This is a genomic window from Rhodococcus sp. NPDC077669, assembly GCF_040686915.1.
Taxonomy (GTDB): Bacteria; Actinomycetota; Actinomycetes; order Mycobacteriales; family Mycobacteriaceae; genus Rhodococcoides; species Rhodococcoides fascians.
Window position 1 is genome coordinate 1 of sequence record NZ_JBFBMD010000014.1, and the last position, 57,078, is coordinate 57,078.

A 57,078-nucleotide genomic window follows, 5' to 3' on the forward strand; every position below is an offset into this window, starting at 1 on the left:
CCACCCGAAACCAACAAATCCCAAAAACTCTCCACCCCGACCACACCACCAGGAAAACGACACCCCACACCCACCACCGCCACAGGCTCAGAGCTCGCCACCTGACTCATAGGCTCTGCGACTGAAGTACAGTTCGCCAACGCGTCGGCCGCTTCGACCGGATTCGGATGCTCCCACAGCAACGTTGGGGCCACATCCAGTCCGGTCGAAGCAGCGATGTGCTTAGCTATCACAACACTTTTCAGCGAATCGACACCGAACGAGGCGAAGGATGCAGCGGGATCGACAGCATCGAGTGGTATGCCGACATGCTCGGAAATCGACTGCAGAATTGTAGACAGAATTTCGCTGCGAGTGCTGGAACGTTGCTTGCCCTGAGCGACAGTCTGGTTCGCCGCGCGAGCGGGGTCGGTGCTCGGCGTCTTCGACGTCGTAATCGCGTCTCGATGGAAACTCGCGAGAGGGTCGGGTAGGTCGCCTAACTCGTACATCGACCGGCAGGACTTTCGTCGCACCTTACCGCTCGATGTAAGCGGCATCCGTCGGGGCGCGAGCAGAACGACATCCGAGACCGCGATACTGAGCTGCTCGGTGATGTGCTCCTTTATTGCAGAGGCGATCTCGCCGAACAACGACGGTGCCACTTCCTTGTTCGCGACTTCCTGCACTACGACGATATCGACCGAGTCCCCGACCGCGAACGCCGCGCTCCGGCCTCCATTGACGGCCGGATGTGCTGCGGCGCTGATCTCTTCGATATCCTGGGGGTAGATGTTGCGGCCCCGAACGATGATCAAATCGCCGGCTCTACCCGTGATGAACACGTTGCCGTCGAGGATCACTCCGAGGTCACCGGTGGAGAAGTATGGCCCTCGATCGTCAGAAAGAATACGAGCGAACGCCTTCTCGGTTGCCTCGGGCAAATCGAAATATCCGGCGGCGACGTTCGGTCCCGCAATCCACACTTCACCGATCGCTCCGGGTACTGCCTCCAAGCCCGTCACAGGATCAACGATGGCTACGGAACTGAGTCTAGGCAAGAACCCCGAGCTCACAAGAGACCGAGCGTCCCGTGAATCGCGGGGTTCCGTGATCCGTCCCTCGGCAAGAGCAGTCTTGGAAACGATCCTGCAGAACGGCGCACCCCGCTCACGTCCGCCGGAGACAACCAGAGTTGCTTCTGCCAGCCCGTAGCAAGGGTAAAAGGATTCTCCGTCGAAACCGCTCGAAGCAAACCGGTCTGCAAAGTCGTTCAATACGTGCGCGTTCACAGGCTCCGCACCGCACAGAGCATGCGTCCAGGACTTGAGGTCGAACCGCTGGTCGACATCTGCCGAAATCCTTTTCGTGCACATCTCGAATGCGAAATTGGGGCCCGGACTGTGGGTACCCCGGTAGTTCGAGATTGCTTGCAGCCACACTTCAGGAGCGCTTACGAAAGAAAGCGGCGAAAGCAAATTCGACGTGAACCCTGCGTAAAGGGGGAAGATTATCCCGCCAATCAGTCCCATGTCGTGGTAGGGCGGCAGCCAACATACTCCCACGCTCGCCCTGGACAGGTCGAAACTCTCGACTGCCATCTCGGAGTTCGCCATGATATTTCCATGGGAAACGATCACCCCCTTGGGATCAGACGTAGAGCCAGACGTGTACTGGAGAAATGCCACAGAATTCTCGTCGATCGTCGACTGCGGCAGGAACTGGTCTTTGTTTGCGGACTCGAAAGATGCCGCCGATATCAGCTTGGCGTTGGAAAGTGAAGTATTCGCAAACAACGCATCGCGGCCTTCGTAAAAGACCTGATCACAGAGAATCATCCGCGCACGTGCCGAAGCGACCACCGCCTCGAGTCGCGGCAGATGCCGCAGAGACGTCGGCGGGTACGCGGGAACGGCAACTCTACCTGCGTATATACACCCAAAGAAAGAAAGTAGATAGTCCATTCCGGGGGCCAACAACAAAACCACTCGATCTCCGGGCTCACTGTTCGACTGCACCACCGCTGCAACACGTCGTGCCGCCGAGTCAAGCTCCCCGTAAGTCAATTCTTGTTCGTAGAATTGTCCGAATCCATCCGGAGTCAAAAACCTGTACGCAACGAGTCCCTCGTCCTCACGTGCACGCTTCTGAATAAGCTCGATCAGAGTTTTCGGTCGATCGTCGAAATGTGAATCGGCCATGCAAGCCCCCCTGCAGATAGCGTCGAGTTAGGACGCGAGGTGTCCATAGTTTCGCGTCGAAGCACAGTGGCCATGTCGTACTTTGGCCACGTGTACATCTCATCGAATGTTTACGAATGCTTAATAACTAGAGTCGTCGACAGCTTTGTCGAGCATGTCGCCCAGTGCCCCCGCGTCCGGTATCAGGAAAGCTAGCACGGCGTACCTGGTACCTCAACATGAGCCGCATCACTGATCGTCGAGCACGTTCGGCGGCTGATTTAGTTTCGATTTCGACTTCTTTATAGACGGTCGACGTTTGAATGCATACTATCTTGGCCACCGGTGAGTAAGTACTATTCATCGCGCCCTTTCTTGAGGAGAGACTGTGAAAATTCAACAAACTCCCGCCACCATGCTGCTCACCGGAGCGACATCCGGCCTCGGCCTGGAGGTAGCAAGACGCATGGCAGGTTCCACCCTGTGGACGGTGCTGGCGACGGCTCGGTCCGAGGAGAAGATCGAACAGCTCAAGAATGCGCTGGATAGACCCTCGAACTTTCGGTACGCCATATGCGACCAGGCCGACTTTTCCAGCATCAGAAGAGCAGGTGCCGACATCGCCGGTCTGATAGCAGATGGAGCGGTACCGACCATGAGCAGCGTCCTGCTCAACGCTGGGATTCAAACGTCTTCGACCGATCGCGAGACCACGGATGGCGTGGAGTTAACATTTGCCACTAATGTGGCGGGCCCGCATCTGCTGTTGGGCCTGATGAGTCGACACCTTGGGGCGTCGGCGCAGATCGTACAGATCGGTTCCGGAACGCACTACGGACAGTTCCGTCGTTCGTACGGAATGGTCGCCAAACCCAAATGGACCTCGCCGAAGGAGCTTTCGTCGCCACGACATGGCGACGGAATCGAGGCCTACTCGACGAGCAAACTCGGCACCTTGTACGTGACCCATGAACTGGTCCGTCGCGCCCCATTATCTGTCACCCCGATGTGCTATGACCCAGGCATGTTGCCCGGTACAGGACTTGCGCGAGATCGAAGCGCGGTGGAGAGGTTCGTGTGGCGGCGCTTGCTGCCCGGAATGCGTCTACTGCCAGGTGTGTCCAGTCCTGCTCACTCCGCATCGCATTTGGCGCGGTTCGCGACCAAAACGAGTCAATACCCAGAGGATCGGCTCCGCGGGTCCTATGTTGAGATCGATCGACCGGTCCCTTCCTCTCCCGAGTCCTACGACAAGGAACGCGAAAAGTCGCTTTTCGAGTTCCTCAATGATCTCACCGGATTGAACGCCGGACTGACAGCGCCGTGGTGGTTTTCCGAACCAGCACAGGCCCGTCCGTGATCTAAAGCGAAGGCTGGTGGGGCGGGCTGCATGTGTGAGGTGACGGGTCGTCGTCATGACGAACTGAGCACGGCAATTGCGGCGTCCCCAGCCGATTGAATCACGCTAGGTCTTGTGCCGCCTCCAGTTGGGACTGCCCCTCGGTGCGAAGGTCCGAGTAGCAGTGTGTTTCGTATTCGATCGGGGGCATCTGTCGATGCACGAATGCAACCGTATGTTCGTTGCTCCCCACAAGCGGGAGGTGCCCCCACCACACACACCGTCGACCCAACCGACGGTCGCAAACCTGACGTCACAGAGCGTTCTGTACGGGCCAGATTCAAAGATCGTCGTGCGGATGCACTCGGTTGACATGTTAGGGCCCAGAATGGGACTGCCCCAGCTTTGGTTGACATCTGATCTGTGAGGATCGCGCCTCACGGTGGAAGAAGGTTTCCCCATGCCGAAAGAATTCCCCGAGGAGTTCCGCCGCGACGTCATCGCCGTCGCACGCAAAGGCGAGGCCCAGCTGCGTCAGATCGCGAAGGACTTCGGAATCTCCGAAGGCTGCCTGCACCGCTGGCTCAAAGTCGCCGACCGCGACGACGGCATCGAGCGGGGCACCGCCACGAACGCAGGCCTCGACGAGTCCGCCGAGCTGCGAGAAGCCCGCAAACGGATCAAGCTGCTCGAGCAAGAGGCCGAGGTCATGCGTCGCGCGGTCGCCTACTTGTCCCGGGACGTCAACCCGAAATGATATGCCCCCGCAAGCGGGAGGTGCCCCCACCGCTGGTCCTCGACCTTGCTGGCGACGGAGTCCCCGTCACAGTTACCTGCCGGGTTCGCGGATTCTCCACCCAAGAGTTCTACAAATGGAAGAAAAAGCCAGTCACGCAACGGGATTGGGATGTCGCGCACCTGATCAACATTCTCGTGAGATCCACGCCGAAGACTTCGCATTCGGCTACCGCTTCATCGCCGACGAACTACCGGACCGCGGCATCACCGCCAGCGAGAACCGGGTCGCGCGGTTGCGCTCACAAGAACGCATCTGGTCGGTGTTCTCGAAGAAGCGAGGCCTGAACAGGAAGGCCGGCCCGCCGGTCCACGATGACCTCGTCGACCGTCAGTTCACCGCCCAGGCCGCGGACGAGCTGTGGCTGACCGACATCACCGAACACCGCGCAGACGAGGGCAAACTGTATCCCTGCGCGATCAAGGACGTGTGGTCGAACAGGATCGTCGGCTACTCGATCGACTCCAGGATGAAGGCCTCGTTGACAGTGTCCGCGTTGGATAACGGTGAGATCGCCGGACCAATCGGCTCCAGCGACCAGTGGATCCGGCAGCGATCGGGCATTGTCTCGCGGCGCTTCGCGAGCGCCGAGGAGACCATCGAGATGATGAGCGCCGAGGCGGTGGCGGCTGCGCTCGCGGATGCCGGTCTCGAGGTGGCCGACGTCGATTGCCTTATCGTGGCTACCTCGACGCGCTTGGTCTTCACGCCCGCTTGCGCTCCCGCCATCGCCGCGTCGCTAGGTGCGGGGCCGATCGCCGCATTCGATCTGTCGGCGGGTTGCGCCGGGTTCTGCCACGGGATCGCCATTGCTTCAGATCTCGTCCGCGGCGGCACGTCGAGCGTCGTTGCCGTGGTGGGCGTCGAAAAATTGAGCGACACCATCGACATGACAGACCGCGCCACGGCCTTCCTCTTCGCCGACGGTGCGGGCGCGGTGATCGTCGGCAGATCGGAAACAACCGGGATCGGCGTCACAGTCTGGGGATCCGAAGGCCACAGGGCAAGCGCAATCGGACAGACGAAGAACTGGCTCGAATACTTCGACGACGTGGACGCGTACGGACGGGATGCGGTGCGGCCGTACCTTGCGATGGACGGCGCGCAGGTGTTCCGTTGGGCGACAAACTCGCTGGAGAGCACGTGTCGGAGCGCGATAAAGGCGGCGGGCGTGTCCCCCGAGGACCTCGCCGCACTCATCGCGCACCAGGCCAACGCGCGGATTACCGAGGTGCTGGCCACCGTGCTCGGTGTTTCGTCGACCTGTGTCGTCGCCGACGACATCGCGATCAGCGGCAACACCAGCGCCGCATCTGTTCCCCTGGCGCTCGATGCAGTGGTGAGAACCGGATCGGCACCCCCGGGCGGCCGAGCACTGCTCGTCGCGTTCGGGGCAGGCCTGTCGTTCGCTGCACAGGTCGTCGTCCTCCCCGGAGCGAACTGATGTCGGCGGAGCGCGAGGTCTTCAGCCGGTTCCTCCGCGAGACGACGCGCAGACCGATGGCCCAGAGCGTAGTGCGGCACCTCGAATCGGTGCACGGGATCGACCACATCCCGGTAACGGGACCCGTCATAATCGTCGCTAACCACCGCAGCTATTACGACCACTTGGTCATGCGGTCGCTGCTCAGTGCCCGACGATCGGGGCCATGTTGGTTCCTCACCAAGCAGGAGGCGTTCGACCGCCCCGTGAGTCGCGCGTTCCATAAGGCTTGGGATGCCATTCCGGTCGACCGGGACAAACCCGGCCTCGCGTCGTTTCGTCGGATCTCGTCGGCGCTTCGGGACGGCAACGCCGTCGTCATATATCTGGAGGGGACGCGCAACAACGGCTCGGGCCTACTACCGTTCAAGGCGGGCGCGTTCATGACCGCGTTACTCAACGACGTCCCGGTTGTGCCGATCGCGATTGTGGGCTCGGATTCGGTCCTGCCGAAGGGAGCGCTGCTACCCCAGAGGTCGACCATCCGCGTCGTTGTAGGACCGCCGTTGGTCCGACCGGCTCCCGGCCCCGAAAAGTCCCGGATCGCCTCCATGTCCGACGCAGCGCGGAGCGTCATCGCCGAGCTTCTCAGGACCGGGGCGGCAGGGGACGGTGGTGCTTCCGAGCCGCCGTTCGACCTCGTGTCGGCGGTGGAGCGGAGGCTGGAGAACGTCATAGACGCCGACGGCGCGATCGGTTACGAAGACGCGGCACTGCTAGGTTTTCTCGAGCAAAGCCTGCGCCGGTGGGGGAGCCACGACACCGGCATCGGTTTGCAACGTGCTCGAGTGCTCGGGCTCACCGCGCCGCGCCGCGGCATCGCGCGTCGCTTGGTCGCAGCACGGAGAATCAAGCTGCTGTGCATGGCCGCGTTGCGCGAAAACCCCGAGAACCCGTTGACGAACTACGTCCTCGGGCGATGGAACATGTCAGTACCCTACGTGCTCGGAGGGCGTCGCGCGCACGCGATCCGTCACCTGAACGCGGCTGCAGCGCACACTCGTGCCGGTGACACCCGGCCGCTGATGGCCATCGCCGAAATGTCGTTGAGCGAGGGACGAACGGTCGACGCAGAATTGGCGCTGCGGTGGATTCTCGAGGTCGCAGACCCAGACAACGCCCGCTACGAGCTACGACGTCGCAGATGCGAGAAGCTGCTCGGCAGCATCGACGCTGAACTCATGGCCACGAGGCACCGAGCGATTTCGTAGCGACTACGTCGGCATCCGCTCGGTAACCTCATCGACGAACTGGGTGATCGCCTGTCCGTACAAGGTGGGGTGGGTGAACCGGAACATGTGCCCCGTTGCGGGCAGCACCCTTTCCTCGCACCGCGGGATCAGCTCCACCAGAGTGTCTGCCTCCGTTCGCCCGACCAGCTTGTCGTCTTCCGGCGTGATCACGAGGGTCGGAACCTCGATTAGGGGAAGTCCACGTCGGAGGTCGAGACCGGAGACCGCACGCACCCGTGCATCGAAACTGGCTTTCGGGGTGTTGTCCACAAAGAACTGACGGAATTGCGCCCCGCTATGAGGCACCTCGGCCGTTCTGTCGAATCTCGAGGCCAGTTGCCATGCGTGAAACCTCAGGGTCAGTTCGTGATAAACAGGCCCAACTGCCCAGCGGGCTGCGGCGCAACCGGCTGTGCGCTTCCACCACGGGAGGGGATCAGATGCAAAACCCCCTGACAACACCAGTCCTACGAGTCCAGCAGGGAGCCGGGTCGCAAACTCCAAGGCGACCGCAGCACCAAAAGAATCACCTACCAGGACAAATGAATCCAGATCTGTTGTCTCGCGCCTCAACGAAGTCGGCGTACGACTCGATGTTATCGAGTGCTTCGGGTAAACGCATCGTTCGAACGGCGCGACCGAGGAACGGGTGTATGTCGCCGACGCTCCACTCCGCTCCGGAACGACATGGGACGGTGACTATAACCGGGGAATTTTTTGGCACTGAAGCCTCCAGCCGGGTGGGGTTAGTCTGTCAAGTGACTGTACCTGGGCGTTGATCTAGTGGGTCGCCGATCCGCGTAACCGGGGTCTGATCCTGCCGCACTCTTCAGGCGGGATCGCCGATAGCGCGGAACGACAAGTAGCTGGGGCGGTGCGGGTCGAGGACGAGGTCCTGACGTCGTGCGTGTGCGCGGATCAGGTCAGGGACGACCGACGGGTACTTCGGCGTGCTGCCCGCGTGGACATAGACGAGCGGTCGGTGACCAATGACGAGCATCGCGTCGGTGGGCACGAGATCCACGTCGATCGGCGGTGGGACTCCTGCTGGAACCGGCAGCTTGCGCTCGTGGCTGAGGCAGTGGTGGGCGACGAGCAGACTGCCGTCCTCGGCGTAGTCCGACAACGACATGTCGATGGCCCTGTTCGACACAGAAAACGCACCGTTGGTGAGCACCGTCGACGCGCCGTCCGGTGCCACATTGTCGACGGTCATTGCCCGGCTGTCCTCCTGCCTCGAGGTGTAGACGAACAGGCGCAGATTGCGCTTGCCGCTGATCTGGGTCCGTTCGATGAGTTGCGCGGAGGAGAGGGAACGGCGATGCCATGAATGCGAATTCCCGACTTCCAACTGTCCTCGGTGAGTGCTGGTCAGTAGCTACGCGCTGGACCCCGATATCTCTATCTCAATGTTGTCGGGTCACGGAATTCGAGGATCGACAGACCGGGGCCACCACCTTTGATCGGCTCGTGCACGACACCGGAATTGTCCAGTGTCTCCATAGCATCGACCAGGTCCTGGTACTTCTCGACGCCGAAACTCGGATTGTCGAGGCCTGCGCGGTCCTCGTCGAACGAGTCGTCGTTGGTGCCACCGATCTAAGGCCGAACAGTTCAACCGGAAACTGGTAGATCACTCCGCTGACCAAGAACCACAAGAAGTTCTTGGTCTCTTCGTCTGCATTCAGGTCGTACTCGAACGCCACCTCAAACCCGAGGACGTCGTCACACACCTTGCGCGACGCCTCGACCTCACTGAAGTCAGGCGGACGTGATGGAAATCTTTTGCTGCGCTCGGCACTGAGTTTTCGGTGGCGGTCAAAGATCTTTTGAACCTTTACACGTCAGCCAATCGATGAGTGCCGGTGCCGATGATTGTGGTCGTCCTTGGAGTTTTCGATCACCACTCTTGCTTCGAGCAGGCTGGTCCAGTGATTTCGGTTGAGGCATTCCTTCCGTAGCCGGTTGTTGAACGACTCGATTTCTCCACTGTTCAACGGCGTCCCCGGCGGGATGTAAAGAGATGACGACACGGTCGCGGCAGAACTGTTGAAGCACATGCGAAACGAACTCCGCCCCCTTATCCATTCGCAGCACAATCGCCAGCCCGTGATATCACATCGATACCGGAGGCCATCACCTATTTTCGTCGCTGCGACGGCCGTCTACAGCGTTCCTGGTAATCACAGCAGCTTGGAGTCGGATGAGCACCGGTTGCGACGGTGCCCGAGACGGAATTCGACCCACGACCCACCGCCGCGGTCGGTGATTAGGTCAGGACAAGTCCCCAAGAGGACACCACCCAGAACGGTGCCGAGCAGTGAGCCCGGACCTGAACACCCCTTGAACGGCATCTGACAGAATTCCGTAGTGACGAACCGGCACTGCACTCTGCTCCGCTGCAATGCTCGATCCGTGTAAAAAACAGCCTGGGAGAATCTCGCCGAGCAATACTGGCGGAATCTCCTACTTGGGAGTAACGCCAATCAATGGTGCGAGTTGAGTGGCAATGGGGTTGAGATTGAGCTTGTCGGGATCGACCTTGGGGTTGAGGTCCCACGGCTGCGGTACGTCGGGATCGGCGAACACGATTCGGTTCGCGCTACGAACGCCCGTCACGCTCCCCTGCGGCGTTGCACAGTTGGCGTCGAGGTTCAGCGGGTAATCCACCCTGGTCTGGTCGAAATTCGGGTCCTTACGCTTCTCTTCGTCCAAGATGGCCTGCGATCCCTCGTAGCCGACAGTGCACGGCGGAGGGTTGTTCGCCTCGAGCAACAGACCCTGATGGATAGTGCCGTCGTTCGGAACGATCGTCGAGATACCAGCACCCAACGCGGGCAAGAATGTCAGGAACGGACGAAGCGCAACATAGCGGGGTTCAGCTTGAGCGGCCAACAGCGCAAGATTGTTGATATCGGTGGTCAGAGCCGGACCGGCGTCGGTGATCAGACCACCGAGCTGATCACCCGCGGCGGTCCCGGTGTCGATGAGCCGACGGATATCGGGATCGCTCGATTTCAGCTGAGCCGTCACCTGATCCAGACTCGTGCTGAATTCGCGGATGAGATCCGACTGCTCGGACTGAGTGTTCAGCACCGGCACCGCGTCACGAATCAACGACAGAGTCTGCGGCAGAGCCTCGTTGGCCGACTCGGAGATGTTCCCGAGCGAATCGACCAGAGACTGCAGGTCGTTGCCCTTGCCGTCGAACGCGACACCGAGCTCGTTGACCACATTGGTCAACGTGTCGAGGGGCACCGACCTGACCAACGTGTTCGTGTTCGCGAGCACGTCCTCCACCGGAACCGGCGTAGCGGTGTCGGCCTGTGCGATCTCCGAACCGTCCACCAGGAACGGACCCAGATCGGACTGCGGCTGCAGGTCGACGTACTGCTCGCCAATCGCTGAGCGGTTTGCCACAACGGCCTTGCTGTCGGCCGGGATGTCGGGTCCACCGTTGTCGAGTTTGAGTGCCACCCGGACACCGTCCGACGTCAACTGCAGATCGCCGACGGTTCCGACCGGCACACCGCGGTACGTCACCTCGGCATTGGAGAAAATGCCGCCGGAGTCGGCCAGGTTGAGTGCCACCTCGTACTGCCCGAACCCGAGCATGTTGTCCAGGCGGACGTACTTGCCACCGACGTAGATCAGCCCGAGCAGGGCGACCACGACGAACGCGACCAACTGAAAGCGAACGAGCTTCGATCTCACTGTCCAACTCCGAATCGTTCGAGCAGATCGGTCACGGGAGCCAACGGGTCGAACGGTGCAGGCTCGGCAGCACCAGCGGCCTCACCCGCAGGCGCACCGGGTCCAGGAACCGGCGACGGAATGATGGGCGGCAACGGCAGCAGCGAGATCGTCGGCCAGCCCGGACGCGGGCCGTTTCCGTTGTAGTACGGATTCGACGGATCCACGACCGGCAGCGTGTTGCCGTACTTGGGCTGGATGTAGACCGGGTCACCCTCACCGACCCCCAGCGCACGGAGGGTTGTACCGATAGACAAATCCAGTGAGATGAACAGGTTCGCCGAGTCCCCCTGGATGATCTTTTCCGTGCCGTCGGCGAACGGAAGCGTCGGGATAACCGCGAGTGACGTGACCGCGTCGTCGGCCGAATCGGCCAACGCCTGCAGCGTCGGCCGTAATGCCCGCAGGTCTGCGATCAGGTCGTCCTTGGATCGATCGATCACGTCGGTGCCGACCGAGCCGAGCCGGTCCAGCGCACCGAGCATCTCGGTCAGCTGCGGTCGCTGCTTCTCGAGCACCTCGGTGGCAATCGGTAGATCCTTGAGCACTCCGTCGATCTTGTCGGTCTGAGAGTTGACGCGCCCGCTGAGCGTGTCGAGACCGTCGATGGCGCGGGTGATGTCGTCACGCTGCTGGTTGAGTCCGTCGATCAGCATGTTCGCCTGCTGCAGAAGCTCTTTGGTCCTGCCTTCACGACCGTCGAACGCCGTGCTCAGTTCCTTGACAATAGGCGAAAGCTGGCCGACGCCGCCGCCGTTGAGCAGCAGCGAGAGCGCGCCGAGGACCTGTTCGATGTCGGTTGCATGGCGGGTGCGATCGAGCGGGATCGTGGCACCGTCCTGCAGACGTGCAGCCTCTTCGTCACCGGGAGGTGCGGAGAGCTGCACGAACTTCTCACCGAGCAGGTTGGTCTGCTGCACCGACGCGATCGCGTTGGCCGGCAGGTCCACGTCGGAGTTCAGGATGACGTTGACATCGGCGGTCCACCCGTCGTTCGGCACAGAGATGGAGTCGACGCGACCGACGGGGACACCGTCGACCTTGACGGTCGACTGCGGCACCAGGTCCAGCACATCGTCGAACTGCACCGTCAGATTGAACGGGTTGTCGCCGACATCCGCGCCGCCCGGCAGCGGAATCGCGTAGATGCCTGCCGACGAACACGCTCCTGCGGAGAGTGCCACCACGCACATGCCCGCACCGAGCGCCAACGAACGCTTCACGCGAGCTCGATTCCAACTCACAGAGGTACTCACTGTCCCCCACCTCCAATGAGCGAGCGGTCGAGGCCCGGCATCGAGCTGGATCCCAGTCTGGGTGAGACTACGCCCGGGACCGTGCCCGGCACGGACTGGTTCTGCTGGATGTCATTGGTAAGAACACCGAACGGCAGCACGATCCGGTTCTGGTCGGCGAGCGGGGCCTGGATCATGGTAGTGATGTTGGCGCACTGATCGATGATCGGCTGGATCTGGGCACCTAGTGCCTCGAAACGAGGGTCGCCGGGGACCAGCTTGCCCAGGTCGATGAGTCTGCAAATCGTACCAAGAGGATCTTGGGTCTCGTTTTGTAGATTCGCTCGCGTGGCAAGTGACCCGGATTCGGCGTCGTACGCGTTTGCCAGATTGCTGATGGCCAACGGCAGCAGCGTCAGAGTTTGCACGAGCTGCTCACGGTTGTCGGCCAGAGTTTGTGTGGGCTGCACGAGCCCGTTGGCCGCGTCGGTCAGTTCGGTGCGGTTGTCCGCAACGAACGTCGCAACGTCACCGAGGGACACCGAGAGCTGCTGCAGGGCGGCTCCTAAGTCCTCGCGCTGGCCCGACAGGAAACCGGTCAGATCGGCGAGCTGAGTGTTGAAGTTACGAACCTGCTGATCGTTGACGGCGAGCGCACTGACGAAAGTCTGCAAATTCTTGATCGTGTCGAAGACGTCGGAGCGCGAGTCGCTCAACGTGCGGCCGGCAGCCGAGAGCTGAGTGATGCTGTTGCCCAACGCCTCCCCGTTGCCGTCGAGGTTCGCCGCACCGGTGTTCACCAGGTCGGTGAGAGCGCCGTCCTTGTTGGCCCCGTCGGGACCGAGAGCTTTGGACAGGTCGTTGATCGAGGAGTACAGCTCGTCGACCTCGACGGGTGTGGCCGTGCGATCGCGACCGATCGTCGTTCCGCTGGCCATCGTGTCGCCCCCGGTGTAAGCGGGCGCGAGCTGAACGTAGCGATCGGCGACGAGTGAGGGCGTCACCTGGACAGCTTTCGCATCCGCCGGAATGTCTACTCCTCGGTCGACTCGAAGGACGACTTCGACGTCGTCACCCATCGGGGTGACCGAATCAACTGTGCCGACCTTGACCCCGAGCACCCGAATCTCCGAGCCGGAATAAATACCGACCGACTTGTCGAAATAGGCCGTGATCTTGGTTGTTCCTGCCCTGGTAAACAGCCACCAGCCAGCGACCGCCACGACCAGTGCCACCACCAGAATCACCGCGATCAGCGCCAGCTTGTTCTTGTTCCGCGGCCCTGCTTGAGAATCTGTCATCAGTTCCCCAAACGCATGTCGTTGGCGGGCTGACGGTAACCAGGTATCAATGGGACTCCGGGTGGGGTGAGGTTGGCGAGCACGATATCGAGCCACCGTCCGTTGCCGGTCACATTCGTGTAGAGGCGAACGAACGGCTCGTACAGCTTCAGTGCTCGGTCGAGACTGTCGTTGTTGCGTTGCAGGATGTCGATGGCGCCGTTGAGCTGCTGCAACATCGGGTTGATGATCGCCTCGTTGTCACGGACCAAACCGGTCAGCTCCTGCGACACACGTTGTGTGCCGGTGAGCAGCTGGGAGATGGCCTGCTGCCGATTGTTGAGCTCCTCGAGCAGTGGACCCGCATCGGTGATCAGCTTGTTGAACTGCTCGTTGCGGTCGGCTAACACCTTGGAGGTCTCGCCGGTGGCTGCGAACAACTTCTTGAGTTCCTCGTCGCGGCTGGCCACCGTCTGCGACAACCGAGTCACGCCGTCGAGCGAGGCTCTGATGTTGGCCGGGGTCTCGGAGAACGCATCGGACAACGTCCGCATGCTGGTGGCGAGCTGGTCCGTGTCGATGTCGTTGATCGTCGACGCCGCCGCCGAGAACGCGTCGATGACGTCGTACGGAGAGGTGGTGCGCGCCAGCGGAATTGGATCTTTCGGGCTCAGGGTGTCCGAGCCACTCGGATCCAGTGCCAGGTACTTCTGCCCCAGCAGAGTCTTGATGGCGATGGCCGCTCGCGACTCGTTGCCGACCCAGGCGTCCTGCACCGTGAAGTCCACGAGCACCCGGTCGCCGTCGAGCCGCACGTCGGTGACCTTGCCGACCTTGACCCCCGCGATACGGACTTCGTTGGACGGCTTGAGACCTGCGGCTTCACTGAACTCCGCGGTGTACACCGAACCCGCACCGATGATCGGGAGACGGTCGAGGAAGAAGACCGACATCGTGGCGAGCAGGATGATCGCGATTCCCAGTGCCCCGATGGTGGCCGGACTACGTCGAGATGTCATTGCTTGATCCCCCCAGCTTTGCAGCGCTCGGCCGAGTTCGTGTATAGCGGCTGATTGACGGTCGGGAGCCCGGTTGGCAAGTTCAGGTTCGGCGACGTACCCGGTCCGGCCATGATGTCGATACCGCAGAGGTAGAACGTGAACCAGGATCCCTGCTGAGCCGTACGAATCAGCTTGTCGAGCTTGACCGGCAGATTTCCGAGGACCGCGTCCACGTCGGCGCTGCGTCGATTGATGGTCTCCGACAACGTGTTCAGCGCTGTGACCGAACCCTGGATCGACGGCCGCGTCGGCTCGAGCAGGTCCGCGGTGGCGTTGGTCAGTCCGGCCAGCGAGGTCACGGCCGAGCCGACGACATCACGGTCGGCCGACAGGCCCGACACGAGCTGCTGAGTGTTGACGATGAGGCTGTCGAGCTGCCCGTCGTTCTGGTTGACCGTGGCGAGCACATTGTTGAGGTTGGTGATGACCTGACCGATGACCTGATCCTTGTCGGCCACGGTGTTGGTCAGACTCGCAGTGTTCTTGACCAGTTCGTTGATGGTGCCCGATTCCCCCTGGAACACCTGAATGATCTGGTACGAGAGCTTGTTGACGTCATCTGCGCTGAGCGTGGTGAACAGCGGGCGGAATCCGTCGAACAGAGTCGTCAGGTTCACCGCGGGCTTGGTGCGCTCGAGCGGAATGGTCGCTCCCCCGGTGATCTTCTTGCCCTGATCGCCCGAACCCTGCTCGATGGCGATGTAGCGCTGACCGACCAGGTTGCGGAAGCGAATGGTGGCAGTCGAACTCGCCGGCAGCCAGTCGCGACTGCTCAGCGTGAAGTCGACCTTCGCCTCTCGTTCGTTGGCGATCTCGATCTTGTCGACCTGCCCGACGCGAACGCCGGCGATTCGGATCTCGTCACCCTCGTTGAGCGAGGTGACATCGGTGAACATGGCCGAGAACTTGGTACCACCACCACCGCTCGAGTTCGCGATGGTGAAGGCCAGGGTGGCCGTGGCGATGATCGTGATCACGGCGAACACGACCAACTTGATGATCGGCGCGAGAAGGCCTCTCATGGCACGGTCACCTCCACTCCTCTCAATGCCGGTGCGCCGAGTGCGGCGGCCCACGACGGGACAGTCTCTGGTGCAACACCACTCGCTTGTCCGTAGATGACGGCAAGAGTGTCACGCTCGAAGTCCGAGCCCTCGTAGCTCGCGGGCTGCGCAGATGCGGAGACAGCGGGAACGATGGAACTCTGAGCCGACTTCGGTGGGCCCTGCCCGGGGATCTCCTGCGGGCCGGGGTTGCGACTCGGGGGCTGGTAGGACCCGTCGTTGATCGAACCTCCCGGGTACTGCGGGAAGAACTCTCCCGGTGCCGCCGGCTCGAAGCAGGTGGCTCCGCGGTCGTCGAACAGCCGTGGCTCGTCCTGGTTCGGCAAGTAACGGCCCTTCGGGTTGACGAAACCGATAGTCGTGTTAATCCCTGGGTACTCGTCGCCCTCACCGAGGACGATCTTGCCGCGCCTTGCACCCTCGGCGAACTGGCTGAAGGTGCAGCCGAACGTCGGCGAGAACTCGGCCAGCAAGTCGAGGGCCTCTCGTGAGTTCGAGGCGAGACCGATCAGATTCTCGGAGTTGACCTGCAAGAAATCGGCGGTCGTGTTCGATGCCGACGTCAGCGAGCCGTAGAGCGTCTCGAGGCTCGACTGCCGCTCGACCACCGTATTACCCGTCGTACGCAGGTTGTCCAGCGCCGAGATCAGCTCCGGTGCGGCGTCTGCGTAGGTCTGGGAGAAGTCGGCGAGACCCACCAGCGTCTGCTGGATGTTCGGCAGTTCGGTGTTGAGACCGGAAACGACATCGGTGAGGTCGTCGATGGTCTGTCCGAGCTGCTCGCCGCGTCCGCTCAGGCCCTGCGCCAGTGACCCGAGGGTATTGGCGAGGTCCTGCGGCGGGATGGCTTGCAGCAACGGCAGCAACCCGTCGAGCAACTGCCCGACCTCGATCGCGTTGCCGCTCGTGTCCTGTCGAAGAACGGTGCCGTCGGAGATCGGCGACGCCGAATCGTTCTCGGGCACGATCAGCGAGACGTAGCGCTCGCCGAACAGGGTCTTCGGCAGCAGCCGCGCAGTGGCATTCGACGGGATCAGCGGAGCCTTGTCCGGATCGATGGCGAGCTGCGAGGTGACGACGCCGTCGACGGTCGACGCCGAGCGCACCTCGCCGACGATCATGCCGCGCACCTTCACATCTGCGTTCATCGGCAGAGCGTTGCCGACCGAGTCGGTTTCGAGGCTGACGTTGACGACCGATTTGAACGTCTTGTTGTAGGAGGTGATGCTCCATCCGAGAAACAGGATGAGTACCAAGAAGAACGCAAGTCCGAGCAGTACTCGCTTCAGTCGCGACGGCGAGTCGATCATCCGGCAACCCTCACTGTGGTGGTCGTGCCCCAGATGGCGAGGCTCAGGAAGAAGTCCAGTACCGCGATCGTGACGATCGCCGTACGTACTGCGCGACCCACCGCGACGCCGACGCCTGCCGGTCCGCCGGAGGCGTGGTAGCCGTAGTAGCAGTGGATCATGATCAGCACGAACGCGAAGATGAGCACCTTGAGGAAGGAATACAGCACATCTTCTGGAGGTAGGAACAAGTTGAAGTAGTGGTCGTACGAGCCGGACGACTGCCCGTTGAAGATCGTGCTGATTCCGCGGGAAGCGACGTACGAGGCAAGCAGACCGACGATGTACAGCGGGATCACCGCAACGAATCCGGCGATCATGCGGGTGGTGACGAGGAACGGCACGCTGGGCACTGCCATGACTTCGAGTGCGTCGATCTCCTCCGAGATACGCATCGCGCCGAGCTGGGCGGTGAAACCACAACCGACGGTGGCGGACAGTGCAAGCCCGGCCACGATCGGTGCAATTTCACGGGTATTGACGTAGGCGGACAGGAAGCCGGTCAACACCGAGCTGCCGAGCTGTTCCAGGGCGGCGTAACCCTGCAGACCGACGACGATGCCGGTGAAGCCGGACATCATCACGATGACACCGATGGTGCCGCCGATGACGGCGAGCGCGCCGCTGCCGAAGGTGACCTCCGCCAGCAGGCGGAGAACCTCCTTCTTGTAATGGACTGCGGTCTTGGGTATCCACCCGATGGCCCGCAGATAGAACGACATCTGCTCGCCTGCGCGATCGAGCACGTTGAGCGGGGCATTGCCGACGCGCTTGACGCGCATCAGCGTGCGGTCACCGCGACCTCTGGCGATCGTCATCGCGGTTACGCTCCCTTCGCTGGTACGACCTGGAGGTAGACCAGGGTGAGAATGAGGTTGGCGAAGAACAGCAACAGGAACGTGATGACAACCGTCTGGTTCACAGCTTCACCGACACCCTTGGGGCCGGGGTTGGGATTCAGGCCCTTGTACGACGCGATGATGCCGGCGATGAGACCGAAGATCGCCGCTTTCGCTTCTGCGACATACAGATCGGGCAGCTGAGCCAACGCGGAGAACGACGCCAGGTAGGCACCGGGGGTACCACCCTGCAGGATCACGTTGAAGAAGTAGCCACCGACGATGCCGACGACCGAGACGAGTCCGTTGAGCAGCAGCGCCACGAGGATCATGGCCAGCACTCGCGGAACGACGAGGCGGTGAACCGGATCGATTCCCAGTACCCGCATCGCGTCGATCTCCTCGCGAATGGTGCGAGAACCGAGGTCGGCGGTGACGGCAGAACCGGCCGCACCGGCCACCAAGAGGGCGGTCACGATCGGACTGCCCTGCTGGATGACGGCGAGCACGCTGGCAGCACCGGTGAACGATTCGGCACCGAGCTGCTTGATCAGCGAACCGGTCTGCAGCGATACGACCGCGCCGAACGGAATGGCGACCAGAGCCGTCGGCAGAATCGTCACGCTGGCGATGAACCAGGCCTGCTCGATGAACTCGCGGAACTGGAACGGCCTACGAAAGGTGTTTCGGACCACCTCGACGAACAGTTCGACGATATTGCCCGCTTGTGTCAGAGCGGCGTTCGCGGGCGCGAACGCGGACTTCTTCGATCCCCCCATGTCTGCTATTGACCCCGACCTTGTGTTGGAGCTTGGTAGCCCTGCTGATCATGTCCTTGGTCGTAGCCTTGTTGGCTGTACCCCTGTTGGTCGTAGCCCTGCTGGCCGTACCCCTGTTGGTCGTAGCCCTGCTGGTCGTAGCCCTGCTGGTCGTAACCGTGCTGGTCTGCGTACGCCGGGTAACGCTGCCCCGAGTCGGTGCTGTCGAGGCTCTCCTGGATCGCGACCTGAGCGCTGTGCGGCAGGGTGTGCATGATCTGGCGCACCCGCTCCTGCCTGCGTCCGACGGCCTGGCGCACCGGCGTACCCGGGGTGGCCTTCATCTGCGGCACGATGCCTTCGACGTCGTCGACGCCACCGGCGTGGTGACCGGCGTCGACCATGGCCTGCTCCTGCGCCATCTGCGCCTCGTCCTTCTCTTCCGACATTCCGATCGGCCCGATCATCGTGCCGTTCAGGAATTGCTTGACCACCGGCTCGTCACTGGTGAGCAGCACCTCACGGGGGCCGAACATGACCAGCTGACGACGGAACAGCATGCCGATGTTGTCGGGGACCGTTCGAGCCAGGTTGATGTTGTGCGAGACGATGAGGATCGTGGCATCGATGTTGGCGTTGATGTCGATCAATGTCTGCGAAATGTACGTCGTACGAACAGGATCGAGGCCGGAGTCCGGCTCGTCGACGAGAATGATCTCCGGGTCCAGCACCAGCGCGCGGGCGAGGCCGGCACGCTTGCGCATACCGCCGGAGATTTCACCGGGCAGCTTGTCCTCGGCGCCGAGCAGACCCGTCAGTTCGAGCTTCTCCATGACGATCTTGCGAATGTCGGACTCGGACTTCTTGGTGTGCTCGCGAAGCGGGAAGGCGACGTTGTCGTAGAGGTTCATCGAGCCGAACAGGGCACCGTCCTGGAAGAGCACTCCGAACAGCTTGCGGATCTCGTAGAGCTCACGCGAGGAGCACTGCAGGATGTCGGTTCCGTCGATGAAAATCTTGCCCTGCTCGGGGCGAAGGAGACCGATCAGCGACTTGAGAAAGACCGACTTACCGGTACCGGAAGGACCGAGCAATGCACTGACTTCACCCTTCGGCAGAGTCAACGTCACGTCCTGCCAAATCTTCTGTACACCGAAAGACTTGGTCAATCCTTCGACCGAAACCTCGACTCCCACGCTGACCTCCACAATTCATACACATCGACCCGGATGTGGGTTGCGTCACTGTATCCCATGCACGTGTCCGCTCCGACACAGGAGCTTACCGCCCAGTAAGAACTTCCCCGAGTCAGGCTGTAGAGCTTGCATCAGTGTGGCTCATCTCACGCGAGCCGGTCGGGAAGTCGCCCGAACTGTGACAAGTCCCTGCCGTCGGATTCTGTGACAAGACACAACTGCACCCGGCCGAGACCATTCGGAAAGCTTCGGACTTCGGCGTTCACGAGTAAACAGTGACGCGTTGCCGATGTCCCGGGATCGAGAAGACTCCGTGATCGGTCACAACGCAGCGCGATGCGATCCGCATCGAACACAGGAGAAGGCTCCATCGAACGCAGGAGCAGCCCTCCCCCGAACACAGAAAAGGGCCGCCCTCACCGAAGTGAGGACGGCCCCTTCTGTGCGCTCGATGTTGAGAGCGCGAAGTACGACTGCAGTGAAGCGGTCTTACTTGACGGAGATCTTTGCGCCGGCAGCTTCCAGCTTCTCCTTGGCAGCCTCGGCTGCGTCCTTGGCGACCTTCTCCAGGATTGCCTTCGGAGCGCTCTCGACGAGGTCCTTGGCTTCCTTCAGGCCGAGGCCGGAGACGACCTCACGGACGACCTTGATGACCTGGATCTTCTTGTCGCCGGCCGACTCGAGAACGACGTCGAACTCGTCCTGCTCTTCGGCTGCCTCAGCCGGAGCGCCTGCTCCGCCTGCTGCTGCAACTGCGACGGGAGCAGCTGCGGTGACCTCGAAGGTCTCCTCGAATGCCTTCACGAACTCGCTGAGCTCGAGGAGGGTGAGCTCCTTGAACTGGTCGAGCAATTCTTCGGTGCTGAGCTTCGCCATGGTGGCGGTCCTTCCTGTAAGTACCTGGCCGCTGATCCGCGACATGGTGTTGGTGTGGAGCTGTTCGCTAATGCCAGCGGATCAGCTTTCGGCGGGAGCTTCCGCCGGTGCTTCTGCTTCTGCAGGGGCCTCGGCTGCGGCAGGTTCGCCGGCAGCCTTCTTCTCCTGCAACGCGAACGCCAAGCGGGCGAACTGCGATGCGGGAGCGTTGAACAGGCCTGCAGCCTTCGACAAGTTGCCCTTCATGGCGCCGGCGAGCTTGGCCAACAGGATCTCGCGAGACTCGAGGTCTGCGATCTTGTTGATCTCGTCCACGGACAGCGTTGCGCCGTCCATGTAGCCGCCCTTGATGATCAAGGCCTTGTTGTCCTTCGCGAAGGCCTTGATGGCCTTCGCAGCGTCGACCGGCTCGCCCTTGATGAATGCAATGGCGGTCGGTCCGACGAACAAGTCGTCGAGGCCGGTGATGCCGGCATCGGCAGCTGCGCGCTTGACCAGGGTGTTCTTGGCGACGGAGTACGTGGCACCTTCGCCGAGCGCACGCCGGAGCTGAGTCAGACCGGAAACCGACAGGCCACGGTATTCCGTGACGACGGCAGCCGTCGAACCCTTGAACTGGTCGGTGATCTCCGAAACTGCGGAGACCTTTTCGGGCTTTACCATACTTCGCCTCCTCTCGTGGGAAGTTGTGTCGATCGCGAGAGGGCCGGAAAACGACGAACGCCCCGGTGCAGGAAGCACACGGGGCGTGAACGAGCAGGCAGCCGAAGCTGCACGACAGGTTCCCTACCGCGTTCTCCTGCGTGGGCCGTCCGAAGCGATCTCGGACCTTCAACCGCACACCTGTCAGGAAATTTCCCTCGAGAAGGCGGTGACCAACGGTCTTGGGTAGAACTTGATTGGGCGGAACGAAAGAAATGCACGCACTGCGAGCACATTCCTTCTGGACCGTCGACCAGGCTACAACACCTCGGGGGTCAACTCCAAAACGATCGGCTACTGCCGCACCCCGTAGACGACCAGGTTGCGTTCGTAACTGCCCACGGTCGTATCGAAATCGCCCGAACAGGTGATCAACCGGATCTCGTCGCCGGGCACCGCGCCGAACACCGACGCCGTCGGGAAGTCCGCCTTGCCGTGGTCGCCGATGCGCTCGATCCGATAGTCCGCGCTGCCCCCTGCTTCGTCGCCGACCGTGACGATGTCGCCCGGGTTCAGATCCGACAGCCGATCGAACACCGCAGGTCCGGTAGTCGAGTCGACATGCCCGGCGAACACCGTCGGACTGCCGATCCCACCGGGTCGGCCACCGCCGGTGAACCACCCGACGTCGTCGTAGTCGGTGGGTACCTCCATCTCGCCGCTGTCGGCAATACCCAGGCCGACGAGCCCCTCGTCGAGCGCGATGGCAGGAATGCTCAGGCGCATCGGGATCGGCCGATCCCCCACTACGCCGGACAGTTCGGGCGAGGGCACGGGCACGGGCGAAGACGAGGACACCGGCGGGGCCGGCTCCGCCGGTGGCGACGGCGTCTGCGCACCACATCCCGTCACCACCGCCGTCAGAACCGCGGCCGTCAGAACCGCGGCCGCGAGTGCAGCCCGCGTGGGGAGCTTCAGCTCTGCACCCCGCGGGTGCGCCGTGCCACCAACGTCACGCCCGCGACAGCCATCGCGCCGAGAGCTACCGCGCCGACGACGGGAGCTGCGGAACCGGTCGCCGAATCGGATGCCGCGGCGAGCGCCGCGCCGCCACCTCCGGTTGCTACCGATCCGACCGGAATCCGGGTCAGCTGTCCTCGGACCGCTCCGGCCGAGAAGTCGACGGTGTGGGTGTCGGCCGCGAAGCCTGCTGGGTCGGCTTCGATCCGGTCCAACGTGAATCCGGTACCGCTGTCTGCATCGGCACCGGCCGGGGTCAGACCGGTGGTGAACGGACCCTGCATGCAGCCGTTGCTGTTGCGCGGGCCGTCCCCGATGGGGGTCGGGTTCGGGAACGCGAGGCGCGGCGGCCCCGCTGCACCTGCTGCGGCCTGGTGGATATGAGTAGCCGTCTTGGCCGGGCTCATGTAGTCACCTGTCACACCGTTCAGCGAGATGTCGTAGCAGATGATGTCGAGGTCGGAATTGATCCGCAGCGTGAAGGTGCCCATCGCGCCCGGCTGACCCGGAGTGGCCACACCGTCACCGTTCAGAACCTGATCGGGCGTGGCCATCGCGGTGAACGCGCTGGTGAAACTGTCCGGTTCGGCGACCGGGGTGTCGGCAGCGGCCGGGCCCGCCGAGAACAGCAGCAGCGCCGCCGCGGTGGCCGTACCGCCGACGAGTGCCGTGGCGGATCTACGAACGGACGCCGCCGGGCGTGTAGTGGAACGTGTGATCATCTCGTGTGCCTTCCGTGAAAGTATCGGGCAGGCGAGCCCGTACACGGTGTACGACGGTCGGCGCGTAGATGTTCAAATATCGGTAAAGAAATATTCCAGTCTTGGATATGAACGCCTGCGGGGCCGCAGACGTAATCACTGTCATGAGCATCGGGAGCGTGATCGAGCTGGACTTCGATGTCGCGGCCGCATACGACCAGCACGCGTCGGAGATGGTCGGTTACGCCGTCAATGCCCTCCGCGATCGAGCCCTCGCCGAGGATTGTGTGCAGGAGACGTTCCTGCGGGCCTGGCGGGCCAGAGCGCGCTTCGACCCGAGCCGAGGTTCACTTCGCACGTGGCTCTTCGCGATCGAGCGAAACGTCATCGTCGATCTCGTTCGGTCCCAGGCGAGAGTGCCTGCGACGACATCGGACCGGCCCGACGAGCACGAACGCGGACCGAGCGCCGTCACGCGCGACACCACCGCCGACACCGACGAGCGGCTCCGCATCATCGCGGCACTGGCACAGCTCTCGCCCGACCACCGCGAGGTCGTCGTGGCCGTGCACGTATCCGGAAGCAGCTACGCCGAACTGTCGGAATCGACCGGAGTGCCGGTACGCACGCTCCGCACCCGCGCCTTCTACGCCCTGAACGCACTACGCAGAAACCTCGACAGAAAGGAGGACCGATGACAGCCTCACCCGATCGGCGAGCAGAGCTGATCGCTGCAGCAGTCGGCGACGATCTCGACGATGCCGAAGCCGACGAACTTCGCGCGCTGGCCGCGTCGGACCCCACGGTCGACATCGAGATCGCTGAACTACGCGCGACGACGGAGCAGCTCGAACGCCGGGGCCCGGACCTGCTGTGGCTGGACTCGACTCCGCCGCCCGGACTCCGCGAGCGAATCCTGGCCGCCACCCAGAACGCCGACAACGCCGTTGCCCCTGGGCGTTCGGGCAGCTCCGGATTGCAGCCGGTCGCCGGGCCGCGGTTCGGTGTCAGGAACGGGTCGGCCGGGTTGGCCGCTGCCGCGGCCCTCGTCGGCGTTGTCGTCGGCAGCGCAGCAGTACTGGGCATCGACGCATACCGCTCCGAGCCCGGTGAAGCCCAGGTCGTGGTCACCGGACCACCGGGAACCCTCGGGGCCTACGAGGAAATAGCGTTCACCACCAGCGGACCGACGGTCGACGTCGAAGGCGGTCTCGTAGCCCACACGTGGGGAACGGAGACCGTCCTCGAAATGGACGGCATCTCCGACGGCGGTCCGTACGACGTCGTTCTCGTCGACCGATCGGGCGTCGACCGGCCGTCCGGCACGTTCCTCGGCAGCACCGTCACCATCGAGTGCCGGATGAATGCCGCCGTCCTGCGCGGCGACGTCGCCGAGATCGAGATCAGGGGTTCGGACGGAGTCGTACTCGCGTCGGCTCAGGTGCCGTCTGCCTGAACGCTTGTCTCGGAACGCAATCCGGGCCACCAATTTCGCTCGCCGAACAGCTTCATCATCGCCGGCACCATCATCATGCGCACCAGAACCGCGTCGAACAAAACGGCGACAGCGAGCGCGAACCCGAACTGTTGGAGTTCGAGAACATCGGCGGTGAGGAAGCTGGCGAACACGGCGATCATGATCGCGGCCGCAGCAGTGATCGGCCTGGCGGTGTGCTCGAGGCCGTCGACGATCGCGGTGTCGTTGGCACTGGTATCGTTGGCACTGGTGTTGTTCACGCTGTGTCGGTTGCGATGCGAGACGAACACCTCGCGCATCCGGCCGATGAGAAACACCTCGTAATCCATCGACAGACCGAAGACCACGGCGAACACGGTGACGGGCAGATACACCTGGATGTAGCCCGGACTGTCGAACCCGAGTAGCGCCGATCCCCATCCCCACTGGAACACCGCCACCGTCGCACCCAACGCCGCGCCGGTGACGAGCACATTCATGGCGACCGCCTTGATCGGAATCACCACGCTCCGAAAGACGATTCCCAGGTACACCAGCGAGAATGCCAGCACTGCGAATACGACCCACAGGAACTTGCTCGAAATCTCCTGGGAGGCATCGACGACAAGGGCGGTGGTTCCGCCGACGGATACGGTGGTGCCGTCGCGGTCTGCGGCAACAACTGCCTGCGACCGGATCGACTCGACCAGGTCGGAGGCCTCGGTCGAGTCGATCGGCACCGCGGGCACCACGATCAGCAGCGTGCGGCCGGAGTCCTGTTGCGCCAGGGCGTAATCGACGCGACCGTCGGCTCGGATGTCGTCGGCGAAGGCCGCGACCGTGGCCGCCTGCATCGGTTCGAGGGGACGGTCACCGCTGCCGGTGAACACGACGATGATCGGCGAAATCGTTCCAGGAGCGAACTTCTCGGTGAGGACCGTATTGGCCCGGCCGCTCGGCTCCGCGGCAAGGGCGTCGGCTCCGAGGTCCACCCCGTACTGGATGGTCCCGATCGGCACCAGGGCGGCCAGCAGCACGGCTGCGGTGACGGCCGTGTAGCGCCACGGGCGTTCGATGACGTGTCGCGCCCACCGTGACCACCACGTGGGTATCGCGGCATCGTGCTCACCGACCGCCGGAGGCTGAAACCTCTGCGGTAGCGACAGTGTCGAGATTCGCGGGCCGAGGACCGCGAGAATTGCCGGTAGCAGCGTCCAGGCCACCACGACGACGCACGCCACCGTCAGCGCTACGACGAACGAAATACTCTGCACGGCAGGAACATCGACGATCGCCAGAGCACCGAGCGAAATGAGTACGACCAGACCGGAGATGACGATCGTGTGGCCCGCCGTTCCCATCGCGGCCCCGACGGCCGCATTCGTACGCCCCTGACCCGTGGCGTCCCCCGGCAGCGTGGTGCGGTCCATTTCCTCTCGAAATCGGCTGACGATGAAGAGCGCGTAATCGATGCCCAGACCGAGACCGAACATCGACGCCACCGTCGTCACGAGGACATCGAAGGTCATGACGTGCGAGAGCAGCGAGAACACTCCGAACGCCGCCAACACTCCGATGCCCGTGGTGACGAGCGGCACGATGCCGGCGACCACGGATCCGAGAGCCAGGATCAACAGCACGAATGCCAGTGGTAGGCCGATACTTTCGGCCCGGACGGCGTCCTCGGACTCGACTTTGGTCAGATCGACGGTCATCGGCGAGTATCCGGTGGCCGCCACGTCGATACCACCGTCGGATGCCCCGTCGATGAGCTTCTGAATGCGTTCTGCGGTCGCGATCCGGTCGCGAGGGTCGCCGCCGACACCGACGAAAGCCAGTGCCGACGTTCCGTCCTCGGAGATCTGGGGCACGAATCCGGCCGTTTCGTAGGGATCGACGACCCGCAGCACATCCGGGGATTGCCGCAGCGCAGAGACGGTCTCGCCGACGCGTTCGCGGAAAGCGGGGTCTGCGACGCGGACCCGATCCGACGTGAACGTGACGACGAGCTGCTCGGACCCGAACGAGGAGAAGTGCTGTTCGACGAGCGCGTCGGCACGACTCGATTCGGTACCGGGGACGGAGAAGTTGGCTCCCACCAACGAGTTCTGCAGTGCCGGATAGAGCGCAGCAGAACCCACCGCGATCAGCAGCCAGACGGCCAGCACGAGCCACCTGTGACGGCCGACCGTTTGCCCCCAGCGGTCACCGATGCCGAGCCTGGTCTGCGCACGGTCGAGCACCACCGTCCGATCGATCATGGCCGAGGCAGCTCGAGATCGCGGTTGTAGATGCGGTACGTCCGGTGCGGAGTCTGCTCCATGCGGGTCAGCACCGATCCCTTCATCCAGGGGCTGTCGTCGAGCACCGGCGCTGCCTCCACCCGGGTGTAGCCGAGATCGCGCATCCGCACCGACAACTCCATGATCAGCAACGACGACACCGCGCGATCGGGGCAGTCCGGATCGACGAACAGCATGTCCACCCGCACCCCGTCGATGACGTCCGTTCGGCTCGGCTTCTTGACGTGCCACAGCGTCACCAGGTCTCGCAGCCACCGCGACTTCAGGTGCGCGGCCTTGGCCGCGGCCTGATTGACGTCCGGGATGCCCATCAGAAATCCGACGGGCTTGCCGTCCAACTCGGCCAACAGGGTGAGCCGTCGATCGAGGACCGGAAGCATCATCTTCAGCAACTCGAACAGTTCCACGAACGACAGTGGTGAGAAGCCCCAGAAGTTCACGAACGTCTTGTTGTAGAGATCGCGCACGATGCGCGCGTCGCGGCGAACCGTTCGGTACTTCATGGAGCGGAACGTCACTTCCGAACGCGCCTTGATCTTTTCGAAGATCTGCATGTGCCGCGCATATTCGGGGCGGTTGTAGATCACGCACGGGTCGTCGAACAGGTAGCTGTAGAAGTCCTTGATTCCCACGAGCCCCCACTTCTCGAAATGGGCTGCGTAGTAGAGAGGGTTGTGCGGCATGCCCACCAACGGAAGGGCAGGCTCGTCGTCGACGACGATGCCCGCGCTGTAGAACATCGACGGGCCGAAAGGCCCGGACATCGCGCCGAGCCCGCGCGCGGCAAGCCACGCCGCCGCGGCGTCGAGCAGGCCGGTGGCGACCTCGTGATCGTCGACGGCCTCGTAGAACCCGAAGAAGCCGATGGATTCACCGGTGTACTGGGTGAAGCTCGTGTCGTGGATGGCCACGACTCGTCCGACGACGACCCCGTTCTCGCGTGCGAGGAAGGCCGCGATATCGCGGGTCGACGCGATGGCGACCGGCGGCGAAATCAGGATCCGATCGAGATCCATGGGTTCGTCGGGCAATCGGTACGGATCACCCTGGTAGACGAGATCGGTGACAGCCTTGAATTCGTTCCAGTCCTGGGTGGACTCGACCCGGTCGACAGTGATCATCGTTCCTTCTCACATGAAGTGTTGTCTGCCACCGGGATCGGTGAGCGGGCGACGACGCTCTCCCCCGCGAACACGTACTGGCCCGGTCGGACGGTGATGGTTTCGGCGAGAGCGTCGGGGACGAACACGTCGCATTGAGACCCGAAGCGGATCATCCCGTACTGCTCGCCGCGTTCGACGGTGTCGCCGACGGCGACGTGCGCGACGATCCGGTCGACCCACAGATCCGCTATCTGTGTCACCGTCACCACCGACCCCGATGAATGTTCGATGGAGATGGTGAGCCGCTCGTTGCTCAGTATGTAGTCGCACCCCTCGTCGTACGGGGTGCGCCGCGTCAACAGGTTCGCTCCCACTCGCGCCATCGACTTGTTGAACGGTGCCGCGGAGCGATGACGCCGCATGCCGATGGTGCCCGAGATCGGAATCCTGTTGCGGTGCACCGAGTATTCGGACATGTAGATCCCGATGAGGTATCCGCTCTCGGTCGCTGCCACACCCGCGATCTCGTCCAGCGGAATGGTTCTGCCCTTCTTGACGGCGAATGCCGTCGAACCCGCGTCGACGCGTTTGACGTACGTGACGAACCCGTCGGCTGGTGCCACCACCGACAGCGGATCGGCCGGCGGAACGCGATGCGGGTCTCGGAAGAAGAACCGGGTGCGCCAGTACAGGAACACCCCGAACGGTGCCGCCACGGCGACACCCACACCGACGAGTGCTCGTCCGAGCGACATCAGAGATGTCGCTGTTCGTCGATGCTCTCCGACCACGTCACGAACGCGTCGGCTGCCCGGTGTCGCAGCGCACCGGGCAGCAGTCCGATGACGCCACACACGACGTAGAAGCCAACGGAGAGAACGGCATTGGTGACCTCGTGGCCGAGGGAGAGTTCCCGCAACCGCACCGAGGTCGGCTCGAATCCGTCTGCCACGTCAGTTGACGACAGGGGTGAGCGTCTTGAGCTGGGCCTTTTCGAAGTACAGCTCGAAGAGCCTGCGGTGATCGCACCAGGAGGTGTCGTGGTCGACGGGCAGGATGGCCTCGGGCTTGTGCACCAGCCGCATGAGCTTGTCGATGTTGTCGGCGAGCATGGTCTCGGCGAACCGAGGAGAGATACGGACGCTGACGCGTTCGACGAACTCGTCCCAGCTCACCAGGTCGAGGCCAAGGAGCTCGGCGTACAGGTCGTGTCCGTAACCGGTCGGGTTGCTGGGCAACAATCGGGTGAGCGGGTGGCTCCGCAGTGCGTTGCCGGCCATGACGTCGCACATCACGTCCACCGGGACGTAGTTCATTCCCGGCCCGTCCCAGATCGCGCCGGCGGCGATCGCCAACTCCACGATGCGCCAGAAGCTGTAGACGCGGCCCGGATCGAGGCCCAGGTCGGTACTGCCGAGGATGTAGGGGGCCTCGGCCAGCGTGACGGAATACGTGTCCGACATCGACAACCACCCGAGCAAGGTGGCGTTGACCCACTTCATCTGGGCGTACCCGGAGTACCACCACGAGTCGGGACGACGGAAGTCCTCGGGCTTCTGATAGAGATGCGCGCCGATGCTGCCGACGTAGGTCAGATGCTTTCGGGCCGAGGTGATGCTGAATTCGAGGATGCGCAGCACGCTGACGAACCAGTCGTCCCGCAGCTCGGCGTAGCTCTCGGTGTAGTCGGTCGAGCTGGCGCAGTTGAAGATCTGGCCCACACCGGCTGCGAGTTCAAAGTACCCGGCCTTGTCCAGACCGAAGCGGAACGAGGTCGGCGTGCCTTCGACGATCCGAATCTTGTCTGCATCGACCGTGATCTCGTACTGATCGAACGTGCGCTGGAGTCGCTCGAGGGCCGACTCCTCCTCGGTGGAACGAACCACGGCGTACACGACGTCGACGGCGGAGTCCCGGGTGAGACGGCCGATCAGATGCGCGCCGAGAAACCCGTTCGCTCCGAACACGAGCGCAGTGTCGGTACGCGGTGGTGCCATGCTCGCGACGCGGCGACGAGTCTCCTCGTCGATGAACGGCCGCAGCGCGGTGGGATCGCCGTTGCTGAGGGCAACGACATCGGCGTACTTGCCGGCAAAGCGTAGCCCCGGGCATTCGCTGGTGATCAGTGCGTCCGCGTGCGGCCAGATAGGCCGTTGCGATCCGTCTCCGAACAGTGCTTCTACGTGCATTCGTACTCCCCTGCAACGGTCGGTGTCCCACATCACTCGGACGGGCAGACGTTAACAACGCAGCGAGCGTCGTAGTCGCTGGTTTCGAAAGTCTGGTATGCCCCACAGCAACGCTCAACCGGCGTTGAGAATGTTCCCAACAAAACACAGAACTGAAGCCGTCTCGTTGGAGCACACCACGACCGATTCGCGTTCCACAGGACAAAGAGGGTCGTTCGAAGGTCTAATCGTTCTCCATGACCGCCGTCGAGCCCCACCCCCTCCTGAGACCCCCGCGCGACCCCAGCGGCGGCGAGGCCGCGCAGGCCTGGGCAGCGATCACGGCGCAGGCTCCGCAGTACCCACGAGTGTCCGTCTCGGCCGACGTGCGCATTCCGATGAGCGACGGAGCCGCCCTACGCGCATACGTCTTCCGCCCCGCCGATGCGTCCGGGCAGCCGGTTCCGGGGACGTTCCCGACGGTCCTGAACCTGACGCCCTACAACAAGCTGTTGATCAAAGGCATCGACACGATCCTCGAAACACCGATACTCGGCCGAGCCATCAGAAAGTTCTCGTCGGCGTTCGACCTGACCGGTACCGCGTTCGACGGCATCACCGAGATCACTCGTGTGGTCGCGGGCGGAGCCGCGGATCTGTTGTCGGTCAACCGCCACCTCGTTCGTAGCGGGTACGTCCAGATGATCGTCGACGTTCGAGGAACCGGAAGCTCCACCGGAACCTGGGACGTACTGGGCACCCGAGAACAACTGGACTCGATCGAAGTGATCGAGTGGGCGCGCCGGCAATACTGGTGCAACGGCAGAATCGGCATGGCGGGCATCTCGTACTCAGCGATCAACGCACTGCAGGCGGCAGCCAAGAGACCCGACGGGCTCGACGCGATATTCGCCGTCGAAGGTTCGGTGGACATCGTTCGCGAGATCTTGGCAACCGGAGGCGCGACCTCGGCGTTCATTCCCCTGTGGCTCGCTGCCGTCAACGGACTCAAATGGGCACCTGCGGTGAGAGGAATCGATACCGTCGCATGGCTTCGCGATCGCGTCCGATCACCTGCAACCGACCTGTTCGATCTGGCCAAAGGCTTTGTCACGGGCAATGATCCACGAATCTACGACGACCCGTACTACGACACCATCGACGCCGTCATCGAGGACATCACCGCACCGACCTTCCTCTACGGCTGCTGGCACGACATCTTCGGCAGCTCGGCCCCGGACATCTACAACCGACTCGCTCTCGAACGCGGCTCCAAACAACTACTCGTCGGCGACGGCTACCACGTCAATCCCGGAATCGGTTTCGGTGAACCGGGATTCCCACCACGACTGGACGTACTCGAGCGAGCCTGGTTCGACAGGTGGCTGTGCGACATCGACAACGGAATCGAGAACTACGGGCCGGTCACCCTACGACAACAGGGCGGCAATTGGACTGCGCACGGCCGCTTTCCGGCTCCCCAGGCACAGTCGCGCCGGCTGTATCTGTCGACCGAAGCGTCGAACACCGCCGCCCACGCCGCCGGCGACGGCAGCCTCGCCTACGAGCCGTCCACGTCGTCCGGCGTGCTGACCGTACGTCCATCACTCCGTGCCGTCGTATCCCGGGACACCACACAGGTTCTCGCCGGTGTCACGGCTCTACTGGGCGGCGGCTTCACCTACGACAACCGATTCGCCGAAGGTGCCGCCGCCACGTTCACCACCGAACCCGCCCGCGCGGACACCGTGCTGTCGGGCCCGATGAACCTGCATCTGCGCGTGATCTGCCGTGCCCGAGACGCATTGTGGGCGATCATGACCTGCGACGTCGCCCCCGACGGTAAGTCGACCGTATTGAGCAACGGGGCGTTGCTCGCGTCTCGCCGAGCCGTGGACGACGAGCGATCACTGTTCGCACCGAACGGCGACTACACCCGGCCGTACCACCCGCTCACCAAGGCCGCTGTGCTGCCGGTACCCGTCGGGCAGCCCATCACACTCGACATCGACATTCTCGGCACCGAAGCTGTGATCGCGACGGGTCATCGCCTCCGGGTGGCCGTATTCGCCACCGACGCACCACGGTTCATCCCCATCCTGCCGGACATCGTTCGCACTCGACTGAAACCGCAGGACATCGCGATCGACCCACACGATCCCAGCTACCTGGTGGTTCCGGTGCTGGGCGACCCCGACTGGTAGGAACGAGAACATGAGAATCGAACAAGGCATCGCGCCGTCGAACTCCATCGACATCGCGTACGAGGACATGGGATCGGTCGACGACCCCGCTGTACTGCTCATCATGGGTCTGTCCGCGCAGCTGACGCTGTGGCCCATGGACTTCTGCACGCGTCTCGTCGACGCCGGATATCGGGTGATCCGCATCGACAACCGCGACATCGGGCTGTCGACGAAGATGACGGGCAGGAAGGTGCACGGCTGGCAGATTCTTCGGCTCCTCCGGCACGAACTGGGAATGTCGTCGGACGTCCCGTACACGATCGTCGACATGGCCGCCGATGCGGTCGGTGTACTCGACCACCTCGACATCGACTCCGCGCACGTCGTGGGCGCGTCGATGGGCGGCATGATCACGCAGGTGTTCGCCGGTAGCTACCCGCAGCGAACCAAGTCCGTGTCCATTCTGTTCTCGAGCACCAACGAGGCATTCCTGCCACCGCCGGATCCCCGGGCACTACTGCCGTTGATCGGTGGCGTCGGCAAGGACGCCACGAAGGACGAGATCATCGCGCATTCGGCGAAGACACTGTCCACGATCGGCTCCCCCGGGTTCCGGACCCCGCTCGAGGAACAGCTCGAAATCGCCCAGGTGATGTACGAACGCAACTACAACCCGTCCGGCGTCATTCGGCAGATGGCGGCCATCACCGGTACCGGCAGCCTCAAGCCCTACGCACAGAAGATCGACGCACCGACGACCGTCATCCACGGGACCGCGGACCGACTGGTGCGGCCGGCCTGTGGCAAGGCCATCGCCCGGGCGGTTCCCGGCGCGGAGCTGACCCTCATCGAGGGCATGGCACACGACCTGCCGGCCGCGTTGCTCGACCGGATCAGCGGCCTCGTGCTGGCCAACTTCGCTCGCGCGAACGCAGCCTAGATCTCGGCAGGACAGAACGACGAAGGCCGGCCTCCCACAGGGAGACCGGCCTTCGTTCGGAGCTGAAGAAATTACGCGTTCGCGTCGTCCTCGAGGAGGTTGCGAGTGCGGTTGGGATCGACCTGGACGCCGGGTCCGGTGGTGGTCGAAACGGTGACCTTCTTGACGTAGCGACCCTTCGCCGACGACGGCTTCGCACGCAGGATCTCGTCCAGTGCGGCACCGTAGTTCTCGACCAGCTTGGTCTCGTCGAACGAGGCCTTGCCGATGACGAAGTGCAGGTTGGCCTGCTTGTCGACGCGGAAGTTGATCTTTCCGCCCTTGATGTCGTTGACGGCCTTGGTCACATCGTTGGTGACCGTGCCCGTCTTCGGGTTCGGCATCAGGCCACGCGGTCCGAGGACACGGGCGATGCGGCCGACCTTGGCCATCTGATCGGGGGTCGCGATAGCGGCGTCGAAGTCCAGGAATCCGCCCTGGATGCGCTCGATCAGATCTTCTGCACCGACGACGTCGGCTCCTGCTGCCTCTGCTTCAGCAGCCTTCTCACCAGCGGCGAAAACAATAACCCGAGCGGTCTTGCCGGTGCCGTGGGGAAGGTTGACGGTGCCGCGCACCATCTGGTCTGCCTTGCGGGGGTCGACGCCGAGTCGCACTGCGACCTCGACGGTGGGGTCGAACTTGCTCGACGCGGTCTCCTTGGCCAGCTTGGCGGCTTCCAGAGGCGAGTAGAGGTTGTCCTGGTCGATCTTGGCGGCCTGCTCGAGGTAGGCCTTACTGCGCTTTGCCATGTCTTACTGTCCTTCGTTCGAGTTCAGAGTGGTTGACGAGCCTGGCCGGCTCTCCCACGTGTGATGCTTGGAGAGGCCGAAAATCAGCCTTCGACCGTGATGCCCATCGAGCGAGCAGTGCCGGCGATGATCTTCGCGGCCTGATCGATGTCGTTGGCGTTGAGGTCTTCCTGCTTGGTCTTGGCGATCTCGCGCACCTGATCCATGGTCACCTTGGCGACCTTGGTCTTGTGCGGCTCGCCGGAGCCCTTCGCCACGCCTGCAGCCTTGAGCAGCAGCTTGGCAGCGGGAGGAGTCTTCAGCTTGAAGTCGAACGTACGGTCCTCGTAGACCGAGATCTCGACGGGCACGACGTTGCCGCGCTGCGACTCGGTCGCGGCGTTGTACGCCTTGCAGAACTCCATGATGTTGACGCCGTGCTGGCCCAGTGCGGGGCCGACGGGCGGTGCCGGGTTGGCGGCGCCGGCCTGGATCTGAAGCTTGATGATCCCGGCTAGCTTCTTCTTCTTCGGGGGCATGTCTTGTTTCCTTGTATTCGCTCGGGTTTCTTGCGGTTGCTACTGCAAGTCTGTGCGGTCGGCTTCTAGATCTTGGAGACCTGGGTGAAGCCGAGCTCGACCGGGGTTTCACGGCCGAAGATCGATACCAGCACCTTGAGCTTCTGCTGCTCTGCGTTGACCTCGCTGATGCTGGCCGGGAGGGTCGCGAACGGGCCGTCCATGACGGTGACCGACTCGCCGACCTCGAAGTCGACCTCGATGGTGGGCTTCGACGTGGTCTCGCTGCCCTGCTCGGCAGTGCCTGCGGCCGCTTTCGCGTCCTTCTTGGCACCTTCCTGAGGCATGAGGAACTTGACGACCTCGTTGATGGTCAGCGGCGACGGACGTGACGTCGCGCCGACGAAACCGGTGACGCCGGGAGTGTTGCGAACCGCACCCCAGGACTCGTCGTTCAGTTCCATGCGGACCAGGATGTAGCCGGGCAGAACCTTGCGGTTGACCTGCTTGCGCTGGCCGTTCTTGATCTCGGTGACCTCTTCGGTGGGAACTTCCACCTGGAAGATGTAGTCACCGACGTCGAGGTTCTGCACACGGGTCTCGAGGTTGGCCTTGACCTTGTTCTCGTATCCGGCGTAGCTGTGAATGACGTACCAGTCACCGGGAGCGCGACGCAGAGCCGCCTTCATCTCGGCAACGGGGTCTTCGGGCTCTGCAGTGACGTCGACGTCAGCGGTGACCTCGGATGTCTCGTCGCCTTCGGCGGGAACGTCGTCCCCGGCGGCAGCGGCGACGTCGGCCTTGATTGCTTCGTCCGTCTCGCGGTCCTGAGCGGCCTGCTCCGCTTCGAGGCCCTGCTTGGTCGCCTCGACATCGGCGTCGAATGCGGCCACTTCGGTGGCGTCGTTGTGCGGCGTGCTCACGTCAGCACCCTTTCTCTAGTTCCTGCTCGGTTCGATCGTCTAAAGTCACGGCAACTGCGTTCGGTCAACCGAACAGCCAGCCGACGCCCTTGATGAACAGCAGATCGAGGCCACTGATGAACGCGACCATGAACGCCAGGAAGACGAGCACGACGGTGGTGTAGGTGACCATCTGCTTCTTGTTCGGCCAGATGACCTTCCGAAGCTCGGCGACGACCTCGCGGAAGAACTGCAGCAGACGCAGAAACACATTCGGTCGCTTGTCGAGCTTGGCCTTACCGGACCGAGCCTTGGCCGAGGTGGCCTTCGCGGGTGCGGCCTTCGTCATCGACACGCCAGCGGCGCTGCCACGGGACCTGCCGGACGCACGCTTGCCGGTGGGAGCCACTGCGCCTGCAGCGGCATCATCTGCGGTTGTGTCAGCATCGGAGAGACGGCCCTCGGAGCCAGGTGCGACGTCGTCTGGAGCCGAGGAGTTCTCGAACTCCTCCGATCGACCGTCGCGCTTACCGCGCTCCTCGCTCACGTCGTTCCTCTCAGTTGCTGACACCTTGGGCAGGGGCGACAGGACTTGAACCTGCAACCTACGGTTTTGGAGACCGTTGCTCTACCAATTGAGCTACGCCCCTTCGGCCGAAAACTTCTCGGCCGCTCTGGTGTCCACCCGACGCATTCACGCGAACCCACACAACCTCCGAGGAGGACGCGGGCAGCGCACAGCGCTGGATTACCCCAGAAATCTCAGTGTACTGCACACCCTTCGGAACAGATAAATCCCGTCGTTCCGGCAGCTCGGTGGCCGTCCGGATCGACCCATCATCAGGCCAAGCGAACCGTAGCGGTCGCTCGCCCGAAAAACTTCTTGCCCTCGAACTTCGCCACGATAGCGATGACGGCAGTTCTCTCGTCCGCATCCACCGACTTGATCTTGCCGGAGAACTCGACCGCAGCCGCGGAGTCCTCGGACACGTAGACCGAGCTGGTGAAGCGAACGTTGTATTCGGTGACCGCACCGGGATCACCCAGCCACGACGTGACGAACCCGGCACCGAGGCCCATCGTCAGCATGCCGTGCGCGATCACATTGTCCAGGCCGGCCAGGCGGACGACCTCGTCGCTCCAGTGAATCGGGTTCGGATCTCCCGAGACACCCGCGTAGTTCACCAGATCGCCGCGCGTGAGCATGACGACTCGCTCCGGCAACTCGTATCCGACGGAGACGTCGTCGAAGCTACGAAGCGCCATGCATGATCACTTCCTTGACCGCGTGCGCGATGTTCTCGTCGACCTCGCCGCCGGTACGCGCGACGATGGTCGTCCACGTCGTCTGCACGACCTCGCCGTTCTGGTCGGTGACGATGTTCTTGGTGGTCATGATGTCGCTGCCACTCATCTGCCGGAACGACTCGAGGTGCACATCGCACACCAGTCGATCGCCGACCTGAATCGGGCGGTGAAATTGCAGCCGCTGATCGGTCTGCAGAATCTGGCTCGGGTCGTACCCGGTGATGACCTCTTTGAACATCCGCGTCTGCGCGATGATGCCGACCAGCGAAATGAAGGTCAAGGGCGCGAGGAGACCGTCGTAACCGAGGCCCTTCGCTGCGTCCTCGTCGTGATGCGCGGGATGGAAGTCCTGGACCGCACGCGCGTACTCACGGACCTTTTCGCGGCCGACCTCGTAGAAGTCGTCGACGCGGTAATGAAAACCGACCATGGACGCCGCGTGAGCGGATACATCCATGGCCGGAATTTCAGATGATGCCGCAGCATCGTGTGGTGCTTGTGACACGGTGGAAACGACCTTTTCTACCCTTACAGAAGGGCAGTTGGACCTAGCGAGACTCGCGGTGCGCCCGGTGCGTGCCGCAGTTGGAGCAGAACTTCTTCAGCTCGATGCGGTCGGGATCGTTCCGACGGTTCTTCTTGGTGATGTAGTTGCGGTGCTTGCAAACCTCGCAGGCCAAGGTGATCTTGGGCCGCACATCGGTGGAGGAGGCCACTGGACGCCTACTTTCGGGTAAATCTGATCTGGGTCAATCAGGACTGTTCATGCGTGCTACTTGCCGTGCTTGCCTACTGTGTAGCGGTGACCGGACTTGAACCGGCGACGCAACGATTATGAGTCGTTTGCTCTACCAACTGAGCTACACCGCCTCAGGTGCTCATCGTCCACCATCCCACGAACGGGAGCGCGACGTCGAGCCATCCAATCCAGCGAGCCCCCTAACGGAATCGAACCGTTGACCTTTTCCTTACCATGGAAACGCTCTACCGACTGAGCTAAGGGGGCGGGTGACTACGGGAACTCTCGTTCCGCAGGCTCCACCTCAGAACACGAACAAGCCGTGCGCTGAAGCCTTCAAGAGGTTACACATTCCGAGCACCGACTGCCAAATTGCGAGGTCAGCGGCCCTGATATGTCCTCTTCACATGGAAACCCCAGCGAGAAAATCTCTCGCCGGGGTTCCAGGTGTGGCAGATGTAGGATTCGAACCTACGTAGGCATAAGCCGACGGATTTACAGTCCGCTCCCATTGGCCGCTCGGGCAATCTGCCGTGCTGCGATCGAAGTCCGTGCTGGTCTTCGGCGCGGTGAGAAGAATACAACGAACGTCCCCCCGGAACGCAAACCGGGTGGATACGGTCGGTAGCGGGCCGATAAAGTCCCAGCGGGATGTGGACCGACACCACCGCAGAAACAAATTTTCGATTCGACTGGAGAGTGTGAGAAGTGGCTGATTCGTCCTTCGACGTAGTGAGCAAAGTCGACCGGCAGGAAGTGGACAACGCTCTCGGACAGGCCGCGAAGGAGCTGGCGACCCGCTTCGACTTCCGAGGATCGGACACCAGCATCGAGTGGTCCGGCAGTGGCGAGTCCGAGACCATCGTCATCACGTCCGAATCCGAGGAGAAGGTCAAGGCAGCTCTGGACGTCTTCAAGGAGAAACTGATCCGACGCGACGTATCGCTCAAGGCTTTCGAGACCAACGACCCGGCCGCGTCCGGCAAGGTCTACAAGGTCACCGGCAAACTCGTGCAAGGCATCAGCACCGAGAACGCCAAGAAGATCTCCAAGAAGATCCGCGACGACGGCCCCAAGGGCGTCAAAACGCAGATCCAGGGCGACGAGCTGCGCGTGAGCAGCAAGAAGCGCGACGACCTGCAGGCAATCCAACAGTTGCTCAAGAACGAGGACTTCGGCATCGCCCTGCAGTTCGTCAACTACCGGTAGAGCGCCGCATGTGAGTGGAACCTCGTAGCAGACTACGAAGTTCCACTCACATGCCGCAGGCTCCGCTCAGTACGGCCGGTGGCCGGCCATCCGCTCGAGCCGCTCGATTCGGTCGGCCATCGGCGGGTGGGTGGCGAACAGTGCGCCCGCCTTGTCGCCGATACGGAACGGATTGGCGATCATCAGATGTGACTCCGCGGCCAGCCGCGGCTCGGGCGGCAGCGGTGCCAGCTGCACCCCCTGCTCGAGCTTGCGCAGTGCCGACGCCAGAGCCAACGGGTCGCCGGTCAGCTCGGCACCGGACTGGTCGGCCTGATACTCCCGAGAACGAGAGACCGCGAGGCGAACCAGGCTGGCCGCAATGGGTCCCAGCATCGACACCAACAGCAGCGCGAGCGGGTTCGGTCCCCCGTTGCCGCGTCCACCGAACACATTCGCAAAAAAGGCCAGGTTCGCCAGGCCGGAGATGACCGAGGCCATGGCACCGGCCACCGACGAGATCAGGATGTCGCGGTTGTAGACGTGCGAGAGTTCGTGTCCGAGCACCGCTCGCAGTTCCCGCTCGTCGAGGATCCGAAGTATGCCCTCGGTGCAGCACACGGCTGCGTTGCGCGGGTTCCGCCCGGTGGCGAACGCGTTGGGATTGTTGGTCGGGCTGACGTACAGCGCGGGCATCGGCTGATGCGCCGTTGTCGCCAGTTCCCGCACGATCCGATACATCGCGGGCTGTTCGAGCTCACTGACCGGCACCGCGTGCATCGACTTCAGAGCCATCTTCGCGCTGTTGAAGTACGCGTAGCCGTTGACGCCGACGGCCAGCACGATCGACCCGATCAGAATCATCGAGTTACCGAACAACGACCCGATGAAGACGATCAGCGCAGACATCCCGACCAGCAGGCCGAATGTCTTCGCACCGTTGGCGTAACTGTTCATCGTGACGGGTGCCTCCTCGTTCCGGGTGTTCCTACCCGATTCAACGACGGCACCCCGACGTGCAGTTCCCGACCACCGAGTGAGCGACTACCCCACGCGTTCGACGGTGTAGTTCACCAGTCGGCCCAGGGCGTCGTTGGCGGGGCCCTGCGGCAGCAGAGCGAGCTCGGCATGAGCGCGGTCGGCGTACTCGCCGAGGGTCTTCTTGGCCGCGACCATGCCGGGTGATCGCTGCAACAGCTCCAGGGCCTCGGTGACCAGCGCATCCTCGGTGACCGGGCCGGCCAGGATCTCGCGCAGGCGGTCGCCGTCGGCACCTTCCTCGCGGAGCGCGAACAGCACCGGCAGGGTGTGCACGCCTTCCCGCAGGTCGGTGCCGGGAGTCTTACCCGACTGCTCGGTGGCCGAGGAGATGTCGATGATGTCGTCGGAGATCTGGAACGCGGTGCCGACTGCGTCACCGAGGCGCTCGAGGCGTCCCACGTGCTCGGCATCGCCGCCACTGAACGTGCCGCCGAAGCGCCCACAGGAGGCGATGAGCGACCCGGTCTTCTCCCACACGACCTTCAGGTAGTGCGCGATGGGATCGTCGGTGCTCTTGGCCCCGATCGTTTCGCGCATCTGCCCGGTGACCAACTCGGCGAAGGTCTCGGCGATGATGCGGACGGCGTCGGGTCCGAGGGTGGACACCAGACGCGACGCATGTGCGAAGAGGTAGTCGCCCGCGAGAATGGCCACACTGTTGCCCCAGCGTGAGTTCGCACTCTCGGCTCCGCGGCGCATCGACGCCTCGTCCATGACGTCGTCGTGATAGAGCGTCGCCAAGTGCACCAGCTCGACCACGGTGGCGGCGGTGACGATCGCCGGATCTGTCGGCGACGGCCCCAGCTGGCCGGTCAGCACGGTGAACAGGGGTCGGAATCGCTTGCCGCCGGCCTTCGCCAGATGCAGAGCAGCCTCGGTCAAAAACTCCTCGCCGTCGGACAGTTCGCTGATCATCAGCTCTTCGACGCGCGCGAGACCGTCGGCGACGGATCGAGCGAGCTCCGGGTCACCCAGGTCGACTCCGGCAACGACCGTTACTGCGGTCGCGTCGTCTGTACTCACGATGTTGATCCCTGTCCTGTCGTCGGCGTCGAGCGGCGATGGATGACGGAAACTGCTGCTCGGGTACTACCGTAGTGAACCTAGTGTGCACACTCGCACGACGGTGCCGCCCACCACAGGTGACTATTCCCTCACCGAACCAAGCCCGAGTCGCTTCCCGACGCGGCCTGCAGGGCCAATGAGTGAACGACGTCACCGCTGCGACGGTGAACACCCCCGATGAGCAGGGCCTCGACAACGGTCGACCGAAGGCCCTGACGGCGCAGCACCGCGGCAATCGGGATACTGGGATCTGTGACCTCATCCAACCCGGCCCTGCCCTCCTCGACCGATGTGTTGGTCGTGGGCGCGGGCCCCGCAGGATCGTCCGCGGCAGCGTGGGCAGCACGTTCCGGCCGCGACGTCGTACTCGCCGACGCGGCCGTCTTTCCCCGGGACAAGACGTGCGGCGACGGGCTGACTCCGCGCGCGGTCGCCGAACTCGATCGGTTGGGCCTGGGTGAATGGGTTCGCGGTACCGCGCGCAATCGCGGGTTGCGCCTGAGTGGGTTCGGCCAGGAACTCGAGCTCGAATGGCCGAGCAGATCTTTCCCGGCCGTGGGCAGTGCCGTCCCGCGAACCGAATTGGACGACCGCATCCGCCGCGTTGCCGTCGACGCCGGGGCTGTGATGGCCGAGGGTGCCAAAGCGGTGTCCGTCACCCGCGACGGAAATGCGGTCCGATCGGTGACGCTGCAGACCGGCGAAGGCAGCCAGGACATCGCGTGCCGCACTCTGATCGTCGCCGACGGCGTCCGGTCCACGCTGGGCAAGCAACTCGGACGCCAGTGGCACCGCGACACCGCGTTCGGCGTCGCCGCCCGCGCGTACATCACGTCTGCGCGCAGCGACGACGAATGGATCAGCTCGCACCTCGAACTGCGCGACGGCGCAGGCACGCTGCAGCCCGGCTACGGATGGGTCTTCCCACTGAACGACGGCGACATCAACATCGGCGTCGGCACGCTGGCCACCGCCACCCGGCCCGCACCGGGAGCCCTGCGTCCCCTGCTGGACCTCTACACCCAGCAGCGGCGGTCGGAATGGGAACTGACCGGCGAGCTACGGTCGGTCGCGTCGGCGCTGCTGCCGATGGGCGGGGCGGTCTCCGGCGTCGCGGGGGTGAACTGGGCGATCATCGGCGACGCCGCAGCGTGCGTGAACCCACTCAACGGTGAGGGCATCGACTACGGACTCGAAGGCGGCCGCATGGTCGTCGACCTTCTCGATCACGCGGACCTGACCGACGCCTGGCCGACCCTGCTGCGTGAGCACTACGGTCAAGCCTTCTCCATTGCTCGACGCCTCGCCGGACTGCTGACCGTGCCGAGGTTCCTGCCCGCAGCGGGTCCGGTGGGCATGCGCTCGCGGGCACTGATGAAAGTTGCCGTCCGGTGCATGGGCAACCTGGTCACCGAGGCCGACAGAGACCTCGTCGCTCGTACGTGGCGAACCGCAGGAACCACGTCACTGAAAATCGATTCGCGGCCGCCGTTTTCGTAGCCGCGCGCGGACTCAGGGCCGAATTGCCTTGTGCAGAGCCACGATTCCGCCGGTGAGGTTGCGCCACTGCACGTCGGTCCAGCCGGCGTCGGCGATGCGCTGAGCCAACTGTTCCTGGGTGGGCCACGCGCGAATGGACTCGGCGAGATAGACGTAGGCGTCGGGGTTGCTGCTCACTGCGCGAGCGACTTTGGGGAGCGCCTTCATCAGGTACTCCATGTATGCCGTGCGGAACGGGCCGAAGACCGGGGTGGAAAATTCCGACACCACAAGACGCCCACCGGGTTTGGTGACTCGGGCGATTTCGCGCAGACCGGCATCGAAGTCGGAGACATTGCGAAGGCCGAACGAGATGGTGGCGGCGTCGAAACTGGCGTCGGCGTACGGAAGCGCCATCGCGTCACCGGCGACCATCGGCACTCCGCGGGAGAGTCCGGCTCGGAGCATGCCCTTGGAGAAGTCGGTGGCGACGCACCAGGCCCCGCTGCGTCCGAGTTCGACCGTGGAGACGCCGGTGCCGGCGGCGAGATCCAGGACCCGCTCGCCGGGCTTCAGATCGAGGGCTCGGCGGGTCAGCTTGCGCCAGCTGCGGTCCTGGCCGAACGACAGAACGGTGTTGGTGATGTCGTAGCGGCGGGCGACGCCGTCGAACATCGACGCCACCTCGTGGGGCTCTTTTTCCAGGGTTGCGCGCGATGTCGTGGCCACGAACTCCAGCTTACTCAGGCTGCTTCGGTCACCCGTGGCGCTGTGATGCCTTGCACGTCGTAGTAGTGGGAGATCAGCTCGTCGCAGATGGCAGGCCAGGTGCGGTGCAGAACCGATCGGCGGGCGGCGTTGCCGAAGCGGGCGCGGGTGGTGGGTTCGGCGAGAGCGCCGACGGCACTGGGCAGCAGCTCGGTGAACTTGTCGACCGGCAGTAGGTAGCCGTTGCGGCAGTGCGAGACCAGATCGCGGGGTCCGCCGGCGTCGGGCCCGATGACGGGCACTCCGCTGGCGAGGGCTTCTTGGACTGCCTGACAGAAGGTTTCGTGTTCGCCGGGGTGGACGAAGATGTCGAAGCTGGCGTAGGCCTGCGCGAGTTCGTCGCCGCCGAGTTGCCCGGTGAAGATCGCGTTCGGCATCAACGCCTGCAGTGCTGCCGTATCGGGTCCGCCGCCGACGATCACCAGCTGGATCGACGGATCCGTGGCCAGCACGGCGAGCCGTTCGACGTGCTTCTCCGGCGCGAGCCTGCCGACGAACCCGACGATCAGCTTTTCGCCGGCTCCCCATCGGCCGCGAAGGGTGGCCGACGCGGCCGAGGGCGCGAACCGAACCGCGTCCACTCCCCTGGCCCACCGGTGTACGCGCGGGATGCCGTGCTGCTCGAGAGCGTCGACGGCCGAGGTGGACGGTGCCAGAGTGCGGGCCGCTCCGCGGTGCAGTCTCCTGGTCCAACGCCACGCGGCCTTCGAGGTCAAGCCGAGGCCGTAGCTCGCGGCGAATCCGGCAACATCGGTCTGGTAGACGGCGACGGCAGGCACGTCGAGGCGGTTGGCGGCGGCCAGGCCGCCCGCTCCGAGCAGGAACGGGGACGCCAGATGCACGACGTCGGGCGCGAAGGTCCGTAGCGCCGAGACCATCCCGAGGCCAGGAACACCGACTGGCAGGGAGCTGACCTTCGGCACCATCACGGACGGCACTCGGTGGACCGGGACGCCGTTGTGCCAGGTCGCCGCTCGCGGTCCCGACGGGTTGTCGGGAGCGACGACGATGGCGTCGTGCCCGGTCTTCTCGAGATGTTCGAGGACACGGATCACCGAGTGGGTGACGCCGTTCATGTTGGGTAAGAACGATTCCGCAACGATGGCTACTCGCACGATCCTCAGTGTGGGTGGCCACGCAGTCGCCCAGGCATGGACGACGTTACGTGTGGGCCAACGTCACACGAATTGCAGGGCGACCCACGACGGACTCGGGTTGGTGCGGTGTCCGGTACCCACGAACACCGTCGGAACCGTCTCGTTCCCGTCGTTCACCGACCGAACCCGCGCTGCGGCAGCAGCATCTGCGCGGATGTTCGTCCACACGGCGTTCTTTCCGCGGAGCAACAGCGCAACCCGCAGCCGAAGACAGAAGATGCAACCGGGACGCCAGTAGATCAGCGGCACCGATTTTTCGGTCGCAGCCACTCGAGACGCGTCGTCGGACAGAGAACGGGGATACAGCACCGGAGTCGTCAGGACGAGCAGGAACACCACCACGAGCACCATGATCACGATCGAAGACGCGACGTTGCCGAAGTTCACCAACGCGAACCCGGCCACCGCGGCGACAGCAGCGATGACCCACTGCCTGGCATTACGCATCCTGTACCTCCATGCGCTGGGCCCCCATACGCTGGGTCTCCTTGCGACGTAACCAGAACAGGGCCGGCAGGGCGATCAGCCAGGTGACGACGATGACCGATCCAGCGGGGACGATGGCCACGGTGGCGTCACGGCCGGCTACCCGCACCAGCAGGTCGCTGTCGCTGTCGTTGTTGCCGGAGTCCGCCTTGTAGTACTCGACCTCGATGCGTTGCCCCACGACGAGATTGGTGGGGTACAGCACGCCGAGTCTGGGATTGTGGGTCACGCCGTCGGGGGTGATGAAACTGACCGCCGAACGCAATTTGCCCGCTGAGAGCACCTCGGCCGTCGCGACGCCCTTGTCGGAGTCGATGGTGACGTCGTTTCGCCAGGCACCGACCACCAAGAGGAACGACAGAATCGAGATGGCGACCGCGACCACGAGCACGACCAGCCGGATTCTGTGCAGAGTTCGGCTGCCCCTCTCGGTGTCGGTCACAGCATTCAGGTTACTTCGCGGCCGGTTCGCCTCCGCTCCGGTAGCCTCTGTGCTCATGTCGCGCAGCTTCGAGTTCACCGTCGAATCGTCCAATCCGCCCGCTGACGTGCACGCCGCACTCACCAGTGAAGACCAGTGGGCCGCCCGCTTCGCCAAGGCCAAGAAGACGGACGGGTACGAGATGACCAAGCACGACGACGGCGGCTTGACCGTGGACATCACCGAGGAAGTCGGCACGTCCGAACTGCCCGGCTTCGTCACGAAAGTCATCAAGGGCAAGCTGATCGTCTCGCGTACCGACCACTGGGGTCCGCTCGAAGGCGACCACGCCGAGGGCACGCTGGTCGGCGGCACCACGGGTCTCCCCGCGAAAGTGAACGGCACCCTCTCGCTTCGCCCCGACGGCACCGGAGCGAAACTGGTCGTCAAGGGTGAGTCGACGGTCAAGATTCCGCTCGTCGGCGGCAAGATCGAAGACCTGATCAACAAGATGATCAAGGACATGATCGATCAGGAAACCGGCGAAACACTCGAATGGGTTGCTGCGCAACAGAATTAGAGACGGGCCCGGATCGCTGCGTGTAGGTCGCGCAGCCCGGACCGTTCCGTGGTCACTTCCAGCACCCTGATTCCCGTGGCATGGCCGGTGAGTTCGGTTGCCAGATCGGCCAAGTCGACCAGGTGGTGCTCCACGCGGTAGGCCCCGCACAACGCTCCCAGGTCCATGCCGTGCGGTGTTCCGAACACCCGCTCGAACACACCCGCGTACTGCGGGTCGCCCTGTTCGAGAAGCTCGAAGATGCCGCCGCCGTCGTCGTTGGCGACGACGATCGTCAGATCGTCCGGACGCGGCTCGCCGGTGCCGATGAGCAGACCGGCCGCGTCGTGCAGGAACGTCAGATCACCGAGAAGCGCCACGGTGCGGCGCTTTCCGGCCATCGCCGCACCGATGGCCGTCGAGACGGTGCCGTCGATGCCGGCCACGCCACGATTCGACAGAACCTTCACGCCCGGGATCGGAGTGGAGACCAGGGCCGCGTCGCGCACGGGGTTGGAGGCTCCGAGCACCAGCTGATCTCCGGGCTGCAATGCCGACATCACCGCGTCGGCCACATGCAACCCCGTCGGCTTGGGGTGCTCTCGAAGTTGTTGGTGCACAGCCTTTTCGGCGCGTTCCGATACGGCAGCGCAGCGCGCGATCCACGCGGGATCGGGTGCGCCGGTGGTCACGGCACGCGTGCCGGTGGCCAGTACGTTGCCCGAGACGTCGGGCCAGCGCGGGCCGGTGGTGAGCGCGATGACGTCCACCGCCGGATCCGCGAGCAGCGCCGACACCTGCCGGTGCAGGGTCGGGCGGCCGGTGATGACGGCTTGACGCGGCTTCAACTGCGCAAGAGCCAAGGGATGCAACGCAATTCCGTGCAGTGGCGCGGTCGGCTCGGCAACGGTCGGCAAGCCGGCGAGCTCCGGACGAACGGCACCGCCGTGCCCGGACACGACGACGGTGTCGACCGACAGATCCAGTTCGACCGGAACGTCGAGAGTCGCCTGGGTGGTCGAGGTCCACGGCATCCCGTCGGGACGTCCTTCGGGCCGGGCCCCCGGATCTCCGAGAGCGGGGACCAACGGTTCACGCAATGGAATGTCGAAGTGCACCGGTCCGGCGTTGCCCGAGCGCGCACCCCGCGCAGCAGCGATGACCCGCGAGACCGCACTTCGCCACTGACTGTTCTGCTTGGGTCCTTCCTCGGCGAGCCCGAGGCTGATCGTCGCGCGGACCTGCGAACCGAACAGGCCCAACTGCTCGATGGTCTGGTTGGCACCGGTGCCGAGCATCTCGTACGGCCGGTTGGCACTGATGACGATCAGCGGGATCCGGGCGTAGTTCGCTTCGAGCACCGCGGGCCCGAGGTTCGCCACCGCCGTTCCCGACGTCATCACCACCGGGACGGGTTGGCCGCTGCCCAGGCTCAGTCCGATGGCCAGGAATCCGGCGGTCCGCTCGTCGATCCGCATGTGTAGTCGAAGCCGGCCGGCCGCGTCGGCTTCCTGCAGAGCGAAGGCCAACGGGGCGTTGCGCGAGCCGGGGCAGAGCACGACGTCTTCGATCCCGCTGCGCGCCAGTTCGTCGACGACTGCAGTGGCCTGAGCGGTGGACGGATTCACAGTTTCCAGAGTGTCAGATGCTCCGGTCGGCCGCCGCAACCGGGCTTTGACAGTATTGAGGCGTGCGTACAGTCTTCCGGCCCGACGAGGTCTCCTCCCGCCGCTTCTACCAGCTACTGACCGCGTCGGTGGTCCCCAGGCCCATCGCCTGGATCTCCACGGTGTCGGCCGACGGTGTGGCGAACCTCGCGCCCTACAGCTTCTTCACCGTCTCGTCCGTGGAACCGCCGGTCGTCCAGTTCACGTCCGTGACCCGCAAGGACAGTCTGCGCAACATCGAGGCCACCGGCGAGTTCGTCGTCAATCTGGCCACGGCACCGTTGGTCGATCAGGTCAACGGCAGCTCGGCGAGCTTCGAGCACGGCGTCAGCGAGTTCGAGGCCGTCGGCATCGAGAGCGAACCCAGTGCGATCGTCACGCCGCCGCGGGTAGCTGCCGCCCCGATCGCCATCGAAGCCACGCTGCACCGCGTCGTCGAGGTGGGAAACTGCTTCGTCGTCATGGGCAGCGTCGTCGCGGTGTCGGTTCGACCAGAATTTCTCGCCGAGGACGGCCTGCCCGAGTTCGAGACCATCGCACCGCTCAGTCGACTCGGCCGTACCGAGTGGGGACTGCCGCCCGAGGTTCGCGAGATCGAGCGACCTTCTTGATTCGCTGGCTGCTGCTGGTTCTCGTCACGGTCGCACTGACCGTCGGGGCCGATTGGCTCGGCGTGCCGTCGGCTGCGTTGTTCGTTGCACTGTTGGTGGCGATCGTGTTCGCGCTCGCCGGATGGGCTCCGACGACCGGAACCGAGCAAGCGCCGCTTCCCCGCAGACTCGGCATGGCAGCGCAGGCAATCCTCGGCGTCGAGATCGGCACGCTGGTCCAGAGCGACACTCTGAGCTCGCTGGGCGATACCTGGCTGCCGGTACTGCTGGCATGCATCGGCACCCTGTTGCTGTCGATCGCGGCCGGCGCACTGCTGGGGCTTCGTAAAGACATCGATTCACTGACCGGCTCCTTGGCGCTGGTTGCAGGCGGAGCCTCGGGATTGGTGGCGATCACCCAGGAGTTAGGCGGCGACGAACGCGTGGTCGCGGTGGTGCAATACCTGCGCGTCGTGCTGGTGACCACGACGCTGCCGCTGGTCGCAACCCTGGTGTTCGACGCCCAACCCGGACAATCGTCGGTCACCGCCGACGTGCACGAAGCGCTGTGGATCGATCTTGCGTTCGTCCTGATCTGCGGCGTCATCGGGGTAATGCTGGCCAAGGTGATCCGGCTGCCCGCCCCCGCCCTGCTCGGCCCGCTGATGATCGCCACGCTCGCCGACGTGCTCGGCGTCTCGTTCGACGCGTCCGTCCCGACGCTGTTGCTGTGGGCGGCGTACATCGTCATCGGCTGGCAGGCCGGACTGCGGTTCACCGTCGCCAGCTTGAAGTCGATCTCGCGGGTCCTGCCCGCATCGCTGATGTTGATCATCGCCGTCACCGTCTGCTGCGCGATGCTCGGCCTGTGGCTGGCGTCGGCGACGGGGACGAGCGGCTACGAGGGCTACCTCGCGACCACTCCCGGCGGGGTGTACGCGGTGCTGGCCATCGCCGCGTCGACCGGGGCGAACGTCACCTTCGTCGTGGCCGCCCAGGTGATCCGCGTGTTCATGATGTTGTTCGCAGTACCCGTCGGAGCCAAGGTGGTCCAGCGCTACCGACGCGGTCGGCCCGAGTGAGAGATCGACGCAACCCCATCGCAGCTTAGGGTCGGCTAACCTGTGCGGCATGGGTAAGTACCTCAAACCGGAGAACCCCGCGTTCTACCGCCTGACCGTGCTCGGGAGCGACCGAATCAGCCCCAGCTTCATCCGGGTGACCCTCGGCGGCGATTCGTTGTCGAACTTCCGCTACATGGGCTACGACCACTGGTTTCGCCTGTTCCTGCCGCAGCGGGGCCAGGACGAGCCGCGCATCCCCAGCGCCACCTCGATGCTCTGGTACGCCCAGTATCTGACGTTCTCCAAAGACACCAAGCCGGCGGTCCGCAACTACACCGTCAGCCGATACCGCGCTGCGGGAGAGGGCACGTACGGCGACGGCCCGGAGCTGGATGTGGACTTCGTGGCGCACGGCGAAGTAGATGGAGCCAGCGGAACCGGTGGTCACAGTGGGCCGGCGTCGTCGTGGGCTACCAGGGCGGTCCCAGGCGATCGCGTCGCGATCTTCGACGAAGGCCGCATCTACACGTTCGAGGGACAATCGAGCTGGCAGTTGCTCGTCGGCGACGAGAGTGCTGCCCCGGCGATTCTCGGCATTCTGCGGTCGTTGCCGGCCGACGTTCGGGTCAAGGCCTTCGTCGAAGTGCCCACCGAGGCCGACATCCAGAAGCAGGACGTGCACGCAGGCGTCGAAATCGAATGGATCGTGCGCCCCAACTCCCTGGCCAAGCCCGGCGAGGCCGCGTTGGCCGCGGTGCAGAAAGCCGAGCTTCCGGACGGCGATCCGTTCGTTTACGTAGCAGGGGAACAGGGGCTGGCGACGGGCCTGCGTAGATATCTGGTGAACGAGCGTTCCGTACCCAAGTCTCGGATCTGCTTCACCGGATACTGGAAGTTCGGTAAAGCCGCCCCGTAGCCCTCGATTAGTGTGACTTCACATGCCCGGCTCCGGAAAAGGTCATACCGTCGTCACCGACTCGGCAGCAGTCGACAGCGCACCGTACGCGTCGTTGCGTGCGCGGCCACTCCCCCGAGCGGAACGATACGAGCTGGGTCGACGCCTGCGCGACAAGGTCCCGATCGCATCGCTGGGCGACTGGACACCGCCGCCGGATCGTCCGGACCCGGTGCAGCAGATCGAGTACTCGCACCAAGGCCGGATCGAATGGCTCATCCCCACGCGCCTCGAGCGCATGGTCGAATCCCCGTACGGCTTCCTGCGCGGCACGGCCATCGTCATGGCTCGGGATGTCGCGATGCTGCCGTCCACCGGCATCAACCCGGTGATCAGCGGCGACGCCCACCTCGGAAACTTCGGGTTCTACGCCTCCCCCGAACGCGACCTCGTCATCGACCTCAACGACTTCGACGAAGCACACCCGGGTGCCTGGGAATGGGATCTACGACGCCTCGCCGCGAGCATCTGGGTGGCCGGCCGACAGAACGGACGCAGCGAGGATCGGTGCCGCGATGCCGTCGCCGCCTGCGTGTCCGCGTATCGAATCGAGGTCGCGCGCCTCGCCGACGAACCGCTGATGTCGCGGTCGTTCCAACGGTTGACGGCCGAGAAACTGCAACGGGACGCCACTGCGGGATCGTTGCGCAAGGAGATCAAACGCGCCACCAAGAAAGCGCGTCGACGCACCAGTGACCGCGTCCTGCCGCGATTCACCGAGGAACACGAGGGCACTCGCAGGATCGTCGAGGAGCCGCCGATCACCACTCGTATCTCGGCCGAGGACGAGGAGTTGCTGGCCGTCGGGCTGGACGAATACCTGCTCACCCTCACCCCGCATTGGCGTCGGGTGCTGGGGGGATACACGTTGATCGACGTCGCGCATCGCGTCGTCGGAGTCGGCAGTGTCGGGCTCCGGGCGTACGTGGCACTGCTCGAAGGCACCAGCGCGGACGACGTCGTGTTCCTGCAGCTCAAGCAGGCCAGGCGGTCGGTGCTCGCGCCATATGTGCACGGCGAATCGGCCTGGCACGACCACCAGGGACAACGCGTGGTGGAGTACCAGCAGGATCTGCAGACGGTCAGCGATCCACTGCTGGGGTGGTGCACGATCGCCGGACGGCAGTACTACGTGCGGCAGTTCCGCAACATGAAGGGGACGATCGACCTCTCGTCGATCGATGCACCCGCGCTGGTGGACTACGCGCGGGTAGTGGGGCGACTGCTCGCGAAGGGACACGCTCGCACCAGCGGCGCGTCGATGATCTCGGGATACACGGGCGATTCCGATGAACTCGACGTCGCACTGTGCCGATTCGCGCGACTCTACGCCGACCAAACCGAGGCCGATTGGGAGCGATTGAGCGCTACGCGCATGTGAGCGTGGAGCCCTCGGGTCGTTCCGCGGGCTCCACTCCCACCTCGTAGCCTGCTACGAATTTCCACTCACATGCGGCGAAGCCGCTCAAACGTGCTTGGCGACCAGATCGCCGACGCGCGGCAGTGCCTCGGTGACGTTCTTCTTCGCCGAGCCACGCAGGCTGCCGTAGAACTTCTTGACGACGGACTTGTCCGTCTCCTCGATGCGCGCATCGGTGACCGAGAGCAGAGCGTCGGACGCGGCATCTCCGTTGGCGGCGAGATACTCACCGAACGTGCCCTGCGGGGCGGCGTTGTACGACTGCCAGAACGGATCGAGCTTGTCGACGAAATCGGGCCACAGAGCCGAGACCGCATTGTCGATGTAGGACGGACCGACCTTCTTCACTGCGCCGTAGCCCCCCTTGACCGCGAGGCCACTGGCGCCCTTCTTGTCGGCTACCTCGGCGTCGATCAATGCCAGCACGTCGACGCGCAGAGCGTCGGCCTTCGACTCGTCGAGCAGCGAATCCTTCAGTGCAGCAACCACTTCGAACTTCCTCCCAGATGTGTCGGCGGCCCCACGCGGACCGGGCGCAACACTACCGCAGCAGTGCGTGGCAGCGCCGCACTCGCTCGATCCACCACTGGGTGCGCTCGGCGTCGGCACCGAGTTCGATCAACGCGTGCGGATCCGGCTCGACGCTCTGGACCGGATACGTTCCGTCGACCACCTCGGGTGCCGGTGCGACGTCGCGAACGAACAGGCTGCCCGTCCCCAGTCCGCAGGCGAATTCGAGATGCGGCAGCGCGGCGGCAGCGGCGAGCCCGGAGGCGATGCCCACAGCCGAATCGAGTGCACTCGACACGACCACCGGCACGCCGTACTCCCCCAGTTCGCCGGCCAGTTCGAGCAGTGCGCGCATGCCGCCGAGCGGAGCGACCTTGAGTACCGCGATGTCCGCGCCGCCGGCCCGCACGACCTTCATCGGGTCCTCGGCCCGGCGGATGCTCTCGTCCGCGGCCACCCGAACTCCCGGAGCCCGGCGGCGCAGCTCGACGAGCTCGGCGACCGTGGCGCACGGCTGCTCCGCGTATTCGAGTGGCCCGTCCGCAGTGAGAGCAGCCAACGCAGTGACTGCCTCGTCGACGGTCCAGCCCCCGTTGGCGTCGATCCGCACCCGCGGCACCAGCTCGCGCACCGCACGAACGCGAGCCACGTCGTCGGCCAGGCTCTGCCCCTTCTCGGCCACTTTTACCTTGGCCGTTTCGGCCCCGGGTGAGCGGCTCAGCACGCCCGCCACATCGGAGGCGTCGACTGCGGGCACGGTCGCGTTGACCGCGATGCGTCGACGCACCGCATTCGGTGGGCCCTCCCACGCGGCCTCGATCGCCGACGCCAACCACGGGGCGGACTCGACGTCGTCGTACTCGGGGAACGGAGAGAATTCACCCCACCCACCGGGACCACGAATCAACATCACCTCACGGGTGGTGATCCCACGGAACTTCGTCCGCATCGGCATCGAGAGCACGTGCGCACCGTCGAGCAGATCGTCGATCGGGGGAATCATTGCTGCCCCGGGAGCAACTGCACCATCAGTGCCTCGCAGTCGGCGAGCAGGTTGCCGTCCAGGTCCGTCAGCCTCGCGCTGATGAACGTCTTGCGACCCTCCACCTTGTCCACGGCACCCTCGACGACCAACTCGGTGTTCAGTGGGGTCACCTTGCGGTAGTTGATGTGCAGATATGCGGTCCTGCTGATGGGCCGACCGTACGCATGTTGGATCAGGCCGAAGAGGTCGTCGAACAGCAGCGGAAGGGTGCCGCCGTGCGCGGCGGCGTTGCCACCGAGGTGGAAGCGACGGAACATGCCACGGCTGCGGACGCCGTCGGCTGCGAATTTCTCGATGATCCACGGCGGCAGCAGCAGCGAACCCCGGCCCGGCAGAGCAGGTACCCGCCCCGCGGTCTGCTTGCCTTCGGCGACCACGTGCGGCTCCAACAACTCGATCAATTCTCGAGTCTTGCTCGCGGCTGCCTCGGTGACGTCTGCGGGTAGCGACGTGGACACGGCGAGATCCTGGACCGTGCGCAGTGCCTCGAGCAACTGTCCGTATTCCGGCCCCACCTTCGCCGGAACGAAACGCGGGAAGCCGCCGTGGTGGTCGTAATCGGGGTCGGAACTGCGGTCGAGCTGCATCGGATCGGTCATGACCTGCACGCTAGCTGCATCGCCCGGCCGCAGCGGATTCAGCCCTCGCCACCGTTAAGCTGGCCCACGTGACCTTCACTCCCGCACTGTGGCGTCCCGTTCCCGGCTTCGAAGATCTGACCGACATCACCTATCACCGCCACGTGTCCGACGCGACCGTGCGGGTGGCGTTCGATCGTCCCGAGATTCGCAACGCTTTTCGGCCGCACACCGTCGACGAGCTGTACCGCGCGCTAGAACACGCACGCGTGAGTTCGGACGTGGGAACGGTGCTGCTCACCGGCAACGGGCCGAGCAGCAAGGACGGCGGCTGGGCGTTCTGTTCCGGTGGCGATCAGCGTATTCGCGGACGAAGTGGCTACCAGTATGCGGACGGTGAAACGGCCGAGACGGTCGACAAGGCGCGCGCGGGCCGTCTGCACATTCTCGAAGTGCAGCGGCTGATCCGCTTCATGCCGAAGGTCGTCATCTGCCTCGTCAACGGGTGGGCAGCGGGTGGCGGTCACAGCTTGCACGTGGTGTGCGATCTGACGCTCGCAAGCCGCGAGCACGCTCGCTTCAAGCAGACCGACGCCGACGTGGGCAGCTTCGACGGTGGTTACGGCAGTGCGTACCTGGCCAAGATGGTCGGCCAGAAGTTCGCCCGAGAAATCTTCTTCCTCGGCGAGACGTACTCGGCCGAGGAAATGCACCGCATGGGCGCGGTGAACAAGGTGGTCGATCACGCCGAACTCGAGAACACCGCCATCGAGTGGGCCGCGAAGATCAACGCCAAGTCGCCGCAGGCGCAGCGGATGCTCAAGTACGCGTTCAACCTGCAGGACGACGGTCTCGTCGGCCAGCAGTTGTTCGCCGGTGAAGCCACCCGGCTGGCGTACATGACCGACGAGGCCGTCGAGGGACGCGATGCGTTCCTGGAGAAGCGCGAGCCCGACTGGTCGCCGTTTCCTCGATATTTCTGACGCTTCGTGACCCCGAACTCGCATCACCGCGATCGCGGTACTGCCGCGGGTGCTCTGTGGGCCTGGTTCACGCAGCCGTACGACTACCGCTGGATGGCGGACTTCCAGAACTCGCGGCCCACCGGAAAACTCATCCGATGGGTGATGGCGATCCTGACGCTGAACTACGGCGCTCTGGCGGTGGTGGCCCTCTTCTCCGACGGTGCCACGCGGAACGCCGCGGCGATCGGCTGGAAGGCATTCCTGGTCGTCATGGCGGTGGCGGTCGCGGCCGCGTGGATCGTCAAGCCGTTCCCGGGTCGTCTCGGGGTGGTGGCATTCGCGGTGTTCGCCGATCTGGGCACCGCGTCGTCGATCCTCGTCAACCCGATCGCCGACGCGATCCTGACGTGCGCGTTGTTCGCCGTCATCGGCACGTTCTGCACGTTCTTCGTCAGTCCACGGTGGCTGGTGGCTCACCTGATCTTCTCGGTGGCGTGCACCGTCGTTGCCGCGGCGGCGACGTACCGCACCGGCGACGTGGACGTCGCGTCACTGATCTTCCGGACCGACGTGGTGTTGCTCGCGATCGCCGGGGTGCCGCTCACCTCGCATCTGTTGGTCACCGTGTTGACCGACGACGCCCGCAGTTCGTTGCTCGATCCGCTCACCGGGTTGCTGAATCGGCGCGGGCTCGAATCGGTGATCCACGACGTCTGGTTGCTCGGCCGCGAGGAGGATCGCTGCTCGGCCGTCGTGGTCGTGGACATCGATCGCTTCAAAGCCGTCAACGACGACTACGGGCACGAGGAGGGAGACGCCGTCATCGTTCGCGTCGCCGAGCGTCTGGGCGCACACATGGGGAGATACGGCGTGATCGCGCGCACCGGCGGCGAGGAATACCTCGCCGTGGTCTCGACGTCGCGCCTACACATCGATGCGTTGATCCATGGTGTTCGACGAGCCATGCGCGATCCCGACGACGGCGTCGCCGTGACGGTCAGCGTGGGGGCAGCCATCCTGCACGCGAGTTCACCCCTGTGGGAGCAGAACCTCGACCTCGTGACGCGGGCGATGCGGGTGGCGGACTCGATGATGTACGAGGCCAAAGCAGCCGGCGGAAACCGGATCGTCACGACGGTGCTGTGATGCCACTGATCGATGCCACTGATCCGGGTCGTTCCGCAGGCTCCACTCTCGCTGTGACCATCCTGCGGCAGTGATGGTCGGTTGCGTGATATCCATGCGAGGTGGACATCCTCGCTGCACGTACCATCCTGCGCCCGGTCGACTACCGGAAGACCCTCGAGTTCTATCGAGACGGCCTGTCTCTTGCGGTGTGCCGTGAATATCCCGGCGGCACGGTGCTGTTCGCAGGCCAAGGGTTGATCGAGATCGCAGCGCACGGTGGCACCGAGGAGCCGGGTTCGTTCTCCGGGGCACTGTGGCTGCAGGTGCGCGACATCGATTCTGCCACATCGGAATTGGAGCAGGCCGGCATTGCGATCGTGCGGGCGGCGACCACCGAACCCTGGGGACTCATCGAGATGTGGATCGAGGATCCCGATGGAATCCCCATCGTGCTGGTGCAGATTCCGCAGGACCACCCACTCCGCCGGGATACTCGCTAGCCACCCGAGACGGTTCGCAGTACCGCCGACGCCGATTGCGGCCTCGACCACAGATATCCCTGCGCCAGAGTGCATCCGAGATCGAGAGCGGCGTCGGCCTGAGCTCGACTCTCGATCCCCTCGACGATCATCGTCAGCTCCAGATCCTTGGCGACCGAGGCCAACGACTTGATCATCGCCCGACCGGCCACGGTGTCGATGAACCGCGTCAGATGTCCGTCGATCTTGATGCCGTCCGGTTGCAACGTCACCAAGCGTTCGAGAGACGACCAGCCGGAGCCGAAGTCGTCGAGCAGGACGCGGAAACCCAGCCGGTGCACGTCGTCGATGTGCTTGCGCAACAACGGCCCTGGCGTCACCGACGAGGTCTCGGTGAGTTCGAGCGAAATGGATTTCGGCGACACCTCGGTCGACGCGATCGCGCGTTCGAGTTGGCCGACGCCGTCCGGATGCGCCAGATGACGTCCGGAAATGTTGACGGTCAGCCGCAGGTCCGGTCGGTGTACGTGCCACTTCTTCATCTCCACGGCTGCCTGCGCGAGCACGCTCAGATCCACGTCGATGATCAGTTCACTCGCCTCGGCGAACGGCACGAAGTCCGCGGGCACCACCAGACCCCGAGTGGGATGGTGCCAGCGCGCCAATGCCTCGAAGCCGACTATCTCCTCTGTCCGTAGGTCCACGATCGACTGGAACCACGGCACGATGTGACCGTCGGCGAGGGAGTCGGCGATGTCGTTGTCGCTGCCGAGTCGGGTGGATCCCGAGCCGACCCGCCGATGCAGATCGAGCTGCTCCTCGAGGACGGACGCGAACTGTTCGAGCTCCTGCATCTGGTCGTTGGAGAGGGGCCTCGAAGTGCGGTCGAGCAGACACAGAGTGCCGATCACCAGACCTTCTCGTCCGCGAAGCGGAACCGAGGCATAGGACTCGATGCCGTTCTCGTCGAGCAGCGCGCGTTGCCGGGTGGTCGCATCGACCCGGCCATGGGCGACGACCGCAGGCACTCCCGTGCGCACCACGTCGTCGCACAGGGTGTCGGCCCGAACCACGGTGGACATCGGTGGACCGCCGATGTTGACCAATGTGTACTGGGTGTCCTCGTCCAACACGTTCAGCTGGGCGATGGCGAATCCGACACTGCGTGCCGCGAATTCGACGGTGGAGCGCAACGCGGGTGTGGTTGCTTCCAGATCGAGGTAGCGGCGAGCCGAGTCGCTCTGCCGCCGGGACTGGGAGCGTGCGGTGTCGTGCACCTCACCGTCCACCAGCATCTCCTCGCAGCCGACATCCGGGCACGCTCTCGACCCGGGTGG

57 protein-coding genes, 4 tRNA genes and 1 pseudogene are annotated in these 57,078 nt (G+C 63.9%); 18 read left to right on the forward strand and 44 right to left on the reverse strand.

Annotation, left to right across the window (positions count from 1 at the left end):
* On the reverse strand, positions 1–2,180 hold a 2,180-nt coding region (locus AB0P23_RS16390), incomplete at its 3' end, for an AMP-binding protein (protein WP_363798262.1).
* 367 nt (positions 2,181–2,547) lie between these two features.
* On the opposite strand from AB0P23_RS16390, the gene AB0P23_RS16395 reads away from it, so the two are divergent.
* The 4 genes and pseudogenes from AB0P23_RS16395 (at position 2,548) to AB0P23_RS16410 (ending at position 6,988) form a co-directional block, all read left to right on the forward strand.
* Positions 2,548–3,519, forward strand: coding sequence for an SDR family NAD(P)-dependent oxidoreductase (locus AB0P23_RS16395; protein ID WP_363798265.1), 972 nt, complete (start codon positions 2,548–2,550; stop codon positions 3,517–3,519).
* 439 nt (positions 3,520–3,958) lie between these two features.
* Positions 3,959–4,799, forward strand: a pseudogene (locus AB0P23_RS16400) (IS3 family transposase); the annotation flags it as partial.
* Complete coding sequence (locus AB0P23_RS16405) at positions 4,782–5,738, forward strand: beta-ketoacyl-ACP synthase 3 (protein ID WP_363798371.1); 957 nt, start codon at positions 4,782–4,784, stop codon at positions 5,736–5,738. The pseudogene AB0P23_RS16400 and the gene AB0P23_RS16405, both read left to right, overlap by 18 nt.
* 56 nt (positions 5,739–5,794) lie before the next feature.
* The gene (locus AB0P23_RS16410) at positions 5,795–6,988 is read left to right on the forward strand and encodes a lysophospholipid acyltransferase family protein (protein WP_363798268.1); all 1,194 of its coding nucleotides are present in this window, start codon (positions 5,795–5,797) and stop codon (positions 6,986–6,988) included.
* Positions 6,989–6,991: 3 nt separating this feature from the next.
* Here the strand turns inward: AB0P23_RS16410 and AB0P23_RS16415 are convergent, their stop codons facing one another.
* From AB0P23_RS16415 to AB0P23_RS16490, 16 genes are all read right to left on the reverse strand, one after another.
* Positions 6,992–7,582, reverse strand: a complete 591-nt coding sequence (locus tag AB0P23_RS16415) for an alpha/beta hydrolase (RefSeq protein WP_363798271.1) — start codon at positions 7,580–7,582, stop codon at positions 6,992–6,994.
* 256 nt (positions 7,583–7,838) lie between these two features.
* Positions 7,839–8,360, reverse strand: a complete 522-nt coding sequence (locus tag AB0P23_RS16420) for a CocE/NonD family hydrolase C-terminal non-catalytic domain-containing protein (protein WP_363798274.1) — start codon at positions 8,358–8,360, stop codon at positions 7,839–7,841.
* Between the two features lie 493 nt (positions 8,361–8,853).
* The gene (locus AB0P23_RS16425; RefSeq protein WP_363798277.1) at positions 8,854–9,069 is read right to left on the reverse strand and encodes a transposase; all 216 of its coding nucleotides are present in this window, start codon (positions 9,067–9,069) and stop codon (positions 8,854–8,856) included.
* 406 nt (positions 9,070–9,475) lie between these two features.
* Positions 9,476–10,723: an MlaD family protein gene (locus AB0P23_RS16430; RefSeq protein ID WP_363798280.1), complete on the reverse strand. Its 1,248-nt coding sequence runs from the start codon at positions 10,721–10,723 to the stop codon at positions 9,476–9,478.
* The gene (locus tag AB0P23_RS16435; RefSeq protein ID WP_363798373.1) at positions 10,720–11,985 is read right to left on the reverse strand and encodes an MCE family protein; all 1,266 of its coding nucleotides are present in this window, start codon (positions 11,983–11,985) and stop codon (positions 10,720–10,722) included. Before AB0P23_RS16435 ends, AB0P23_RS16430 begins: the two co-directional genes overlap by 4 nt.
* 29 nt (positions 11,986–12,014) lie before the next feature.
* Complete coding sequence (locus AB0P23_RS16440; protein ID WP_363798283.1) at positions 12,015–13,298, reverse strand: MCE family protein; 1,284 nt, start codon at positions 13,296–13,298, stop codon at positions 12,015–12,017.
* Positions 13,298–14,296, reverse strand: coding sequence for an MCE family protein (locus tag AB0P23_RS16445; RefSeq protein WP_363798286.1), 999 nt, complete (start codon positions 14,294–14,296; stop codon positions 13,298–13,300). Before AB0P23_RS16445 ends, AB0P23_RS16440 begins: the two co-directional genes overlap by 1 nt.
* Positions 14,293–15,360: an MlaD family protein gene (locus tag AB0P23_RS16450; RefSeq protein WP_363798289.1), complete on the reverse strand. Its 1,068-nt coding sequence runs from the start codon at positions 15,358–15,360 to the stop codon at positions 14,293–14,295. Before AB0P23_RS16450 ends, AB0P23_RS16445 begins: the two co-directional genes overlap by 4 nt.
* Positions 15,357–16,712 (reverse strand): MCE family protein, encoded by a 1,356-nt coding sequence (locus AB0P23_RS16455; protein WP_363798292.1) that lies wholly within the window; start codon positions 16,710–16,712, stop codon positions 15,357–15,359. Before AB0P23_RS16455 ends, AB0P23_RS16450 begins: the two co-directional genes overlap by 4 nt.
* Positions 16,709–17,569 (reverse strand): ABC transporter permease, encoded by an 861-nt coding sequence (locus AB0P23_RS16460; protein ID WP_032365270.1) that lies wholly within the window; start codon positions 17,567–17,569, stop codon positions 16,709–16,711. The genes AB0P23_RS16455 and AB0P23_RS16460 overlap by 4 nt, the downstream gene beginning before the upstream one ends.
* Positions 17,570–17,574: 5 nt before the next feature.
* Entirely contained in the window at positions 17,575–18,369 is a 795-nt protein-coding gene (locus tag AB0P23_RS16465) for an ABC transporter permease (protein ID WP_032365269.1), read from the reverse strand.
* A gap of 5 nt (positions 18,370–18,374) precedes the next feature.
* Positions 18,375–19,544: an ATP-binding cassette domain-containing protein gene (locus tag AB0P23_RS16470; RefSeq protein WP_363798296.1), complete on the reverse strand. Its 1,170-nt coding sequence runs from the start codon at positions 19,542–19,544 to the stop codon at positions 18,375–18,377.
* 489 nt (positions 19,545–20,033) lie between these two features.
* Complete coding sequence (rplL, locus tag AB0P23_RS16475; RefSeq protein ID WP_032365267.1) at positions 20,034–20,420, reverse strand: 50S ribosomal protein L7/L12; 387 nt, start codon at positions 20,418–20,420, stop codon at positions 20,034–20,036.
* A gap of 81 nt (positions 20,421–20,501) precedes the next feature.
* Complete coding sequence (rplJ, locus tag AB0P23_RS16480) at positions 20,502–21,083, reverse strand: 50S ribosomal protein L10 (RefSeq protein WP_363798299.1); 582 nt, start codon at positions 21,081–21,083, stop codon at positions 20,502–20,504.
* Between the two features lie 333 nt (positions 21,084–21,416).
* Positions 21,417–21,902: a class F sortase gene (locus AB0P23_RS16485; RefSeq protein WP_363798302.1), complete on the reverse strand. Its 486-nt coding sequence runs from the start codon at positions 21,900–21,902 to the stop codon at positions 21,417–21,419.
* 134 nt (positions 21,903–22,036) lie between these two features.
* Positions 22,037–22,804, reverse strand: a complete 768-nt coding sequence (locus AB0P23_RS16490; RefSeq protein ID WP_167328936.1) for a CHRD domain-containing protein — start codon at positions 22,802–22,804, stop codon at positions 22,037–22,039.
* Positions 22,805–22,947: 143 nt separating this feature from the next.
* Between AB0P23_RS16490 and AB0P23_RS16495 the strand changes: the two genes are divergently transcribed.
* Both AB0P23_RS16495 and AB0P23_RS16500 read left to right on the forward strand, forming a co-directional pair.
* A complete protein-coding gene (locus AB0P23_RS16495; RefSeq protein ID WP_363798305.1) occupies positions 22,948–23,481 on the forward strand; it encodes a sigma-70 family RNA polymerase sigma factor in 534 nt (177 codons plus the stop codon).
* Positions 23,478–24,239 (forward strand): anti-sigma factor, encoded by a 762-nt coding sequence (locus tag AB0P23_RS16500; RefSeq protein WP_222058046.1) that lies wholly within the window; start codon positions 23,478–23,480, stop codon positions 24,237–24,239. The genes AB0P23_RS16495 and AB0P23_RS16500 overlap by 4 nt, the downstream gene beginning before the upstream one ends.
* On the opposite strand, the gene AB0P23_RS16505 is transcribed toward AB0P23_RS16500, so the two are convergent.
* From AB0P23_RS16505 to AB0P23_RS16525, 5 genes are read right to left on the reverse strand one after another with little or no spacing between them, the layout of a single operon-like run.
* Positions 24,221–26,500 carry an MMPL family transporter gene (locus AB0P23_RS16505; protein ID WP_363798308.1) on the reverse strand — a complete coding sequence of 760 codons (2,280 nt, stop codon included), beginning with the start codon at positions 26,498–26,500 and terminating at the stop codon, positions 24,221–24,223. The genes AB0P23_RS16500 and AB0P23_RS16505 overlap by 19 nt on opposite strands.
* Entirely contained in the window at positions 26,497–27,663 is a 1,167-nt protein-coding gene (locus AB0P23_RS16510; protein WP_167328932.1) for a hypothetical protein, read from the reverse strand. The genes AB0P23_RS16505 and AB0P23_RS16510 overlap by 4 nt, the downstream gene beginning before the upstream one ends.
* The gene (locus AB0P23_RS16515) at positions 27,660–28,400 is read right to left on the reverse strand and encodes a phosphatidylserine decarboxylase (protein WP_094643950.1); all 741 of its coding nucleotides are present in this window, start codon (positions 28,398–28,400) and stop codon (positions 27,660–27,662) included. The genes AB0P23_RS16510 and AB0P23_RS16515 overlap by 4 nt, the downstream gene beginning before the upstream one ends.
* The gene (locus AB0P23_RS16520) at positions 28,400–28,597 is read right to left on the reverse strand and encodes a hypothetical protein (RefSeq protein ID WP_032390583.1); all 198 of its coding nucleotides are present in this window, start codon (positions 28,595–28,597) and stop codon (positions 28,400–28,402) included. Before AB0P23_RS16520 ends, AB0P23_RS16515 begins: the two co-directional genes overlap by 1 nt.
* 1 nt (position 28,598) lies before the next feature.
* A complete protein-coding gene (locus AB0P23_RS16525) occupies positions 28,599–29,834 on the reverse strand; it encodes an SDR family oxidoreductase (RefSeq protein WP_094652061.1) in 1,236 nt (411 codons plus the stop codon).
* A 236-nt stretch (positions 29,835–30,070) separates the two neighbouring features.
* Here AB0P23_RS16525 and AB0P23_RS16530 point away from each other — a divergent pair, with 236 nt between their 5' ends.
* Positions 30,071–32,017, forward strand: coding sequence for a CocE/NonD family hydrolase (locus tag AB0P23_RS16530; protein WP_363798313.1), 1,947 nt, complete (start codon positions 30,071–30,073; stop codon positions 32,015–32,017).
* A 10-nt stretch (positions 32,018–32,027) separates the two neighbouring features.
* Positions 32,028–32,939, forward strand: coding sequence for an alpha/beta fold hydrolase (locus AB0P23_RS16535; protein ID WP_032365255.1), 912 nt, complete (start codon positions 32,028–32,030; stop codon positions 32,937–32,939).
* Positions 32,940–33,010: 71 nt separating this feature from the next.
* Here AB0P23_RS16535 and rplA read toward each other — a convergent pair whose 3' ends face one another.
* The 11 genes from rplA to AB0P23_RS16590 all read right to left on the reverse strand — a co-directional run bounded on the left by rplA (position 33,011) and on the right by AB0P23_RS16590 (position 37,709).
* The gene (rplA, locus tag AB0P23_RS16540) at positions 33,011–33,730 is read right to left on the reverse strand and encodes a 50S ribosomal protein L1 (protein ID WP_027498276.1); all 720 of its coding nucleotides are present in this window, start codon (positions 33,728–33,730) and stop codon (positions 33,011–33,013) included.
* A gap of 83 nt (positions 33,731–33,813) precedes the next feature.
* Complete coding sequence (rplK, locus tag AB0P23_RS16545) at positions 33,814–34,248, reverse strand: 50S ribosomal protein L11 (RefSeq protein ID WP_008713829.1); 435 nt, start codon at positions 34,246–34,248, stop codon at positions 33,814–33,816.
* 65 nt (positions 34,249–34,313) lie between these two features.
* On the reverse strand, positions 34,314–35,150 hold the full coding sequence (gene nusG, locus AB0P23_RS16550) for a transcription termination/antitermination protein NusG (protein WP_032365254.1): 837 nt from the start codon (positions 35,148–35,150) through the stop codon (positions 34,314–34,316).
* Positions 35,151–35,214: 64 nt separating this feature from the next.
* A complete protein-coding gene (secE, locus tag AB0P23_RS16555) occupies positions 35,215–35,676 on the reverse strand; it encodes a preprotein translocase subunit SecE (protein ID WP_032365449.1) in 462 nt (153 codons plus the stop codon).
* 30 nt (positions 35,677–35,706) lie between these two features.
* Positions 35,707–35,779: transfer RNA gene (locus AB0P23_RS16560), tRNA-Trp, on the reverse strand.
* Between the two features lie 190 nt (positions 35,780–35,969).
* A complete protein-coding gene (hadB, locus tag AB0P23_RS16565) occupies positions 35,970–36,395 on the reverse strand; it encodes a (3R)-hydroxyacyl-ACP dehydratase subunit HadB (protein ID WP_363798318.1) in 426 nt (141 codons plus the stop codon).
* Positions 36,382–36,894 (reverse strand): (3R)-hydroxyacyl-ACP dehydratase subunit HadA, encoded by a 513-nt coding sequence (gene hadA / locus AB0P23_RS16570; protein ID WP_048316186.1) that lies wholly within the window; start codon positions 36,892–36,894, stop codon positions 36,382–36,384. The genes hadB and hadA overlap by 14 nt, the downstream gene beginning before the upstream one ends.
* Before the next feature lie 91 nt (positions 36,895–36,985).
* Positions 36,986–37,153, reverse strand: a complete 168-nt coding sequence (rpmG, locus tag AB0P23_RS16575; RefSeq protein ID WP_027498281.1) for a 50S ribosomal protein L33 — start codon at positions 37,151–37,153, stop codon at positions 36,986–36,988.
* Positions 37,154–37,234: 81 nt separating this feature from the next.
* Positions 37,235–37,307, reverse strand: a tRNA-Met gene (locus AB0P23_RS16580).
* A 63-nt stretch (positions 37,308–37,370) separates the two neighbouring features.
* Positions 37,371–37,443, reverse strand: a tRNA-Thr gene (locus tag AB0P23_RS16585).
* A gap of 183 nt (positions 37,444–37,626) precedes the next feature.
* Positions 37,627–37,709, reverse strand: a tRNA-Tyr gene (locus AB0P23_RS16590).
* Positions 37,710–37,884: 175 nt separating this feature from the next.
* On the opposite strand from AB0P23_RS16590, the gene AB0P23_RS16595 reads away from it, so the two are divergent.
* Positions 37,885–38,385, forward strand: a complete 501-nt coding sequence (locus tag AB0P23_RS16595) for a YajQ family cyclic di-GMP-binding protein (RefSeq protein WP_363798322.1) — start codon at positions 37,885–37,887, stop codon at positions 38,383–38,385.
* A gap of 66 nt (positions 38,386–38,451) precedes the next feature.
* Here the strand turns inward: AB0P23_RS16595 and htpX are convergent, their stop codons facing one another.
* Positions 38,452–39,321 (reverse strand): zinc metalloprotease HtpX, encoded by an 870-nt coding sequence (htpX, locus tag AB0P23_RS16600; protein ID WP_027498283.1) that lies wholly within the window; start codon positions 39,319–39,321, stop codon positions 38,452–38,454.
* A gap of 87 nt (positions 39,322–39,408) precedes the next feature.
* On the reverse strand, positions 39,409–40,428 hold the full coding sequence (locus AB0P23_RS16605) for a polyprenyl synthetase family protein (protein ID WP_032365250.1): 1,020 nt from the start codon (positions 40,426–40,428) through the stop codon (positions 39,409–39,411).
* 294 nt (positions 40,429–40,722) lie between these two features.
* On the opposite strand from AB0P23_RS16605, the gene AB0P23_RS16610 reads away from it, so the two are divergent.
* On the forward strand, positions 40,723–41,970 hold the full coding sequence (locus tag AB0P23_RS16610) for a geranylgeranyl reductase family protein (protein ID WP_363798326.1): 1,248 nt from the start codon (positions 40,723–40,725) through the stop codon (positions 41,968–41,970).
* 12 nt (positions 41,971–41,982) lie between these two features.
* Here the strand turns inward: AB0P23_RS16610 and AB0P23_RS16615 are convergent, their stop codons facing one another.
* From AB0P23_RS16615 to AB0P23_RS16630, 4 genes are all read right to left on the reverse strand, one after another.
* Positions 41,983–42,678 (reverse strand): demethylmenaquinone methyltransferase, encoded by a 696-nt coding sequence (locus tag AB0P23_RS16615; protein ID WP_027498286.1) that lies wholly within the window; start codon positions 42,676–42,678, stop codon positions 41,983–41,985.
* Between the two features lie 14 nt (positions 42,679–42,692).
* Positions 42,693–43,832, reverse strand: a complete 1,140-nt coding sequence (locus tag AB0P23_RS16620) for a glycosyltransferase family 1 protein (RefSeq protein WP_176456691.1) — start codon at positions 43,830–43,832, stop codon at positions 42,693–42,695.
* 63 nt (positions 43,833–43,895) lie between these two features.
* The gene (locus AB0P23_RS16625) at positions 43,896–44,321 is read right to left on the reverse strand and encodes a glutaredoxin domain-containing protein (RefSeq protein ID WP_363798330.1); all 426 of its coding nucleotides are present in this window, start codon (positions 44,319–44,321) and stop codon (positions 43,896–43,898) included.
* Positions 44,314–44,802, reverse strand: a complete 489-nt coding sequence (locus AB0P23_RS16630) for a DUF3592 domain-containing protein (RefSeq protein WP_363798332.1) — start codon at positions 44,800–44,802, stop codon at positions 44,314–44,316. Before AB0P23_RS16630 ends, AB0P23_RS16625 begins: the two co-directional genes overlap by 8 nt.
* Positions 44,803–44,857: 55 nt before the next feature.
* On the opposite strand from AB0P23_RS16630, the gene AB0P23_RS16635 reads away from it, so the two are divergent.
* Positions 44,858–45,361, forward strand: coding sequence for a DUF2505 domain-containing protein (locus AB0P23_RS16635; protein WP_027498290.1), 504 nt, complete (start codon positions 44,858–44,860; stop codon positions 45,359–45,361).
* On the opposite strand, the gene menD is transcribed toward AB0P23_RS16635, so the two are convergent.
* Positions 45,358–46,968 (reverse strand): 2-succinyl-5-enolpyruvyl-6-hydroxy-3-cyclohexene-1-carboxylic-acid synthase, encoded by a 1,611-nt coding sequence (gene menD / locus AB0P23_RS16640; protein ID WP_222086960.1) that lies wholly within the window; start codon positions 46,966–46,968, stop codon positions 45,358–45,360. The two genes, AB0P23_RS16635 and menD, sit on opposite strands and share 4 nt — an antisense overlap.
* Before the next feature lie 62 nt (positions 46,969–47,030).
* On the opposite strand from menD, the gene AB0P23_RS16645 reads away from it, so the two are divergent.
* The 4 genes from AB0P23_RS16645 to AB0P23_RS16660 are packed head-to-tail and all read left to right on the forward strand — an operon-like array spanning position 47,031 to position 50,997.
* Positions 47,031–47,618: a flavin reductase family protein gene (locus AB0P23_RS16645; protein WP_032365245.1), complete on the forward strand. Its 588-nt coding sequence runs from the start codon at positions 47,031–47,033 to the stop codon at positions 47,616–47,618.
* Positions 47,615–48,679, forward strand: coding sequence for an AbrB family transcriptional regulator (locus AB0P23_RS16650; protein ID WP_363798336.1), 1,065 nt, complete (start codon positions 47,615–47,617; stop codon positions 48,677–48,679). The genes AB0P23_RS16645 and AB0P23_RS16650 overlap by 4 nt, the downstream gene beginning before the upstream one ends.
* A gap of 49 nt (positions 48,680–48,728) precedes the next feature.
* Entirely contained in the window at positions 48,729–49,577 is an 849-nt protein-coding gene (locus AB0P23_RS16655; protein WP_363798339.1) for a siderophore-interacting protein, read from the forward strand.
* Between the two features lie 22 nt (positions 49,578–49,599).
* Positions 49,600–50,997, forward strand: coding sequence for a DUF2252 domain-containing protein (locus AB0P23_RS16660; protein ID WP_027498295.1), 1,398 nt, complete (start codon positions 49,600–49,602; stop codon positions 50,995–50,997).
* Positions 50,998–51,081: 84 nt separating this feature from the next.
* On the opposite strand, the gene AB0P23_RS16665 is transcribed toward AB0P23_RS16660, so the two are convergent.
* The 3 genes from AB0P23_RS16665 to AB0P23_RS16675 are packed head-to-tail and all read right to left on the reverse strand — an operon-like array spanning position 51,082 to position 53,190.
* Positions 51,082–51,525, reverse strand: coding sequence for a hypothetical protein (locus AB0P23_RS16665; RefSeq protein WP_206498029.1), 444 nt, complete (start codon positions 51,523–51,525; stop codon positions 51,082–51,084).
* A gap of 52 nt (positions 51,526–51,577) precedes the next feature.
* Complete coding sequence (locus tag AB0P23_RS16670) at positions 51,578–52,549, reverse strand: o-succinylbenzoate synthase (protein WP_032375579.1); 972 nt, start codon at positions 52,547–52,549, stop codon at positions 51,578–51,580.
* Positions 52,546–53,190: a PaaI family thioesterase gene (locus AB0P23_RS16675; protein ID WP_027498298.1), complete on the reverse strand. Its 645-nt coding sequence runs from the start codon at positions 53,188–53,190 to the stop codon at positions 52,546–52,548. Before AB0P23_RS16675 ends, AB0P23_RS16670 begins: the two co-directional genes overlap by 4 nt.
* A 68-nt stretch (positions 53,191–53,258) precedes the next feature.
* On the opposite strand from AB0P23_RS16675, the gene AB0P23_RS16680 reads away from it, so the two are divergent.
* The 3 genes from AB0P23_RS16680 to AB0P23_RS16690 all read left to right on the forward strand — a co-directional run bounded on the left by AB0P23_RS16680 (position 53,259) and on the right by AB0P23_RS16690 (position 55,762).
* Positions 53,259–54,152, forward strand: a complete 894-nt coding sequence (locus tag AB0P23_RS16680; RefSeq protein WP_027498299.1) for a 1,4-dihydroxy-2-naphthoyl-CoA synthase — start codon at positions 53,259–53,261, stop codon at positions 54,150–54,152.
* 6 nt (positions 54,153–54,158) lie between these two features.
* Positions 54,159–55,280 (forward strand): GGDEF domain-containing protein, encoded by a 1,122-nt coding sequence (locus tag AB0P23_RS16685; protein WP_230593370.1) that lies wholly within the window; start codon positions 54,159–54,161, stop codon positions 55,278–55,280.
* A gap of 101 nt (positions 55,281–55,381) precedes the next feature.
* Positions 55,382–55,762 carry a VOC family protein gene (locus AB0P23_RS16690; protein ID WP_032369747.1) on the forward strand — a complete coding sequence of 127 codons (381 nt, stop codon included), beginning with the start codon at positions 55,382–55,384 and terminating at the stop codon, positions 55,760–55,762.
* Here AB0P23_RS16690 and AB0P23_RS16695 read toward each other — a convergent pair.
* Positions 55,759–57,030, reverse strand: a complete 1,272-nt coding sequence (locus AB0P23_RS16695; RefSeq protein ID WP_230593371.1) for an EAL domain-containing protein — start codon at positions 57,028–57,030, stop codon at positions 55,759–55,761. The genes AB0P23_RS16690 and AB0P23_RS16695 overlap by 4 nt on opposite strands.
* Positions 57,031–57,078 lie beyond the last annotated feature (48 nt).

Coding starts and splice junctions, on each gene's coding strand:
- AB0P23_RS16410 (WP_363798268.1), top strand. CDS start 5,795: ATGGCCCAGAGCGTAGTGCGGCACCTCGAATCGGTGCACGGGATCGAC.
- AB0P23_RS16425 (WP_363798277.1), bottom strand. CDS start 9,069: ATGTGCTTCAACAGTTCTGCCGCGACCGTGTCGTCATCTCTTTACATC.
- AB0P23_RS16440 (WP_363798283.1), bottom strand. CDS start 13,298: ATGACAGATTCTCAAGCAGGGCCGCGGAACAAGAACAAGCTGGCGCTG.
- AB0P23_RS16445 (WP_363798286.1), bottom strand. CDS start 14,296: ATGACATCTCGACGTAGTCCGGCCACCATCGGGGCACTGGGAATCGCG.
- AB0P23_RS16450 (WP_363798289.1), bottom strand. CDS start 15,360: ATGAGAGGCCTTCTCGCGCCGATCATCAAGTTGGTCGTGTTCGCCGTG.
- AB0P23_RS16455 (WP_363798292.1), bottom strand. CDS start 16,712: ATGATCGACTCGCCGTCGCGACTGAAGCGAGTACTGCTCGGACTTGCG.
- AB0P23_RS16460 (WP_032365270.1), bottom strand. CDS start 17,569: ATGACGATCGCCAGAGGTCGCGGTGACCGCACGCTGATGCGCGTCAAG.
- AB0P23_RS16465 (WP_032365269.1), bottom strand. CDS start 18,369: ATGGGGGGATCGAAGAAGTCCGCGTTCGCGCCCGCGAACGCCGCTCTG.
- rplL (WP_032365267.1), bottom strand. CDS start 20,420: ATGGCGAAGCTCAGCACCGAAGAATTGCTCGACCAGTTCAAGGAGCTC.
- rplJ (WP_363798299.1), bottom strand. CDS start 21,083: ATGGTAAAGCCCGAAAAGGTCTCCGCAGTTTCGGAGATCACCGACCAG.
- AB0P23_RS16490 (WP_167328936.1), bottom strand. CDS start 22,804: ATGATCACACGTTCCACTACACGCCCGGCGGCGTCCGTTCGTAGATCC.
- AB0P23_RS16495 (WP_363798305.1), top strand. CDS start 22,948: ATGAGCATCGGGAGCGTGATCGAGCTGGACTTCGATGTCGCGGCCGCA.
- AB0P23_RS16500 (WP_222058046.1), top strand. CDS start 23,478: ATGACAGCCTCACCCGATCGGCGAGCAGAGCTGATCGCTGCAGCAGTC.
- AB0P23_RS16505 (WP_363798308.1), bottom strand. CDS start 26,500: ATGATCGATCGGACGGTGGTGCTCGACCGTGCGCAGACCAGGCTCGGC.
- AB0P23_RS16510 (WP_167328932.1), bottom strand. CDS start 27,663: ATGATCACTGTCGACCGGGTCGAGTCCACCCAGGACTGGAACGAATTC.
- AB0P23_RS16515 (WP_094643950.1), bottom strand. CDS start 28,400: ATGTCGCTCGGACGAGCACTCGTCGGTGTGGGTGTCGCCGTGGCGGCA.
- AB0P23_RS16525 (WP_094652061.1), bottom strand. CDS start 29,834: ATGCACGTAGAAGCACTGTTCGGAGACGGATCGCAACGGCCTATCTGG.
- AB0P23_RS16530 (WP_363798313.1), top strand. CDS start 30,071: ATGACCGCCGTCGAGCCCCACCCCCTCCTGAGACCCCCGCGCGACCCC.
- AB0P23_RS16535 (WP_032365255.1), top strand. CDS start 32,028: ATGAGAATCGAACAAGGCATCGCGCCGTCGAACTCCATCGACATCGCG.
- rplA (WP_027498276.1), bottom strand. CDS start 33,730: ATGGCAAAGCGCAGTAAGGCCTACCTCGAGCAGGCCGCCAAGATCGAC.
- rplK (WP_008713829.1), bottom strand. CDS start 34,248: ATGCCCCCGAAGAAGAAGAAGCTAGCCGGGATCATCAAGCTTCAGATC.
- hadB (WP_363798318.1), bottom strand. CDS start 36,395: ATGGCGCTTCGTAGCTTCGACGACGTCTCCGTCGGATACGAGTTGCCG.
- hadA (WP_048316186.1), bottom strand. CDS start 36,894: ATGGATGTATCCGCTCACGCGGCGTCCATGGTCGGTTTTCATTACCGC.
- htpX (WP_027498283.1), bottom strand. CDS start 39,321: ATGAACAGTTACGCCAACGGTGCGAAGACATTCGGCCTGCTGGTCGGG.
- AB0P23_RS16625 (WP_363798330.1), bottom strand. CDS start 44,321: ATGCGTAATGCCAGGCAGTGGGTCATCGCTGCTGTCGCCGCGGTGGCC.
- AB0P23_RS16635 (WP_027498290.1), top strand. CDS start 44,858: ATGTCGCGCAGCTTCGAGTTCACCGTCGAATCGTCCAATCCGCCCGCT.
- AB0P23_RS16655 (WP_363798339.1), top strand. CDS start 48,729: ATGGGTAAGTACCTCAAACCGGAGAACCCCGCGTTCTACCGCCTGACC.
- AB0P23_RS16660 (WP_027498295.1), top strand. CDS start 49,600: ATGCCCGGCTCCGGAAAAGGTCATACCGTCGTCACCGACTCGGCAGCA.
- AB0P23_RS16670 (WP_032375579.1), bottom strand. CDS start 52,549: ATGATTCCCCCGATCGACGATCTGCTCGACGGTGCGCACGTGCTCTCG.
- AB0P23_RS16675 (WP_027498298.1), bottom strand. CDS start 53,190: ATGACCGATCCGATGCAGCTCGACCGCAGTTCCGACCCCGATTACGAC.